Raw genomic sequence first — 57671 nt, 5'->3', positions numbered from 1 at the left:
TCAGAATACCGAAAAGGATTGGCGTTCGGTGTTCGAGCTCGACTTGCTGGGCTCGATCCGTCTGTTCGATGCTTGCCGTCCGCACCTGGTGCGGGCTGGGGCGGCGCAGGACGCTTCATTCATCATGATCTCGTCGATTTCGGCGCTGGAGGCGACGCAGCCATCACCCTACGGAGCGCTCAAGGCGGCGTTGAATCACTACGCCAAGGGGCTCGCGGTCGAGATGGCCGGCGCAGGGGTGAGGGCGAACCTCGTCTCTCCCGGCAACATCTTCGTCGAGGGCGGCTTCTGGGATGGCGTCAAGACGCGCGCGCCGGCCTATTTCGACCAGTCTCTGAAGGCCAATCCTACCGGCCGCATGGGAACCGCTGAAGAGGTGGCGGCCACAGTCGCATTCCTCGCCAGCCCCAGGTCCAAGTTCACCACCGGGGCCAACGTCGTCGTCGATGGCACGCTCACCCGCCGTGTCTGAGCCGCCGCAGGCCCGGCCGATCCGCCAGCCGCACATCGGCGAGAAAAGAAGTCGAGAGGGCCATGGTAGCCGCCGCGCCTGAGAATTCCGTCGTCGGCCAGGATGGCGTCGCAGCGATTTCGACCGCTATGTGGGTCGGCACCGCCGCGCTGATGGTGCTGGGCATCCAGCCGATCCTGCTTGCCGCGCTGGTCGCGGAGCATCGGATCACCGATGCGCTGCTCGGTCGCCTGGCCACGGTCGAAGTGCTCGCGATCGCCGGCGCCTCCGCCGTCGGGGCCATAGCGTTCCGGACCGGCGGAATGCGGATGAAGGCCGCCGTGCTCTCGGTCCTGCTCGGCCTGACGAATCTCGCCTGCTGCTATGCCCACGACGCGGCAAGTCTGTTCGGTTTGCGGTTCGCCGCCGGCGCGCTCGAAGGCGCGCTGCTGGGTTGTACGATCGTGATCCTGACCCGGACCCGGTCGCCGGACCGGATCAACGGGGTGTTCCTGGCCGCGCAAACCATTCCGCAGGCGTTGGCCGCGCTCGCCCTGCCGATCTACCTGATGCCACGGTGGGGCTCGAACGCCTCGTTCGTCATCCTGGCCGCGCTGGCTTTCATCGGCGTGGCGTTGGCCCCGCTGCTGCCGCGCGCAGCCGGCGTCAAAGCCGAAAGGACCGCAGCGCCGAAGTGGGTCTGGACCGCAGAGATCGGCTTCGTGCTGGCGGCGATCACACTGCAGACCGCCGGCATCGGGGCGGCGATGGAATACCTCGCGGAGCTTGCGACGTTGCACGGCTTCGATCAGCGGATGGTCGGCCTGGGGACGTCGGGGAACCTGATTTTCCAGGTGGCCGGCGCGTTCGTGGTGGTGGGCATCGCCTGGCGTATTCCCTCCGCCCTGGCGCTACTTGGCGGGGTCGCGCTGCAAGCCTCGATGGCGTTCGCGTTTCCGCTTGCGGCCTCCGGGCCGCTGTACGTCGCCCTGGCCTGCGCCTTCGGCCTGTTCCTCCTCGCGCTGGGGCCGTTCCAGGTCGCGTGGCTGATCCGCATCGAACCGACGCGGCGGGTGGCGCTGGTGATCACGCCGATCACGCTGATCGGTTGGAGCCTGGGCCCATTGGTGGCCTCGTTCTGGGTCAGCTCGAAGAGCAGCGACCAAGCGTTCCGAGTTTCGGCGTGCCTGTTCCTGGCCGCGGGCGCCGCCTACATCATGGCGCGCCTTCTCGGACGGCGCGCGCCCCGCGAGGCGCTTGCGACTTAGCGGCCGGCGCGGTCCCCATTGGATGGTAGATTTTTATAGTATTCGCTGATGAACAGGGCGCGGCCATGAACTCGGGACTCCTCGCAATCGGGCTCACCACGCTCGACATCGTGGGAAGACCCATCGAGGCGTTGACGCATACCGAGCGCGCGCAGCTGGTCGAAAGCATCGTCTGTGCGCCGGCAGGAACCGCGGCCGGCGCGGCCCTGGTCGCCGCGAAGCTCGGCGTGGCGGTCAAGCTGGCCGGCTCCATCGGCGACGACATGAACGGCGCCTTTGTTCGTGTCGGGCTGGAAAGGGTCGGCGTTGACGTTTCGCTGCTGCAGACCCACGCGGGGCTGAAGACGTCGACCACTTTGCTGACCGTCCCCGCGGATGGCCGCCGCTCGAGCTACCACATGATGGGGGCCGGGGTTTCGCCGCCGATCAACGAGGACGTCTTCGCCGCGGCCCGATCGGCACGTTTCGTCCACTACGCCGGTGTTGGCGGGCTAACCACCGACGGGGGTCCGGGCGAGGCGTTCCTTCGCGCGGCGAAGGAGGGCGGGGCGATCGTGACGTGCGATCTGATCGGCCCGAGGGCGTCCGCCGCCGCGGAAATCGAACGCTTGGCTCCGTTCATCGACTACTTCATGCCGAGCGCCGCCGAAGCGATGGTTCTAACCGGTACGGATGACTTGGCAGCGGCCGCGAGCAGGTTTCTCGCGATGGGAGCCAAGGCCTGCGTGATCAAGAATGGCCGTAACGGCGCCTTGGTATGGATCGACGGCCGGCACAGCGTCGTGCCCGCCTTCGACGTGACGCCGAAGGACACGACGAGCTGCGGCGACTCGTTCTGCGCCGGATTCATCGCAGCCCTGGCGCGCGACTGGGCCCCGCTGGAGGCGCTCCGCTTCGCCGGCATGACCGCAGGTCTCGTCGCCGAGGGCTGCGGGACGCTGGGCGGGATCGAAGGCTTCGACGAAACCGTGGCGGCGATGGCTACGCACGCCCCGGCGCCCCAAGCCAGCTGAGTCCGACCGGGCTCAGACCTTCAGCGGACGCGCATAGGCTTGGCGGAGTTCTAGGAACGCAAGCTCCGGCGAACGTGCGTCGGCGGCCATTGCGAGGTGATGACGATAACCCTTGATGTCGTGCTGCACGGCGAACGGCCGGCCGCCTGGGACCAACCAGTCTTTGAGCGATTTGAACGCTGAGGCCTGCACGGGGGCTCCAGATCCGACGACGTGGAGCCTCGACGCTGCGTCGGCATACCCCAGACGATCCCACGGAAGGTGGGGCACGAGATCGTTCGGGCGCACATAGGCATAGGGCTCGGCGCGTTCGACAGCCTGGGCGTTTCCGAACCGCGGTGACCCGAACACATAAGCGGTCCGGCCGCCCATTCGGGGCGCGAGGATCGCAGCGATTGCGCCGCCGAGGGAGTGGCCGGTGAAGTAGAGATTGGGCCGCACGAGGGCTGCCCTGAGCTTGGTTCTAAGCTCGAGCATGCCATCCCATGCCTCCATCAGGAACCCGGGGTGATACTGCGGCTCAGTTGTCCCGAGCCTCTCTGCGTTGAGGTTCGTGAGCCATTCGGAAGCTTTCGCCGTGCCGCGCACAGCGATGATCGCCAGGTCGCCTCGGCACATCGCGACAAAGGTGAGGAGCTGTCGCTCAAGGACAAGAATCCGGATCTCAGGATCAACGGCGGCAAACAATTGCTCGAGATCGACTGAAATGCGCGGGCTGGCGTTGAGCAGCTCGAAAAGTGACTCACTCGGAATGAAGTCATACCGGTCGGAGCCTTCGACATCATATCGACTGAGATGCAGATAGGAGAGCTCGGCAAAGCAAGACAGCGCATAGGCTTTCGCCGGCTCCTGCGCGTCGGAGTTCCAGTTTGGCCGTCCGAGAAGCTCGCGCAGCACGCGCAAGGCCGACGCCGTCGTGGTCGATAGTCCGCGGGCTTCCGAGACGCGCGCCAAGTCGTCGAGCACCTCCGCCAATGAAGGCTTAATGGTCTGCAACGCTTCAACGCCCTCAAAGTACTTGCGGTAGTAATTCTGCCAGAGGGACGATTGGACGTTGGTCTCCGCCAAATGGCGGCGGTCAGCCACAGCGACCAGCAGCGTTTGGTAGTCCTCGTCGGTCATTTCGAGCCCATTTCAGGATCGATTTTCAGCCGCTGCTCAGTCCAAGGGTCGGCGGTCCGATGCCCACCGGTGTTCGGCGAACATAGCGGAATATTGGGCCGGACGTCGGTTCGGTTTCGTCGCCAGAAGTCGGGGAATTAGCGACCCTTGTCGTGAAGGGCGCGCCCCGCGGGGCCTTAAGCTGCTGGCCCAGCGAGGCCATCGAGGTCATGCCTGTGTTCAGGGCCGAAGGACCGTAAGCTCACGCGGACCGGAGTTGGCCGCGGCGTAGGCGACGGCGTCGTTGGCGTCGTCCAGCGCGAATTCGGCCAGATCGAATTGCCGGAGGTCGATCAGGCCGTAAGGCAGGGTCTCAATCTTCAGCGCCTCGCCGAAGGCGTTCAGCACAGCAGCTTTCATGGGACCTTACGGCAGCGCGTTCAGAGCTCCGTCCCGCCGCCCTCAGCGTTAGAGGGTCAGCGCCGCGACCACGGCTTCGATGACGGCTGCCGCCTTCGCGCGCATTTCGTCATCCGTCGCGTCCTGGATCGGGTGATCCACCAGCACAAAGCGGGCGCCGTCCATGCCCAGCATCTTGCGCTGAGCCTCGGCGGCTTCGGCGAACTCGCTGGAGGCGATGGAGACGGCGGGAAGGCCCTGGATCTCGAACCACACGGTGTCGTGCAGACTGCACGTCGTGCATGATCCTCAATCGGCGAGGGCTTCGACCAGGACCTTGCACTCGGACTTGATCTGCTGCCGCAAGTCCGAGGGGCAGGGCTTGGCGAAGGTGGGCTTTGCGTAACGCCTGATCTCGGCCTCGGGGAAGCGGGCTGCCAGCAGGCGCTCCAACTCATCCAAGAGGACGTTGCCGCGCGGCTTTGAGATGTCTAGCAGGCCGATCACGCCCGGCGAGTTGCCGGTCCGCGGTGTGATCTGCCGGGCGACGGGCACCCTCTCGTCGGTGGGATCCAGGATTGTCGTCATGGACGTCCTCGCAAGGTCTTAGGCGAGGCTATCAGCATTCGATTTTCCGCGAAACGACAGCCGAGCCCGCCGAGCCCGTAAGCCATCCGTGGAAGGCGGCAGAAAACTTGCCGGCCTCCGAGCCGGCCACGACGATGTGTATGAACTTGGTATCGGCAAACTTCGGCGCCGGTGAGGAGAGCACGGCCTCGGTCATCTTGGCGGCGGACGCGAGCGGGATGCCGGCGCCGGAGACCTCATTGGCCACCATATCGCGCAGCGGCCGGGTCGTGACCGCCTGGATGCGGTCGCGCAGCCGGGCCTTCGGGTAGGGGCCGCCGCTCGTCAAGGTATTGACGTGCTCGGGGCAAACCACCAGCAGGGCGTCGACGGGCATCCGGTGGATCTTCGAGAGGAACACGCCCTCAAGGCCCAGCCCCAGGGTCCCGGCGATCTGGTCGGGCCCGCGGGACTCCTGATCGACGATCTGCACGGGGCCGCTGGTCATGGCGAATGCGGTGACCACCGAGTCCTCCCGCTGGAACCCGCGCTCAACGTGCAGCGGCTCCCAGGGCGAGCCCTCCTCCCACTCCGCAAAGCACATGGTGAACTTCATCGGACTCGACATGGTCGAGCGATCGGTGCCGCCGGGCCGCGCGCCGCCGACGTTGCGGACCACCAGCCGGACCGCGCGGCCTATGGTGGCGTTGGCGCGGTTGCCGTTGCCGAGCGCGGCCTGCTTCATGTTCATGCCGATGCGCTGGCGGATCGGGCCGTTGACCACCAGCACCGGCGAGGCGCCCATGGTCGTGGCGTTGACGCCATGGATGTTGAATTCGTCCGTACAGACGGCTTCGACCGCGGCGATCACCACCGGCAGATACTCCGGCCGGCAGCCAGCCATTACGGCGTTGATGGCGATCTTCTCCACCGTCACGGGGGCCATGCTGGGCGGGACGACCGTGACGACGTCCTGCGGATCGCGCGTCGTGCCCGACAGCATGCGCAGCACCCGCTCCGGGGTCGGCGCCACCAGCGGCAGGCCGTCGGAGAAGCCCTGGTCGAACATGAACTCGTCGACGTCGTCGGCCGGCGCGATCTCGATCCGGCGCGCCCGGATGGGACTGCCCCCGGCCTCGGCCAGCAGGCGGTCGTGGATGTCGGGGTCGAGGTGCTTCGAGCCGCAACCCGGCCGCCAGTCGGGGAGTTCAGACCAGGCTACCGGGGCGGGCGGCAGGTCCAGGTCCGCGGCGATCCGATGGGAGAGTGCCTCCCACTCCTGGCGGACGAATCCTTCGAGCGGCGCGCCCTGTTCACCGTCGGCGTCGATCCAGTAAACCGCCGGGACGATGTCAAACCCCCAGGCCAGGGAGGTCCGCAGTGCGCTGTCGTCCAGGATCGGCAGGGTCAGGCCGTGTCGGTCCTTCAAGATTGCGTTGCCGTCGGCGGTTTGACCCACCATCCAGATGTCGGCGGCCTCGCCCCAGGCCCGGTGGAAGGCCTCCAGCACTGGGGCGGCCAAGTTGCAAGTGGCGCAGTCCTCCTTGACGAACGAGATCAGGCTGGGTCGCGCGGTGGGGAACCGCCGGGGCTCGCCGGCCATGTCGAGCAGGGAGAAGGTCGTGACGGTCATCGGGCGCTCCTTCTCTCAGCGTCGCACGGATGGCGGAGGTGGATGGGAATCGAACCCACCACACGCCTTTGGGACGTGTCACCGGTTTTGAAGACCAGGGAAGCCACCAGACTCCAGTCACCTCCAGCGCAGCCGACACTAGAGCGGGTTCCGTGGAACCCCGAAGCTGTTTTCCACAACCTGGCGCGCGTCGCCCTGGCGGAGGGTGACGCCGCGCGTGTCGAGGAACTCCAGGACCGGCACGATGAACTTGCGCGAGCTGGCCAGCGCTTCGCGCGCCTCGCTGGTGGTGAACATGATGGGCGGCGGGAAGGCGGCGCCAAGGGCTGCGACCGCGTCGTCCAGCGCCTGGGCGTGGAAGGCCAGGTCTTGGCGGAGCGCGACGTTGCGCAGCGAGACCAAGCGGCCGGACTCGATCAGGAGGCCGATCAGGGCTTGGTCGTCGGTGTCCGGCTCGGTCACTGCGGCTACGGCCGGTGGGTTCATCCCGCCATCGCGGAACGCCGCCTCGATGAGGCGCAGGCGCGCCAGGCCGGCAGGGGACAGTGCGGCGAGGGGGTCGTGGCCGGGGAGCGCCACCCGGGCGGCCTCGAGGCGAATCTCGCCTTCGGCGGCGAGGCGCCTCTCGACGTGGGCGAGGAGGTCGCGGGAGGCCGCCCGGGCCAGGCCGCCGCGGATCGAGCTAAGCTGCGCCCATGCGCGGGCCGGAGCCTTGCGGTGGGCCTCGGCGACGGCCGCCAGGTAGGCGCGCCGGGTCTCCGCGACCGTGGCGCGGGCGGCGATCAGGTCGGCGCCTAGAGGTTCGAAGCCGCCTCCCAAGCGGTCGAGGACCTCCTCGGCGCTTAGCCGCGACAGCCGCGCGACTTCGGCGAGCGAAAGGGCTCCTCCGCGCCTAAGCGCCAACTGGGCGGCGACCTGATCCAGATCTCCGCCGAAGACGGCGTCCAGCAGGGCGCGATGGTCGTCGAGGCGGCGACGGACTGGCGCCGGCGCCGGGTCCAGCACCACTGCGCCGCCGATCGTTTCCGCGGGCGAGGGCCGGCGCAGGATGGCGCGCTGGCCGGCGTAGGCGATTATTGGCGCGGCAAACCGCAACCGCGCCAGGCCCCGTGCGCCGGGCGGAATCGCGTTCGCGCCGATCAAACGGACCTTCGCGATGTCCTGCCGCGCGCCCCACATCACCCGCACCTCCTCATTGGCCTTCAGCGGCCGCAGGCATTCGGGCGCGAGCGTCACCGCGACATCGGCCACCAGGCTGGCCTCGTAGGCGCCCGGCGCGCAGAGGACCTCGCCAGCATGGACCTCGTCGGCGGAAATGCCGCGCAGGCCGGCGGCGACCCGAGCGCCGGGCGGGGCGGCATCGACGGCGTGGCCGTGGATCTGCACCTGGCGAATAACGACGGTTCGCCCGGACGGTTCAAGCACGGCCGCCTCGCCGGACGTCAACCGCCCCCCCTGCAGCGTGCCGGTGGCGACCGTTCCGGCCCCGGCGATGCTGAAGACGCGGTCCAGGGGCAGCCAGGCGCCGGGCAGGCGATCCGGCGGCGGACTGCGCGCGCTGAGCGCCTGCAACTGCCCGTGCAGGTCGTCCAGTCCTGCGCCAGTCAGGGCCGAGCAGAAGACCACCGGTTCGCCGGCCAGAAAGGTCCCGTCGAGTTCGGCGGCGATCCGCTCGCGCAGGTCGGCCTCGGCCCCGTCCGCCAACAGGTCGGATTTCGTCACCGCCACGATGCCAGCTGCGAGTCCTAGCAGGGCGGCGATGCGCAGGTGTTCGCGGGTCTGGCGGCCGAACCCCTCGTTGGCGGCCACGACCAGCAGGACGGCCCGTGCGCCTGTGGCGCCCATGGCCATGGCGCGGATGAAGTCCTCGTGGCCGGGCGCGTCGATGAAGTCGACGCCGCCCGCCGGGTAGTCGCGCCAAGCGAACCCCAGGGTGATCGACAAGCCGCGGGCGATCTCTTCCTTGAGCCGGTCGGTCTCGATGCCGGTCAGCGTCCGGACGAGCGCGGTCTTGCCATGGTTCACGTGGCCGATCACCACGAGACTGAGGGGCGCCCGATCCGTCACCCGCAATCCCCTCGTCGAACAGGCACGACCGTCATCCGCTTGCTCCCGCTCTCCCCGGCTCTGTACAGTCGAGCATCCACCAGGGAGGCCCGGCCGTCGCGCGTGAAACCACAACTCAGGACCCGCGCCGCGCCCTGCCGGCCGTGGGAACCCTCTGCGCCGACCCTGCCGCGCGGCCGTTGAACGCCCGGTTCGGGACCGTCGCCGTGGCTGCGGCCTTGCGGCGCGTCCTGGCTGAGGCGAGGGCGCAGCTTTCGGCCGACCCGCTTGGCGTTCCCACGGTCGCTGATCTGCTCAAGGCCGCCGAGGCGAGGCTGGCCGACGGCGAGCGCGAGACCCTGTTCCCGGTGATCAACGCCACTGGCGTGGTGATCCACACCAACCTCGGCCGGGCGCCCCTGGCCCCGGAGGCCGTCGCGGCGATGCATGCGGCGGCAGGCTACCACAACCTGGAGCTCGACCTGGAGACCGGCCGCCGCGCCTCGCGCAACGACCACCTTGGCGCGCTGATCAGCGAGACTTCCGGGGCCGAAGCGGGGCTGGCGGTGAACAACTGCGCCGGGGCTGTTCTGCTGGCGCTGGCAGCGGTCGCGGAGGGCGCGCCGGTCATCGTCTCGCGCGGCGAGCTGGTGGAGATCGGTGGCGGGTTCCGGGTGCCCGACGTCGTCGCGCAGAGCGGCTCCGCCCTCGTCGAGGTGGGGACCACCAACCGCACGCATCTGCGCGACTACGAGCAGGCGCTCCGCGACCATCCGGAGGCAAGGGTGATCCTCCGCACCCATCCCAGCAATTTCCGCATCACCGGCTTCACCAGCGCACCCGCCCTCGACACGCTCGCCAACTTCGCCCACGCCCATGGCCTGCTGCTCGTCGAAGACCTGGGCGGCGGAGCCCTCGTCGACCTGTCGCCCTACGGGATCGAGGGCGAGCCGATGGTGCAGGCCAGCCTGCAGGCCGGCGTCGATCTGGTGCTGTTCAGCGGCGACAAGCTGCTAGGCGGACCTCAGGCGGGAATTGTGGCCGGTCGGCGTGAATTGGTCGATCGCTTGGCGCGACATCCGCTGGCGCGCGCGCTGCGCCTGGACAAACTTTCTGTCGCCGCGCTGGCCGCGACGCTTCGCCTCTATCGGCCGCCGGCCGACCCGACCCTGAGGGTGCCTGTCCTGCGAATGCTGACTGAGGCGGCCTCCATCGTGTCGACGCGCGCGGAGGCTCTCATGAACAGTCTCGCCGAGCTCCCCGCGCTGGAGGCCCATATCAAGGACACCCTCGGCTACGCAGGCGGCGGGGCCATGCCGATGCAGGCGCTCCCCAGCAGCGCGATCGCTCTGCGCAGCCTCCGTTTCAGCGCAGATGACCTTGCTTTGCGACTACGCATCGGCGCGACGCGGGTGCTGAGCCGTATCGAGCACGACCTCGTCCTGCTCGATCTGCGCACTGTCGCTGATGCCGAGCTTCCGGCATTGGCGGCGGCGATCGCCGCCGCATCCTGAGGCCCCGCGCCAGATCCCTTCATCCCGCGATCCTGGCGCCGGTCCTCATCGGGCGGTGAATTGCCCTGACATCGCCGTCAGACCGAATAGGCGCGTTCGCCGTGCTGGGAGACGTCGAGGCCGTCGTCGATCTCGCTATCGGTGGCGCGCAGGCCAATCAGCCGCCGCACCACCCAAAGGATCGCGATGCTGGCGACCGCTGACCAACCTATCACCGCCACCGCGCCCGTAATTTGGGTGACCAACTGGCCACCCATGCCGACCCCGGCCGAATAGCCGACCCCGCCGATGAGGGGACTGGCGAGCGCCGCCACAAGCAAGCTGCCAAGGATGCCGCCGACCCCGTGGACGGCGAACACGTCCAGGGAATCGTCGATCTTCAGGCGGTTCTTCATCAGGCCGACTGCCGCGAAGCAGACCAGGCTTCCCGCGGCGCCCAGGATCAGCCCTCCTAGCGGGCCGACGTAGCCGGAGGCCGGGGTGATCGTCGCCAGGCCCGCGACAACGCCGGTCACAATGCCGACCATGCTCGCCCGGCCGAACCGGAGCCGCTCAAGCAGCGCCCAAACCAGGCCTGCCGTCGAGGCGGAGACGTGCGTGACGAGCAGCGCCATCGCCGCGTCGCCGTTTGCCGAAAGGGCGCTCCCACCGTTGAAGCCGTACCAGCCGACCCACAGCATGCCGGCGCCGATCATGGTCATCCCCGGATTGTGCGGCGGGTGCAGGTCGCGCGGGAAGCCTTCGCGAGGGCCGATCATCACCGCCGCCACAACCGCCGAGACGCCCGCCGTCGCGTGCACGACCAAGCCGCCGGCGAAGTCCATCACATGCCGCTGGGCCAGCCAGCCGCCGCCCCAGACCCAGTGCGCCACCGGCGCATAGACCAGCAGCAGCCAGGCGCCGCTGAACGCCAGCACCGCGCCGAACCTGATCCGCTCGACGTAGGCGCCGACGATCAGCGCCGGGGTGATTACCGCGAACGCCCCCTGGAAGATGAAAAAGGCCGTCTCCGGGATCGTGCCATGCCGGGCGCTGCGCCCCACCGACAGTAGGAAAGCCTTGCCGAGTCCGCCGATTAGGGGGCCGGTTCCTTCGAAGGCGAGGCTGTAGCCGACGGCGAGCCAGAGGACGGAAATCAGGCAGGCGATGGCGACGCAGTGCATCATTACGGACAAGGTGTTCTTGACCCGCACCAGGCCGGCGTAGAACAGCGCCAGACCCGGGAGGGTCATGAAAAGGATCAGGGCCGTGGCCGTCAGAACCCAGGCGGTGTCGCCGCTATCGGCAGGCGTGACGCCCATGAATTTTCCCCACACCCGTAGAACCGGTCACCGACACGGGCTTTCGCCTGCCTAACCGTCAGGCGCTGCTTGTTCAAGATTTGGCAGAGCGCTGCGACGAGACGACCAGCAAATAGATTTTCTGATTGGCTCCTCAGCTTAAACCTACTCGTTTAGTAGGAATATGAGACCTAGCTTTCCCTCGCTCAATTGGAGGGACCGAGCTTGATCACGCGTACCCAAATTCGCCGGGCGATCCACGCCGCCGCGCTGGCTGGCCTGCTGTGCTCTGTTGCGCCGGCCGCGCTGGCCCAGGCGATTGCGACCACGCCGACGCAGTCCTCAGGCATCAGCCAGGAACAGGCGTTGGCGCTTTCCGCCCGTCTGGATGCGTTGGAGAGACACAATGAAGAGCTCGAAGCCCAGATCGCTGACCTGAAGGCCCAGTCGGCGGCCCAGGTGCAGCAGGTCCGCGACACCCAGGCGGCGCAGCCCACCGTTACAGTTAGCAACGGGCGGCCGACCTTCACGAGCGCCGATGGGAGCTCCAAACTCGCCGTCCGTGCGCTCGTCCAGTTCGACGCTGCCAGCTATTCGGAGGAGCCGCGCACCGCCGCCAACGACCTGGGCTCGGGGACCAACTTCCGCCGCGCTCGCCTCGGTGTCGATGGCACGGCTTTCAAGGACTGGAACTACGCCCTTTGGGGTGAGTTCGGAGGGTCCGGCGGCGAGTCGGCGATCCTGAACCAAGCTTGGCTCGAATACGCCGGCTGGAAACCCTTTGGGCTGGAGGAGCCCATCCGCCTGCGCGTCGGCGCCTGGGCGATGCCGTCGGGCCTGGAAGACGCCACCAACAATACTGAGGAGTTGTTCCTCGAGCGAGCGGCGATCGCTGAGCTGGTCCGCGGCTTTGCGACCGGCGATGGCAGGACAGGCGTCGGCGCCACCGCGCGCGGGGCGCGCTGGTACGCCTCTGCGCTCTGGTCAGGCAAGGTCGTCGGCGTGCCGGCGACGCCTGAGCTCGATCAGCAGTCGGGCTTCGCCTTCCGGGCGGCCTTCAATCCTATTCATGGCCCCGACTATGACGTGCACGTGGGCGCCAACATCCAGGGCATCCTGGAGCCTGCGGATACGACAGCCGGCCCGGTTACGACCCAGGCCGTGCGGCTGCAGGAGCGCCCCGAACTGCGGGTCAGCGGCGTGCGGCTGGTCGACACCGGCGCGATCAACTCAGACGGGCTGACGGCCTACGGGCTCGAAGCGGGCGCGAGCTGGAAGAACCTCTACGGCGCTGGCGAGTGGTACCAGGTCGATGTGAACCGCAAGGCCACAGCGCCAGCCCTCTCGCCCTTCGATCCGTCGTTCTCAGGCTGGTATCTGCAAGGCGCTTGGGCGATCACCGGCGAACATCGCGCATGGACCAACGCCAACGGCGGCTTCGTAGGCATCCGCCCCTTGAAGGCCTTCGATCCACAGCGTGGGACCTGGGGAGCCTGGGAACTTGCAGCGCGCTACAGCGAGCTGGATCTGAACGATCACGAGGGCGTCGCAGGCGCGGCGACGCCGGCCGGGGGCATCCGGGGCGGCCAGCAGAACATCACCACGGTCGGATTGAATTGGTACCCGAACAGCGTTGTTCGCTTCCTGCTCGACTACCAGTGGACTCGCGTGAACCGGCTCAACGCGGCCGGGGGCAACATTGGCGAAGACGTGAACGTCATCTCGTTCCGCTCGCAATTCGCGTTCTGACCCAATCCGCTCCGGAGACCTGAAATGAGCTCTAACAAAATCACCCGGCGCGGCATCGTCGCCCGCGGCGCAGCCCTCGGCTTTGGTGCGGCCGCCGCGCCGCTATTGTTTGCGCGCGAGACGCAGGCGCAGGCCAAGACAATAGGCCTGCTGAATGTGAGCTACGACCCGACACGGGAGCTGTACAAGGAGATCAACGCCGCCTTCGCCAGCTACTGGAAGGCCAAGACCGGCGAGGTTCTCGACATCAAGCAAAGCCACGGCGGCTCGGGAAAGCAGGCGCGCTCAGTCATCGACGGCCTTCAGGCCGACGTGGTGACACTGGCCCTCGCCGGAGACATCGACGAGATCGCCGCGCGAGCCAAGCTGCTGCCGGCCGACTGGCAGTCGCGGCTGCCCAACAACTCGACCCCCTACACTTCGACGATCGTGTTCCTGGTGCGCAAGGGAAACCCGTGGAAGATCAAGGATTGGCCCGACCTGGTTAAGCCCGGCGTGGGGGTCATCACCCCCAATCCGAAGACGTCCGGCGGCGCGCGGTGGGCCTATCTCGCGGCCTACGACTTTGGACGCAGGCACGGCGGTGAGCTTGCGGGGAAGGACTTCGTCACCAAGCTCTACAGGAACGTGCCTGTCCTTGGCGCCGGTGCGCGCGACGCGACGACGACCTTCGCGCAGCGCAATATCGGTGACGTGCTGCTGTCGTGGGAGAATGAAGCCTACCTGACAATCGACGAGTTCGGCCCGAACTACGACATCGTCTATCCGTCCAGCTCGATCCTGGCCGAACCGCCGGTCGCGTTGGTGGACAAGAACGTCGACCGCCACAAAACGCGCGCCCAGGCGACTGGCTATCTCAACTTCCTCTATAGCCCCCGTGCTCAGGACATCATCGGCAAACACCACTTCCGGCCGCGCGAAGCGGCCGCAGTCGCGAAGTACGCCGGCAGTTTTAGGCAGATCCCGCTGGCGACCATCGACCAGGCGTTCGGCGGTTGGAGAAAGGCCGGCGCCGCCCACTTCGCCGACGGGGCCTTGTTCGACCAGATCTATAAGCCGACGTGAGGAGGGGCCGACGGTTTCAACATCATGTCGCCCTACCGACCAGATGGCCCCGACGACATCGTCAACGAGGCGATGTCCGAGTCGCAGCGTCGTGGCGTCTTCTGCACTGAGAGGCGCGACCCTGCGAGAACCTCGGGCTAGCCCGGCCACGCAATCGCTTCTTCGACCAGCGCAGCCGTTGCAACGAATCCCGCATGTGTCGATCAAGGGCTGGGCGGCGGGTTGACGTCGCAGGTCCAGTCCCCCAAGCCTGCGTCCCCGAAGCAAAAGCTTTCTGACGGGCGCTATGGACGCCGTCGCTGAACGCCATCCCGACCAGGAGTAGGCCGTGCCTTCATTGTTCGATCCTCTGCAGATCGGCTCGCTGACGCTGAAGAACCGCATCGTCATGGCGCCGCTGACACGATCCCGGTCGGGCGCCGAACGTACCCCGGGTCCGCTGGTCGCGGAATACTATCGCCAGCGGGCCTCGGCCGGCCTGATCCTCACTGAGGCGACCTCGGTCACGCCGCTGGGTGTGGGCTATGCCGACACGCCGGGCATCTGGAACGAAGCGCAGGTCGAAGGCTGGAAGCTGACGACCAAGGCCGTGCACGACGCCGGAGGTCTGATCTTCATGCAGCTCTGGCACGTCGGCCGCATCTCGCATCCGACCTTCCTGGATGGCCTGCCGCCGGTCTCGGCCAGCCCCATCGCGGCGCGCGGTCACGTCAGTTTGCTGCGACCAAAGGAGCCCTATCCCACCCCCCGCGAACTTTCGTTGGATGAGATCGCCGAGGTCGTAGAGGCCTATCGGACCGGCGCGGAGAACGCCAAGCGGGCCGGTTTCGACGGCGTCGAGTTGCACGGGGCCAACGGCTACTTGCTCGACCAGTTTCTGCAGGACGGCTCCAACCGGCGCACCGACCACTATGGCGGATCGATCGAGAACCGCGCGCGGCTGATGCTCGAGGCGGTTGACGCGGCGATCTCGGCGTTCGGGGCCGACCGCGTCGGCCTGCACCTGGCCCCCCGCGGCGACGCCCACGATATGGGCGACAGCGACCTCTCGGCGACGTTCCACTACGTGGCCCAGGCCATGAAAGACCGCGGCCTTGCCTTCTTGATGGCCCGCGAACGGCTGGCCGACGACAGCATAGGCCCGGCGCTGAAGGCGGCCTTCGGCGGCGTCTTCATCGCCAACGAGGGCTTTGACCAAACGTCGGCCGAGGCGCTGCTGACGGAGGGCAAGGCCGACGCCGTGGGGTTCGGCAAGCTCTTCATCGCCAACCCCGACCTGCCGGCCCGCTTCGCCGCCGGCGCGCCGCTCAACCCTTGGCGGATGGAGACCTTCTACACGCCCGGACCGGAAGGCTACGTCGACTATCCGGCGCTGCAGGGCGCGGACGCCTGACCGTCGCGGTCGATCCGTTGTGAGTTCGACAAGCTCTATGCGAAGGGCGTGCGGGTGGCCGGTCGGCTGGCCGCGCCGGAAGCGGGGTGGCTGCCGTGACCGCGCTACCCCGGCTGTTTCGTTGTTCTCAGGTAGGGCTTCACGGTGACGTAGCCAGGGAACAGGTCCTTGGCCTGGTCGTCACTGACAGCGGCGGTGATAATCACGTCCTGACCCTGCTTCCAGTCGGCCGGCGTCGCGACCTTGTGGGCTGCGGTAAGTTGCATGGAATCAATCACCCGCAGGATCTCGTCGAAGTTGCGCCCGGTGGTCATCGGATAGACCAGGATGAGCTTGATCTGCTTGTCGGGGCCGATGATGAAGACGTTCCGCACAGTGGCGTTGTTGGCCGGCGTGCGCCCCTCCGACGTGCCTTCGGTATCGGCCGGCAGCATTCCGTAGAGCTTGGACACCGAAAGGTCAGTGTCGGCGATCATCGGGAAGTTGGGGGCGGTCCCTTGCGTCTCGGCGATGTCGCCGGCCCAACGGGCATGGTTATCGGCCGGGTCGACCGAGAGGCCCAGAACCCTCACGCCCCGCTTGTCGAACTCAGGCTTCAGCTTGGCGACCGCCCCCAGCTCGGTCGTGCAGACCGGAGTGAAGTCTTTCGGATGTGAAAAGAAAACGACCCAGTGGCCATCCGCCCATTCATGAAAATGCAGCGGGCCCTCGGTGGAGTCCTGGGTGAAGTCGGGAGCGATATCGTTCAGCTTCAAAGTCACGGCCGGGATCCTCATCAGCGGAGGGTGGGGAAATTATCGCCGCCGGCATAGCGGACAAACACAGTAAAACTAGCTCCAGTTTCACATGTGCTGGCGGCGCGGGGCTGCGCGGCCGGGTAGCGCAGACTGCGCAGGAAGTTCGCCCGGACCAGCGGGGTTGGGGGTGGTTGATGGGTGGGCGTCCCCTTTTTGATCGCGGAGATCGACAGGCCGGCGGAAAACGGCAGACTAAAGCGGGGAAATCGGCCCCGCTTATCTAGTGGATGCGGACGCCTGCCGGCGCCGCGAGGAAGGGAACGCCATGGCCGCCAAGAAATTCCCAGTGGAAGCGTCGCACATCCTGATGTTCGCCCGCTCGATCGGCGACGAGAACCCGGTCTACGTTGACGAGGACGCGGCCAAGGCGACCGAGGCCGGCGGCATCATCGCCCCGCCCACCTTCGTGCAGGCCTCGGCGCAGTTCGACCCGGACTATTTCCTGCGGCCCAAGGTGGGCCAGCCCTGGTTCGGCTCCGGCAAAAACCCCACTGGCGTCACCCGCGCGGCCGGCGGCGGCGGCGGCGGCGGCGGCGGCGGGGGCCTGCACGCTGAGCAGCACTACGAGTACCACCGCCCGCTGCGGGCGGGCGACGTCCTCACCGCCACCACCCTTGCGGGTAAGACCTGGGAGAAGGAAGGCAAGCGTTCGGGAAAGCTGCTGTTCTCAGAATCGATCACCGAATACCGCGACCAAAAGGGCGAACTCGTCGTCACCGCTCGCGGCGTGGGCGTGCGAACCGAACGCCCCGTCGAACAACCCGCCCCCGCCAAGACCTGAGGAGAGCGCCATGCCCCTGAAAGCTAGCAACCTGAAGGTCGGCGACGTCCACACCGCGCGCCTCGTCGAGGACCTCAAGCGCACGCAGATCGTCCAGTACGCGGGCGCGTCTGGGGACTACAACCCGCTGCATACCGACGAAGTCTTCACCACCCAGGTGGCGGGATACCCGTCGGTCTTCGCCCACGGCATGCTGACCATGGGTATGACCGGCAAGATGCTCACGGACTACGTCGGCGACGCCCGCCTGACCAAGTACGGCGTTCGCTTCACAAGCCAGGTCTGGCCGGGCGACACGCTGGAGGCGACCGCCACGGTGACCGAAGTCGCGGGGGGCCTGGCGAAGTTCGATGTCAAGACCATCAACCAGAACGGCGTCGAAGTGCTCTCCGGCTACGCCGAAGCTCGCGTCGACCCCTAGCGTCGGGCGGCGGCGTCAACGGGGGCATCCGGCGACCCTTCAGCGAATCCGCCACCCTATGCGGCGGATCCACGCCGACCAGTCAGCCATGTTCGGAGTTCCTCGCGGCGGCAGAATGACAACGAAAGGCCCGCCGACCGGCGGGCCTTTCGCCTACGTCAGCCGTCGTCGTTGACGACCGCGATGATCTTGCGAGTGTCGCGATCGATCAGCAGCCGCTGTCCGTTGATATAGGTCCAGCGGTAGCGCTCGTATCGCGGGACGTCGTACTCCTTGACCGTTTCCGGCAGTACGGTTCCGACCGTGATCGAGCCGTCGTAGGGCACAGCTTCGACGTGTTGGGTGCGGACGTAGGTCCTGACCTCGGCGGGCGGATCGGCAGTGTGACCGGCCGCCGCGCCGACGACGCCGCCAACCACGGCGCCTACGGGTCCGCCGACGACGGCGCCGGCAGCGGCTCCGCCGACAGCGCCAACGCCTGTGCCCGTATTGGGGCGCTTCGTGACGACGGTGGTGGTCTGCTCAGTCGTCTGAGCAGATGCGGGGATCGCCACGGCCAGCGCCAGCAAGCCCGCCGTCGCGACCAGAAGATTCGATTTCATGATGATTTCCTTTGTGACCGGGGGGCCGAACGCCTCGTGGCCGCGAGGGTTCCGACCGCATCCGGATGAGAGGCTCCGCCGTCCTAGGGCTTCACCGGATGGTTCTGGTCCGCCGCAGCTGGTCTCTATTCGCGGGAAGGGCCACGTGCTCCCCCTGCGCATGCGTCAGAGCGTGCGGCCTTCGCTGCGGGAGCACGCCATGGCTTTGACATCGACATCGGGGCACTGGGCATCGGTTCGCGGGCGCGCGCCCGGCCTCGCCGGACTCTCCTGCGGAATGGAGTTGTACGTCGCGAACGCGTGCGCCGGCGCCATGCTGATCGAGGAAAGCGGCGAGGTTCGCATCGTCGACGAGTGCAAGGCCGCCGGCCTGATCGCAACGGACAGGGAGGAGACGCTCATCGACCTGCTGCGAGGCGAACTGCCGCCGATCGTCGCCCACCTGCAAGGCCGGCTGAGGTTCGAGGGCGACGCGGACCTGGCCCTTCGCGTCCTGTTCGGCCTGCAGGAAGGATCCCCCTGGGCCGAGGCCCTAGAGGTGGGTGCAGCGTCATGATCTCGGACGCCATCAGCATCCTCGACGGCAACAAGTTCGTGGTGAGCAACCGCGAAGGCGACATGGAGGCTAGCCCCACCGCCAACCACGGACTGTTTCTCAACGACACACGCTTCCTGTCGCGCTGGGTGCTCACTGTCAACGGCATGCGGCCGAAGCTGCTCTCGGTGGACGACACGGCCTATTTCGCGGCCCAGCACTTCCTGGCTCTGGCGACGGGGACGGTCTACGTCGACTCGCATCTGACCTTGATCCGGCGGCGCTTTGTCAACGGCGGGTTCCGGGAAGACCTCGTCGTCATCAATCACGACCACGCGCCAATCGACCTGGAAGTGGAGATCGAAGCCGGCGCGGACTTCGCCGACCTGTTCGAGGTCAAGGACAAGCTCGACAAGAAGGGTGAGCTTTATCGGAGCGCCGGGGACGGAACGCTCACGCTTGGCTACCGGCGCGGCGAATACCGCCGGGAGACCCGGATCACAAGCAGCGCGCCCGCGAAGGTCGATGACCGGGGCCTGAGCTTCCACGTCCATCTCGAACCGAAGTCGGAGTGGTCGACGTCGTTGATGGTGCGCGCCGTGGCCGACCCCGGAGGCAAGGACCTCGACGACCGAAGCGGTCTCAAGGAAGCCAGCCTCCTGGAAACGGACGACGAGACCGCGCGAGCGATGTCCGGCGATCTGCGTGGATGGCTCAAGGACGCGCCGCGGCTCTCCTGCTCGTGGGAGCCGCTCGAGCACACCTATCGCCGCAGCCTGATCGACCTGGCGGCGCTGCGCTTCCGCTCGGGGATCTTTCCCGGCGCCTTGCCCGCGGCCGGCCTGCCCTGGTTCATGACCGTGTTCGGCCGGGACAGCCTGCTGACCAGTTTCCAGGCCCTGCCGTTCGCGCCGGAGCTTGCCGCCACCACCCTCGACACCCTGGCCCTCCTGCAGGCCCGTCGGGACGATCCGTTCCGCGACGCCGAGCCCGGCAAGATGCCGCACGAACTCCGCTTCGGCGAATTGACGGCGTTCCAGGAGACGCCGCACTCCCCGTACTACGGCACTGCGGACGCGACGCCGTTGTTCCTGATTCTACTCGAGGAATATGAGCGCTGGACCGGCGACCGGAAGCTCGTGCGCAAGCTGGAGCGCGCGGCGCGCGCGGCCGTCAACTGGATCGACCAATACGGCGATCGCGATGGCGACGGCTACATCGAGTACGCGACCCGAAGCCCTAAGGGACTAGGCAACCAGTGCTGGAAGGACTCCGGCGACTCCATCGCCTACGCCGACGGGAGGCTCGCGAGCCTGCCGACGGCCACTTGCGAACTCCAGGGCTACGCTTACGACGCGAAGCGGCGGACAGCGCGGCTGGCGCGCGACATCTGGAACGATCCGAAGTGGTCCGAAGACCTCGAGCACCAGGCCGCCCAACTCAAGCGCCGGTTCAACCAGGATTTCTGGATGCCGAAGCGCCGCGCCTTCGCGCTCGCCCTCGATGGGGAAAAGCGCCAGGTCGACTCGCTCACGTCCAACATCGGCCACCTGCTGTGGAGCGGCATCGCGGACCAGGAACACGCCGAGGACTGCGCACGGCACCTGACGGGCGAGGCGCTGTTCTCGGGCTGGGGTGTCCGCACCATGGCGGTGGGCGAGGGGTCCTACAATCCGATCGGCTACCACGTCGGCACCGTCTGGCCGCACGACAACTCGATCATCGCCTGGGGCCTGCGGCGCTACGGCTTCCGCGAGGAGGCGGCCCGGATTGCGATGGCCATGCTGGAGGCCGCGGAACTGTTCCATAATCGCCTGCCCGAGGCGTTCGCGGGCTACGCGCGCTCGAGCACGAAATACCCTGTCGAGTATCCGACGGCGTGCAGCCCACAGGCGTGGGCGACCGGCGCGCCGCTGCTTCTCATGCGCGCGATGCTTGGCCTGGAGTCGGACGGGGAGCATCTCTTGGTCGATCCGGCGCTGCCGGACTCGATCCGCCAAATCACCCTGCTGGACCTCCCGGGGCCCTGGGGACGTATGGACGCCTTCGGGCGCTCCCGGGCCACAGCCCTTCACGATTCGGAGCCGATCAGCTGACGCCTGCGTTCCTGAAGGCGCAGACCGGCCCCAACTTGCCAGCCGTCCCCGGCGCACCCTCTCCATCTCCGACCTACCGGGATCGGGCCTCTTCCCGCCCAAGTTTGGGGTAATCCCGCATATTCGTTAATCGCGTGCACGACTAGACGAAGCCCACCGCCGCCGGACTTGATCGGCGCTTGCGGCCGTGGGAGCGCGCCATGCCCAACTCAATGTTTGCTGTGCCATTTGGCATCGATGGTTGGTCGAAGCTGTTCTGGATTTTTGTAGGCCTGATACTCGCCGGTATCCTGGGCTGGATTATCCGGAGCCTCTTTGCGGGACGAGAGGCCACCTCCACGAAAACCCAGATCGCCAACCGGATGGTCAAGGTCGAGGATCCGGTGACGGAGGTCGCCGACCAACTCGAAGCGATTGAGGGCGTCGGCCCCGACGTCGCAGGCCTCTTCCATGAACACGGCATCCATCGCTTCGCTCAGGTCGCGGCGTTGAAATCTCCCGACATCCAGAAGCTTCTGGACACCGACAAGCGCAAGTTCGGGATTGCCCGCCCGCTGAGCTGGCCGTTCCAAGCCAGCCTATTGGCCAACGGGCAACTGGCCGCCTTCGGATTGGTGGTCAGCAAGCTGAAGGACGGCATAGTCCCCACCGCCGCGATCGAAGGCGTCGGCCCTGCGATGGAGCGAAAACTGGCCGCGATAGATGTGGCCTCCATCGAGACCCTGGCCGCCCACAATACGGCGGAGCTTTCGGCCAGGCTCAGGTCTACCGGCGAGAACGTCGGCGAAGACCGCATCAGCGGCTGGATCAACCAGGCGCGGGCCCTGCTCGCCGGCGACCACAGCCGATTGATTGAATACCTTGGCCTGGGGGGCGCCGCTCTGGCGGCCTATACCGGCAGAACCGTAGGGACCAGCAGCCGCGTCGTGGAGCGCAAGCTCGCCGAAACGATCACGGTCGAAAACGCCGCGCCGGCGGTCGGCTGGTGGGCGGGCCCATGGTGGCCGCTGCTGCTGGGCCTGATCGGTCTTCTGCTCCTGGCACTCCTCTGCGCCTTGCACATCTGGTGCCCGAGGATGCCGACGGAGGTTAGCCAGGTCACCCAGACGAGGACCATCGAAGTGCCCGGTGGCACCCATTACGAGGCGCTCAACATGCGGCTCGAAACGGACACGATGTTCGACACCAACAAGGCGACGTTGAAGCCAGAAGGGCAAACGGCGATCAACGAGAAGCTCGACGCGCTGAAGGGCTTCATGCCCGTCAGCATCATGATCACGGGCCATGCCGACGTGCGCGGCACGCCTGAGGCGAACCTCAAGCTGTCCAAGGCGCGGGCCGACGCCGTGGCCGCGTACATCACCTCGCAGATTCCCGTGCGCAATCCAGGCTGGCGCCCGAGCATGCAGGCCTATGGCGCGGGCGAGCAATATCCCGACCCGAAGGCCGACACGCCCCATAAGTGCGCAGCAATGCTCAAGGCTGATCCAAAGGCGGCTGATACCGACGCTTGCCTAGCGCCGGACCGCCGCGTCGAGGTCACGCTGTTTGCCGAGCGCTCGGGCGGATCGGCAGCTCCGGAGGGCGTGGCCGCGACACCCAAGAGCAACTGACCAGTTCAGGCCTTGCGGCGTCCCGACGGCTGGTGTTGTCGACCACGATGCGCTGATCGACATGCCGACGCGGCTCCTCCTTAAGGCCGCCGGCGGCCAAGCTTCCGATGACTTCCCCGCTCGCGGGCGAGGTCAGGAAGCTGGCCGCCGCCCTTCGTTCCGAGGTTGCCGACGCGCAGTGCACGGCGGCGAATTTCTGGAGATCTACCGCGCCATCGCTCGTTCTCGTCGCCGGATCGGCGGGTGGGCGTTATCCGCCCGGTTGTTCAGCCGGCGGCCCACTCCTGACGGTCGGTGGCGCCAATCTCCTTTGTGGCCGCGCCATGCGATCTGAGGCCCTCGGTGATGACCGTCCGCGGTTGGCCTCGGCGATTCATCGCGCGCTTGATGAAGAAGGTGAGGGCGGCGGCTTGTCGAGCGCATCGTCCCCGTGATCGACCACGCGCCACAGATGGCGCATCTCGCCGCTGATCTTCACTTAGACCTCGTCGATAGGCCATCGCAGTGGGTGGTGTGAGCCCGCATCCGGTCGACCCGCTTCTGGCCTCGGGATCGGGCCCGGAAGCGGACGCGCGCGGGCCTCAACATCCCGAATTGCCGGCGCCGAGGCGGGCTGGCGATCGAAGGGCGGGGGGGCGCGCCTCGGTCCAACCTCGACGCCGGGGAGGACGGCCCCGGCGCCGGCATCGAGTGGGCCGCTTTGGAAGGTTGCGGCGTCGTCAGCGGTTGGGGGGCGCTGACGAGGTGAAATTCCCATGGCGCGGGGGCGGCGGGAATGATCACAGTCTGGGGCGGGGGTATAACCGCGATGAATGGCCCGCCCCCGGGAGTCGCCTTGTATGGACATCCGAAGCCTTCGCCATGTGGTCGCCATCCGAAAATACGGCAGCTTCTCAAGAGCCGCCGAGGCGCTCGGCGTCTCTCAGCCGACCCTTTCCACCAGTGTCGCCCGGCTCGAAGACCAACTGCAGCTTAAGATATTCGACCGCACGGCGAAGGGATCGACCCTGACCCCGGTCGGCGAGCTTATCGTCGAGCGGGCCAACACGGTGATCTCGGAAACCCGGGACTTGGCGCGCGACGCCTCCCTGCTGGCCGGCGGGGAGACGGGCATCGTGCGGATCGGTTGCACGACGGGACTCCAGTCGCCGCTCCTGGGGCCCCTGCTGGGCCGCATTGTCAGCACGCATCCCGACCTGAAGGTCCACGCCGAGGCCGCATCCGGCGCTCGGTTGATCCCGCTTCTGGATTCGCGCGACCTCGACGTGGTGTTCACCGGCTCCGCGCCGGATCGGGACGCCTATGTCGCCGAGACCATCCTGGAGGCGCCCTCGATCTTCCTCGCCAGCCCCTGGCATCCGCTGGCGAACGAACGGAACATCCCAACCGCGCGTCTTGCGCAATTCAAGTGCGGCGGCTCCCATTCGCCGGGATCGAGCAACCCGAGGCTCCTGGGTTTCGAGAGCGAACTCCTGGGCATGTACACGGCAAGCCACTACGACATCCTCATGCCCCTGGTGCTCCGCGGGGACATGGCCCTCCTGATGCCCTCGTTCGTCGCCCAGCCCTATCTGGAGGCCGGCTCACTCGTCGCCCTGGATACCCAGTGGCGGCACGTGCAGAAGTATCTGTTCGTGACGACGCGTGGCACCAGCCATTCGCCCATCGTTCGCCAAATCCGCGATCATGCCCGCGCCATCGGCGCTCAACTTCACGATAACTGGCGCAACGTGGCGAGCCGGTTCACCGAAGGCTAGGCCATGCGCGAGAGGATCGCCTCGACCACCGGCCCGCCCACATTGAGCACGCCGGGTTCGTCTCGTTTGCATAGGCAACCGTCACTATAGATAGGATCAGAGCGAGGTACGACGCATGCCAACCGCACTTGTTACCGGGACGAGCACCGGGATTGGTCAGGCGACAGCGATTTCCCTCGCCCGCAAGGGCTACATGGTCCACGCCGCGATGCGGAACCTCGACGCCGCCGGGCCGCTGAGCGAGGCGGCCGCGGCCGAAGGGCTCCGCATCAAGCCGGTCGCGATGGATGTCGACGATGACGTCTCGGTCACCCGCTGTGTCGCTGGCGTGCTGGACCAGGACGGTCGCATCGACGTCCTGGTGAACAATGCCGGCATAGGCGGCCAGGGGCCCGTGGAGCTGACGCCGTTGGCGACCTACCGGCAGGTCATGGAAACCAATTTCTTCGGCGCGCTGCGCTGCACGCAGGCGGTCATACCGGCGATGCGCCGGCAGGGCAGCGGCTTCATTGCCAACATCTCGTCGGTCGCCGGCCGGGTGGCGCTGTCGCCGCACTCCCCCTATGCGGCCTCAAAGTTCGCGGTCGAGGCGCTGAGCGAGTGTCTGGCCCAGGAGATGAGCGGGTTCGGCGTGCGCGTGGTGATCGTCGAGCCCGGCGTCATCGCGACCCCGATCTTCGGCAAGATCGAACCGTCCCGGCCGGATCCCGGCTATCCGCAAGAGCGACGTCTGATGGCCCTCTTTGGCGCTGTCGCCCCTGACGCATCCCCGCCGTTCGAGGTTGGCGACCTGATCGCCGAGTTGGCGGTGAACGGCAATGAGCGGTTCCGGTACCGTGTCGGCGTCGCATCGACGGAGCTGATCGGCTGGCGCGAGAGCTTGAGCGACACCGACTGGGTGGCGCTTGGGGGGGCCACCGATGCGGAATACGCCGCAAGCATGAAATCTGCCTTGGGTGTGGACCTGAGCCTCTAAGAGCCGAGAAACATCTCCGTCAGGCGAGAAACGCCTCGAGGCCGTGATCAAGAACGGTCGCGTCAAGGCGGCGGACGGCGCAATCAAAGAGGCTTTCCGAGCGGGGCTGGGTCAGGTCGATCGCGGCGCCGGCCTGGATCACCTGGAAAAAGCCGACCAGCACCCCGCGAAAGTAGTCGTGGCGCAACATCTCATAGGGGTAGTCCGCGACGCCGTCGGTCAGGAGGCTGTCGTGATAGCCGCGCAGCAGGTCATCCTCATGCGCACGCCGAAGCGCCGTGGTGACGCTCATCGACAGCAGGTAGCCAACGTCAACAGCTCCGCGAGCCTGCAGCGCCCACTGCCAGTCGAGGATGATGAGGGTCGGGCGGCCGTCATCCTGGGACGCGAACATCAGATTGTCGGCGCGAAAATCGCCGTGGCAGAGCGTTCGAGGAGCCTGGGCCAGGCCGTCCATCATGGGTTCGATGGCGGCCGCCATCCGAGCGCCGATCCGGCGCAGCGCTGGCGAGGCGCGACCGTCGAGAAACCTCTCAAAGACCGGCCATGCCGCCGCGAGACGCGCGCCGGTTCCGCGCCACGGCCCCTCCCCGAAGGGCGGGATGGTCGCCTCGAGTGCTCTCAGTTCGGGCCGGTCCCACCATTTGGCGTGCAAGGCGGCGATTCCGTTCAGCGCCAACCGTGCATGCTCCAGGGGCAGGCCGGCGACCTGGTCGCCGTCGACGGCCGACGCCAGGTCCTCCATCACCAGCACGAAGCCGCGGGTCTGCGGATAGAATTCGGCCACATAGGCCTTAGGCATGCGGAGGGCGACCGTCGGGGCGATCTCGCGGTAAAACAGCACTTCCCGCTGGTAGATGCCCGCACCCTCGGCGATCACCCGCACGTCGGGATTCGATGATGGCAGCTTCATCACCAGGGTGGCGGGGCCCATGGCCGCGCCCGGCGCGTAGGAGAGGTGCAGGCGATAGATGTCGGTCGCGATGCCGACCCCTTCGGCCAGCCGTTCGGCGCTTACCGAGGTCAAACCTGAGAAGGTCGCCAGGTCGGCTGGTCGGACGACGCTACGCAGCCAGCCGGGATCCAGATCCTCGACGGCTTGCACGATCCCGACCATCCCACGCTCCTTCGGAACCGCACGTTTTTCACGGTTACCAACAGCGGCCGATGGCAAGCCTAGCTTCGCAATGGGCATCCGTCACTTCCAGTAGGTCCTTGCCATCCCGCGACCACGGTCTTCGTTCGTCGGCGATGCGGCGAGAGCGATTTCCTACAAGCGTCGCCGGTTCCCGGTGGTTGTCATCCGCTATGCAGTGGGTGGAGTTGAGTCTGCGGCTAGGCCCGGATAGGTCCTGTCAGTCCAACAGCAAGTTGTCTCCGGTTAGGCGCGGCGGCTGAAGTAAGCGCATCCTGGCGCAGCGGAGGAGCAGAGGCCGATCACGCTCTGCTGGCTCCGGCGCTGATTGCCGGATCCATGTCGTCCAGACTGACGGGCCGGGGTGGCTGCGGCAGGATCCCTTTCAGCGAGTGGATCGAGTGAGCAGCAGGAACGATGGCGCCGTCCAAGCTCGAGCCGCGGGCCTTAAAGCCGGATCTTGCGGTAGGGTGCTGTCGGTTTCTAAGGGCAACTTGTCTTCGCTAGGCACAGTGTATCCAACGGGCCCGGCGCGACTAAGACGGACGCTCGGTCATGATCGTGCATGCGCTTCTCCTGGGGGAGCGGCTGAACACCACGGGCCTTGAGCGCGATGGGATGATCGCCGCCGTCCCCTTGTCATTCCCGGTTCGCGGGCAAGGCATGGCGGCGCTCTTTCGATTCGGGGCGGCTGTCTTCATCGGCGTTGATCCCAAGCTCCAGGCCGAGACGCTTCGAGGCCTTGCCGACCGGATCGTGGGGCTGGAGGAGCCGCCGGATGAAGAAACCGCAACGATCGTTGTCCGGCCCGATCAGGACGAGCAGATCACGACGGGCGGGGCGATCCAGCTTCGCGACACCTCGCCGGAGCATCTCCTGATCGTCGCCGACGTCCTGGCCAAGAGCGTGGCTATGGCGCGGGACGAACGGCGGGTCGCTGCCGTGTTTGACGCCATCGAACCCTTCGCCCGCGGCCTGGCGAACACAGGGCGCTCGCCGAGCGGACGACGGCGCAGCGTTCTGCGCCTCATTGGCGAGGCCCTCCTCGTCCAGCACCGCGTATCCGGCCGCATCGCCGTCCGCGAGAAGCCCGACATCCTGTGGGACCGCCCCGATCTCGAGCGGCTCTACAGTCGCCTTGAGGACGAATATGAACTGATCGAACGCGCGGAGACCTTGGATCGGAAACTCGCCGTGATCGCGAACTCGACCGCCGCTTTCGTCGACTTGCAGGACGCCGCACGGTCCTTGCGGCTGGAGGTGATCATCGTCCTCCTTATCCTCGCAGAACTCGCAGTGGCCTCATTCCAACTCTTTGGCGCCGTTCTGCGATAGCGCCCAGGCGTGGGCGCTCTGCCACCGCCGCCCCCTGAAAATCAGAGGCGTGGGCCGACTGCGGGCTCGGCCGGATCAACCTGTCAGCACCGGTCGTGCAGCAGCGATTTCAGTGACGCGTCAGACCTGCAGTCGATCATCGGGCTGAAAGCTCGGTCAGCCGGTCCACATCGCCCTAGTGCCGGGAGGCACACGGAAAGCGCCGTCGAGGCGCAGCACGTCGCCGTTCAGCATCGGGTTCTCGAAGATGTGGCGCACCATGGCGGCAAACTCGGCCGGGTGACCCGGCCGCGCCGGGAACTGTACCTGGTCTTCCAACCACTTGACCATGCCGCCCCGGGAGGAGCCGCCCCGACGGAACATCGGGGTCTCGAAGATGCCGGGGGCGATCGTCATCACCCGGATGCCGAACGGAGCGAACTCGCGGGCTAGCGGCAAGGTCATGCCGTTGATCCCGCCCTTGGCCGCAGCATACCCGGCGGTGCCGAGCTGACCCTCGAGCGAGACGATCGACGACACGTTGATCAGCACGCCGCGCTCGCCATCAGCGTCGGGCGCAAGCTTGAGCATCTCCTCACCGACCTTCGTGCACATGATGAAGGAGCCGAGGGTATTGACCTCCAGCGCGCGCCGGAACTGTTCGACACCGAGAGTCGCGCCGGGTCCGATGCAGAGACCCGAGCCGCTGACTCCGGCCGGGTTCACAAGGCCACGCAGTTCGCCTAGATCCGGCTTCAGCGCGGCGAGGGCCGCCTTTACGCCAGCCTCGTCACTTACGTCCGCCTGGTGGAACGGGCCGTCCCATTCGCCGCGCCCGGCGACGTCAATGACGCCGACCTTGGCGCCGGCCTCCCGCAGCAGCTGAGCCGTGGCCAAGCCAAGGCCGGACGCCCCGCCCGTCACCACCACGCCGGCGTCTGACAGCTTCACGGTGACCTACTCCTCTTGCATGCACGAAGTCCTCTGAAAGTCAGGGCGGCCGGTACAGCTAGCCCTGCGTCTAGAATCTCATCTCTGCCTTTACTCCGACGGTGCGCTTGCTCTCGATGGAGGGGATATTGGCGTAGCCGATTGTCGAAAGCGGAGTGCTGTTCGCGGTGCCGCTGTCGAGTGAAGTCTTGAAGATGCCGCTCACGAAGTACTGGTTGAGCAGGTTTCGCGCGAACAGGCTCAGGCGCCAGTGTTCGTCATGCGGGCCGTAGCTGATGTTCAATCCCATCAAGCCATACGCTGGTGCGATGCTGTTGGGATCGGCCACCACCGTGTAGATTTCGTCCTGCCAGTGGTAGTTTAACGCGGCGCTGAAGTCGGCGTCGCCGATCGGATGTACCCAGCTAGCGCTGAGGCTATAGGTCCACTTCGGCGCGTAAGTCAGCGGATAACCCGCGGCGTCGAACTGAAGCTGGCCGAGCCTCGGATTGATGAAGGTGCACTTACCCGGCGTAGTGGCCGGATTGGTGTAGCCGTCGTTGCAGGGAATGGCGAACTGGGTGAACCTCGTCGGAGCGTATGCGACCGATGCCGTCAGGGTCAGTTCGGGCGTCGCCCGATAGGTCACTTCGCCCTCGGCCCCCTTGGTCTCGAGGCCGCCGGCATTGGTTGTGATATAGCCGCGGTTGCCGGGGTTGGCGGGATCGACATAGAGCGCCTGGCCCTGGAAGTTGTCGTATTTCGTATGGAACACATCGGCCGCGACGAAGAGTTTACCGTCCAAGAGCGATCCTTTCAGACCGGCCTCGTAATTCTTGGATGTTTCCGAAGCCACGGGAACCAGCGGCAGACCACGCGGGTAGGAGACCGAGGGGCCCTTCGCCCCGGTCGAGTAAGTGGCGTAGAAATTGAACCGCGGCGTGACGTAGTACTGAATCGTCGCCTTGCCCGTCAGATTGTTGTCGGAAATCCCCAATCCGAGCTTCGGCGAGGGCAAGCCCACGGCCGGCTTGCAGGGCCCGCCCAGGGCGAAGGCGAACTGGCAAATACCCCCCGTGTCGATCGCATGGTTTTCAAGCGAGTTGCGGTCGTGTGTGTAGCGCAGGCCACCGATGAGGACGAGGTTGTTCAGCAGGTGGTAGTTGACCTCACCGAACACAGCCTCGCTAGTGGTCCAGCTTTGGGTGATCGTGGTGCAGCAGGGCACCGGTCCGCCAACGCCGCTGGTGAGTAGGATCGGCGAGGTGGGAGGCAGGTAGTTGTACGTGCCAGCCTGGAGGCCGGGATAGAGCACGTCCGTATTATAGTAGAAGAGGCCGGTCGTGTAATCGAGGCGGTCCCCGATCTTGCCGTCGAGCCGGAATTCCTGGGTGAATTCCTTGTTGTAAAAGTTGCTGTGGTTGACCGACAGGATCGGTAGGGGCGATGAATCCACCTCGACGTCTTCATTGATGGACACGTTCTGATAGGCGGTGATCGACTTCAGGGTGGCGAAGCCGAAATCGTAAGAGACGCGGCCGGAGACCTCCCTGGCAATCGACTTTACGCCCAGTAAACCGTCCCAGGCCCCGGAAAGGTTCTTCGGTCCGGGAACCACGCCGTACTTGGCAACCTCAGCGCAAGGCGAGAAGACCCCAAGCCCGCCTTTGAAGCCGCTGCCGCAACTGCGTATGGTCCAAATGCCGTTGCCGTCGTCATGGTTGGCGACATAGGAGCCGATGACATACACCTCCGCCTTCTCGTTCGGCTGCCAGAGGAATTTTCCGCGGACGCCATAGTTGTCGTATCCGCTCACGTCCTGGTGCGTGTAGAGGTTGTGGACGAAGCCGTCGCGCCGGTAGCCGAAACCTGACAGCCGCACCGCAGCGGTGCTTCCGATTGGCGCGTTCAGGTTGGCGGTCAGTTTCAGCTCATTGTCGGTCCCGTACGACACGCTTGTGTCGCCGGAGACTTCGCCCAAGTGCGGCCTCGTGGTGACGATCTGAAGCACGCCCGCCGAGCTGTTCTTTCCGAAAAGCGTGCCTTGCGGGCCCCGCAGCACCTCGATGCGTTCTATGTCGGTCAGGGCCTGATACGACGGGCCCGCGAAGCTGATCTCGGGCAATCCGTGGACGACGTCGTCGATGACCACCGAGACGCTTTGCTCAACCGACGCTGTCACCGACTGGGTGCCGACGCCCCGGATCTCAAAACCGCCGCCGAAGTTGGTGTTGTAGCTGACGGAGGGGGCGATAAATTGCAGGTCAGTCAGGTTCGAATAGTTGGCGTTCTTCATCGCCAGCGCGCCGACCACGCTGACTGAGATCGGAACATCGACCAGATTTTCTTCCCTGCGTTGGGCTGTGACGACCAGCTCGCCGACTGCCGCCGGGGCGGCGGAGTCGGCTGCGTGAGCTGGCGCCGCTGCAGCGGTGGCGACGGCCAACACGAGACTCAGGGCCGAAGACCGTAGAAGATTTCCATGCCGGATATTCATGTCAGTTTCGTCCCCCGTTGCTGCGGTGGCGGGCGCTCCGCCGCGTCTATTTTGAGCTCTGCCCCAGGCAGCACTCTGAACGCATTGCGAGCGTCCTTGCGGGGACGATGACACGGACCGAATGTGGATGCAATATTGACGTTATTTGGTGCTCTTGCGCCAAGGGCGCTCTCGCCCGACGCCCAAAAAGGCCCGAGAGAGTCATATAAAACAATCATATAAGACGTAGCTAGGGCGAAGCGTCACCGCCGCCGACAGCGGTTTATGGATGCAATGGCTGCTCCAGAGATAAGCTTGTCGGCGCGAAGTTCAGCTCGTCACGGCTCAGCGGCCCAGCCGCCGACGTCAGCCGAATACCTATGGTGAAGCTCCGGCTGCTGGCACGGGCGTCGTGTATTTTTTCGAAATCCAGCGTTGGTGTGACGACACAGGGCCGTGGCCGCGGCCAAGTTGCAGTCGGAGTTCTCAGTCAATACCCCTTCGAAGCCGCCATCATGTGAGCTTCGAATTCCGCGTCACTGATTACGTTACGGGCCACGAGTACGCTGCAGTTCACGCGATCAATCAGATAACCGCCCGAATCTCCGGACCACCATCGTTCCAAGAGAGTGAGCCGCCGATGACCCACGACAATGAGATCCGCCCGAAACGACCACGCCGTCTGGGCGATAACGACCGCTGGATCACCAACTGCCATCTTTCCCTCGTTGGCAACGCCTAGCCGTCTAAGCCGCCCCTGGCCTAGGGCCAGGAGATCTTCGAGGGCAGCCGTGTCTCGGACCACGGGATGGATACCGCTCGCCATCTGAATGCCCTGCGTCTCTGCCTGCACGATCAATAAGAAGACTCTTGCGCCATGGGCCCGAGCCACCAGCGCGCCTTCCCTCAGCGCCACGAGGCTCTCCTGCGCGCCGTCGCTGGCAAGCAGAATACGTTTGTACATCTAGGCGTCCCTCGTGGATTGAAGTGAGTGTGCCAGGTCGGATCATGCGGGCAGGGTTCTATCGGTCAGCACCATTCCCGGCGAAGGCTTCGGGCCTCAACTGTTCTGGACGGCCTGCGCACGGGCGCGGGCCCGCTTCATCCCCAGGGCAATAAGCGTTGACGCCAGGGTCATGGAGAGGACCGTCATCACCGCCAGCGCCTTGCCAATGCCCAGGCGCCCGCCGAAGACGTAGTCCGTCAACATGGCGGTGAGTGGGGGCGCCACCCCAAGCCCGATGAGATTTGCGATGGTTAGGTAGAGGGCGGCGGCCTGGCCACGCATGCGGTTCGGCGCCAGGCTCTGCACCATGGCCCCCTGCACGCCGCCAATCATGCTGGCGACGAACATTCCGCAGCAGAACAGCACCACCGCCGGCGCCGTCCAGGGAGATAGATAGGCCGCCAGGAAGAGGGGAATCGCGAGCCCGGCGATCGGCAGCGCGACCCAGATGGGCGCTTCGACCCGACCGGCCTTGATGAGGCGGTCCGACCACAGGCCCCCGACCAACATGCCTGCCGTGCCGAACACTCCGAATCCCAGGCCAAGCAGAAGCCCGGCCTGAGCGACGCTCAGGTGATGCACCCGCATGAAGTAGCTGGGTCCCCAGACCGTGAAGCCATAGTTGTTGATCGCGAATCCGGCGAACCCCACGAAGATCAGCGCGAACATTGTGCGGTGCTCGACGAAATAGGCCACGACGTCCTTGAACGGGACGGCTCCTTTTGACGACGCGTTCACCTGGCGCCGGGCCGGCTCGCGGACGGCCAGATAGAGCCACGCCGCTACCAGCATGCCCGGCAGGCCCATGCCGATGAACATAACCTGCCAGGGAGCGAGTTTCCCCAGCAGAGGATAAGTCACCCTATGGGTCTCGGCCCATTTCAGAAGCAGGCTGCCGAGGAAGACCCCGAGCCCGCCGCCTACGGGCGAACCGGCGGAGTAGATCGCCATCGCGAAGGTGCGGCGGTGGGGGGGGAAGGTGTCGCCGATGATCGAATAGGCCGCGGGGTTGATACTTGCCTCGCCGACCCCGATCAGCATCCGGCTGCCGAACAGTGGCCAGAAGCCGTTGGCCAACCCGCTGAACGTCATGGCCAGGCTCCACAATGCCACGCCGACCGACATGGCGTTGCGCCGGCTGTGCTGGTCCACCCAACGGCCGAAGGGAAACGAAAACAGCACGAAACAGACGACGAAAGCCGTTCCCGCCAAGGCGCCGACCTGGGTGTCGTTTAGACCCAGATCATGGCGGATGGGATCGACCACGAGGCTCAGCGCAAGCCGGTCCACGAAGGCGAAGGTGTAAGCCACCATGATCACGCCCACGAGGAAGTAGGCGTAGAGTGGCGGCGGATAGGGCGCCTCAGCCGATGCAGGGCTGGATTCGTCGGCGCTCCGCACCTGGAGAAGCACCACCGATTACAGCCCGACTTCGCGACTGCAGGCTTCGAGAAGGGTGCGGACCGCCGCGTCCAGGTTGCTGAAACGTGGGTCGGCGGTCTGGCCGGTCGAGAAGCGATGGAATTTCTGCTGCTCGATCACGGCGCGGCGAAAAAGGCCGAAGCAGCGGTAAAAGCGGAAGTTGCTCAGCTCGGCCTTCGCCTGGCCGAGGTAGCGATCCAGCGCCTCCTGACGGGTTGGGATCCCTGGCTCGGCGCTGGGCATAGCGCGCAGCGCCTTTAAGTCGTCGGGATCGCTGTCTTCCATCCAGAAACTCAGCGTGCAGGCCAGATCCATCAGCGGATCGCCCAGCGTCGACATCTCCCAGTCCAGCACCCCGGTCAGCCGTTCGGGCGCATCCTCGGACCAGACCAGGTTGTCCATCTTGAAGTCATTGTGGATGACGCTCGCCAGTTGCCGCTCGCCTGGGACGTGATCCAGAAGCCAGGCGGCGATGTGCTCGCCAAGCGGGTCTTCGCCGGTTGCGGAGCTGCGGAAGCGCGTAATCCATCCCTCGGTCTGGCGACGGCGATAGCCCTCCGGCCGGCCAAAGCCGTCGAGACCTGCCGCGGCGACGTCTACGTTATGCAGCGCCGCCAACCCGTCGATAAGGCCCAGGAACTGCGCTGGCAGCGCCGCGCCGCCGTCAGCGGCGGTTCGCACGATGAGGCCGTCGATGCGTTCCATCAGGACGAAAGCGCCGCCGAATACCGCGGGGTCCTCGCAGAACGCCACCGCCTTCGGTGCTAGGGGATAGACGCCGGCCAAGCTCCGCATCATGCGGAATTCGCGGCCCATATCGTGGGCGCCCTTAGCCTTGGCGCCTGGCGGCTCGCGCTTCAGGACGTAGTCCTTTGCATCGCCCTTCACCAGGTAGGTGAGGTTGGAATTGCCGCCGGTGAAGCGAAAATAGCGGATGTCGTCGCCTAGCTCCGGCGCGGCCTGGCGCAGGTAGCGAGTGAGCGGTCCGGCGTCGAAGTCCGGACCGACTTCCAGGGGGACGGGGGTGTCTGCCGGTGTCGCCATGCTCTCCTCCATCAGGCGCCCACGTCCCCGTCAGTCGTCGCGCCACCCACGACCTCGGCGATCTCAGCCTCTGAATAGCCGAGCTCCGTGAGGACCTCGCAGGTGTGTTCGCCCAGACGCGGCGCGTGCCGACGCACCTCAAAGGGCGCGCTGCTGAAAGCGACCGGCCGCCGTACCACCCAGTAGGGGCCTTCGGTGGGATGAGTCATCTCGCGGAACAGGCCGACCGCCTGCACGTGCGGGTCCTCCGGCAGGTCCTCGAGAGCCGTGACCGGCATGCAGGGGATGTTGGCGCGGTCGCAGAACGATACCCATTCGGTGGTGGAGCGCCGCGCAGCCTCCTCCTCGACCATGCAGTAGAGCACATCGATGTGTTGCACCCGCTCCGCCAGCGTCTGGAAGCGGGGGTCGTCCCGGTATTCCTGGCGGCCGGTGAAGTCGTAAAAGTCCAGCCAGTTGCGGTCGGAGTACGGCAGGACACAGACGTAGCCGTCGGTTGTCCGGTAGGGTTTGCGCTGCGGGCTCATCACTCGAGCGAACCCTGGAGGGCCCAGCGGGGGCCGAAAGGCGAAACCGCCGAAGTGCTCGACGATATTGAACGCAATGGCGGTCTCGAACATCGGGACCTCGATAGCCTGGCCCCCACCGCCGTTTGCGCGCTGATAGAGCGCGGCCATCACCGAATAGGCGATGGCTTGCCCGGCGAGTTTGTCGCAGAGCACGGTGGGCGCATATGCCGGGTCGCCGTGGACGGCCTGGTAGAGCGCGGCCACGCCCGAGCCCGCCTGGATGATGTCGTCGTAGGCGGCCTTTTCCGCATAGGGGCCGTCCGAACCGAAGCCGTGGGCGGCGCAGTAAACGATGTCCGGCCGAATCTGGCGTACCCGCTCGTAGGCGAAGCCGAGTCGGCCGATGGCGCCGGGCCGCAGGTTGTGGATAAACACGTCGGCCGTCGCCAGGAGCCGGTCCAGCGCCGCCCGCCCGGCTGCCGTCTTCAGGTCCAGGCATATTCCGCGCTTGTTGCGGTTGAGGTTGAGGAAGGCGCCCGACATCCCGACGCCGCGTTGCGGCTGGTAGGCGCGCAGGGAATCGCCCTCCGGCCCCTCGACTTTGATTACCTCAGCGCCCAGGTCGGCCAGGATGCCGGTGCCGAACGGCCCCATGATCACCGTGGTCAGATCCACCACCCTGACGCCCGCCAGCGGCCCCTCGCGGCCTGCTTCAGACATGACGGGACTGCAGCCCGCGCGCGAGCCCCGACATCACGCGCCTCAGTCGCGGCAGAGGCGCGAACCGCGCCACGAATTCGAAAAACGGGCGCTCATTCATTCGTCTGGTTGCCTCTGGCGCAACTCTAGCTGTCTGCTTTTTGCATACAAAACTTTTTTCCCTCGCGGAGCATGGAGCATGATCACAAGGCTTCTCCGCGGGTTGATTGCATGCAATGTACCACCCGATTCTCAGAGTTACAAACGCGCGCCTCCGACCCGCCAGCGCACCGGTCGGGTCGGAAGACGACAGGAGGCCGTAGGGACTTTCGACGCAGATGTGCGCCCCGGCGACCGGAAGATGTGGACGGGTTAAGCCGGACAGGTAGGCTCTGTTTGTAGCCCCGGAGGTAAGCGATGGACGATGCGTGGGAGCAGGCGCGGTTGGCGTTGCGGGCCGGGGAGCGCCTGCTGGAGGTGGTCGAGCATGGCGACATGGATGACCTTCGTCAGGTGTTCGCCAAAGGCGCGATGGTTTGGCATAACACCGACGAGAGGCTGGTGGACGTCGAGCAGTCCATCCGGAACCTGCGGGCCATCAAGGCGATCGCTACCGACTTCCGCTACATCGACGTCAAGCGGGAGCCGACCCCGACCGGGTTCGTGCAGCAGCACACGCTGGTAATCAAGACAGCCGACGGCCGGGAGATCCGTGACCTGGCGTGCTGTGTCTGCAGGGTGGAGGACGGTCGCATCGTCCACATGGACGCATACCACGACTCGGCGAACGCCCCATCGCTGCCGGGGCGGGAGGGACGAGATTGGCGGCACGAAGACTAGCGCAGGGTCGCCACCGCTACCACAAGCTCGCAGCAAACGAGGCGGCGCCGTCCACCTCTCCGCCGGACCTTAGGCCTAGTTTGACAGCACGTTCAGCAAGGTGTGCCGGGCCGACAAAATGTGGGCAGCCATGACGTTCCGGGCCCACGCCGGGTCGCGCACCTCGAGTGCGCTCACCAGTTCGGAGTGCTGGTTTGCGCTGCGCCGCAATTCCTCGATCTGGTAGTGGCGAAAGGTGCTGAGGACCAGCGACATCTCGACAATGCCGTTCAGCAACTCCTGCAGCCGCGAATTGCCGGACGCCTTGAGGATGGCCTTGTGAAATCGGTCATTGACCTCGGCGATCGCCTCCCTTGACGGTTCTGGCGAAATCACCATGGCCTGCATCTCGTCAGCGATGGCGCGGAGCTCCAACAACTGTTCAGGGGTGACGTGGAGGGCGGCGGATTCCGCCGCAAACCCTTCCAGCAGCACCCTTAGGTCATAGATGTGCTGAATTTCATCCTTGTCCCAGTGAACCACGAAGGCTCCGCGATTGGGTATGATGCGGATCAGGCCTTCGGCGTCCAGGCGCCGCATGGCTTCCCGCACCGGAGTCCGCGAGAGGCCGCTGGCCGTCGCCAGGCCCTGCGCCGTGATGTGCGCCCCCTGGGCATAGGTTCCGCGCATGATCCCTTCGCGGATGGCCTGGTAGGCGCGATCGACGGCCTCCCCCACGCAAACCTCCTAAGTTCTTTCTACTAAAGGATGAGTACGACACTCAAACACTAAGGTCGATGCGAGACCGGACGGCCCCATTTTACGGAATGCCCTTCGATGCGAACGAAGAAGTGTGCTGCGATCCTGGCTTAAACCCGGGCGTTCCCTGTCTCCGGCGCCGGATGTAGTGCCGAACATCGCATCGCGCCCCGCTTCGTTAGCCTCAGTTCGTGCCACTATTCTCGCTCGCTTCCAAGGCGTTGGATTCCGAACCGATTGCTCGACCGCTGGCTCCGCCTCGCGGCGAGGAGCGTCCCGGCCGCTCACGCGGAGCCTATCGACCTTTTTCCGAGGCGTCGGTGCGCAAGACCTCTTTGATTGGATGCAATATGGCGCACGCGGCGATGGATGCACAAGCGACGATGAATGCACCGCTCAGTCAAGAAGAAGATCGACATATGGCGCCAAGCCCCGGCGATGCAAAGGAGATGCAAAATGTGCATGCAAATCCGCCCGCCCGGTGCCAGTGACCTCGCGATCGCCATACGAAGATTACGACATTAATTGATTGTAAACACTAACGAAAATGTCAATCATCGACAAGCGTTGGATGCCACAGGGGGATGTGCTCTGTCAAATATTGCATACGGTCCGAAACCGCGATACCAATCTGAAGGGCAAGAATGCGGCCGATGGGCACGCATCCTGGAGTCGGCAAGGAGATCGGCGATGGAGGACCTCTGGAAAGGCGCTCAGGCCGCTCTGGCTGCCGGAGAGCGGCTGTTTTCCACCGTCGAACATGGCGATCTCGAAGATCTGAGACAGATTTTCGCCGACGGCGCGATGATTTGGCACAATACCGACCAGAAACTCACCGATGTCGGGACAACGATCGACAATCTGCGCAAGATCCGCAGCAACGCCACGGTGTTTAAATATACGGAAATCCGCCGCGAACCGACGCCGACGGGATTCGTGCAGCAGCATTTACTGTTGGTCAGCGTTCCCGGCCGGGAGATCCGTGACTTGGCGTGCTGCGTCTGCCGGGTGGAGGGCGGCCGCATCGTCCACATGGACGCGTACCACGATAGCGTCGCGACCGGCGCCATGCCGCACAAATCACCAACGACCTGACGCTAGAGCACGAAGGAGCCGTTCACGGCGATGATCGAGCCTTGCCCATGCCAATGACCACGAAGCCGTCGAAGGTGCGGCCGGCAACCCGGTGGGAGGGCTCCCGGTGATCGAGGCTCCGGGGCAGCTTGGCCGGGCGCTGGAGGGCGTGACGGTGTTGGACCTGACCCACATGCTGTCGGGTCCCTATGCGACCATGTTGATGGCCGATCTGGGCGCGCGGACCATCAAGGTCGAACCACCCGGGACCGGGGAGGCGACGCGCGAACTCCTGCGGCAAACGCCGAAGTACGAACGGGATGGCATGGGGGCCTATTTCCTGACCCTAAGCCGCAACAAGGAAAGCGTCGCCATCGACTTGAAGGCCCCAGCGGGTCGCGAGCTGTTCTACGAACTGGTCCGGCACGCCGACGTCGTGGTCTCGAATTTCGGCGTGGGTGTGCTCGAGCGACTGGAGATCGATCACGCCAGGCTGACGGCGGTGAATCCGGGCATCATCACCTGCGCCATTTCCGGCTTCGGTGAGACCGGCCCCGCGCGTCATCGGCCTGCCTTCGACCTCGTGGCCCAGGGAATGGGCGGCGGCATGTCATTGACCGGGCGCGAAGGGGATGAGCCGACCCGGGCGGGCATTCCCATTGGAGACCTCGGCGGAGGTCTGTTCGGAGTGATCGGCGTGCTCTCCGCCCTGCAGGCGCGGGCGCGCACAGGGCTCGGCCAGCACGTGGATATTTCGATGCTCGACTGCCAGCTCTCGATGTTGTCCTACATCGCCACGATGTACCTGATGTCCGGCGAACTTACCGAAAGGGTTGGCAACGGCCACTTCGTGCACGTGCCATACAACACCTTTCGCACCGCCACCCGGCACCTGATCATCGCGGTGCTTACCGACACCATGTGGCGCGACCTTGTGGAGCTCTTGGACGACCCGGCGCTCGCGGACCCCATGTTCGCCCATCAACCGGGACGGCTAGCGGCCAAGGCCTTCATCGAAGCACGAGTGCAAGGCGTGCTCGATCAGCAGAGCTGTGAGCATTGGCTGGAGCAACTGGCGGCAAAGCGCATTCCGGTCGCCCCCGTGAATGATATCGCCTACGCCTTCGAGGACGAGCAGACCCTGGCGCGGGGCATGCGTGTGAAGGTGCCGCTGGCGGGTGGTGGCCACGTAGAGCAGCCCGGCAATCCGGTGAAGCTGTCGCTTGCCGCCCAGGACGTGTTCGCCCCGCCGCCCTGGTTGGGGCAGCATACCGAGGCGGTGCTGCGTGACCTGCTGGGTCTCGATCCCGGCCGCATCGATAGCCTGACCAGGCAGGGTATAGTCCAGCTCGGCCCGCTGGCGGACGCAAAGTTGACCTAGTTCAGGCCGCGGACCCTTCCGCTTTCTGGGCCGCGTCCAGGTCGGCGGCCAGGCGTCGACTGCCGAAAGCATACGCGACCACCGACAGTCCCCCGGCGACCAGGCCCGTAAGCACCGCTGCCCGCAGGCCTTCAGCGGCGCCCAGGCTCCGACTGTAGACATCGCTCAGCACCCCGACGCTCAGCGGGCCCAGGCCCATACCGATCAAGGTGCTGGCGAGCAGCACCACTGCCATCACGGTGGCGCGTGCGCGAGGACCCGCCAGTTTCTGGAACGCCAGCGTCCCCGGACCGGCCCAGAGATTGGAGCCCAGCGAGGGGACGACGAACACCAGGAGCCCCCAAGCGCCCGGCGCCGTGAACATCGCTACGTAACCCGCGGTGCAGACCAGCGAGCCCAGCGCCGGGATCAGCGCGAGGTTCCTAGGATCGCGCGGGCCATAGCGGTCACCCAGCCAGCCCCCAATCACCGACCCCAGGGCGCCGAATAACATTCCGGAAAGGCCCATGCCGGCCCCGATCAGCCCGATGGGGCCGAGGTGCGTCTCGGTCTTCAGCACCGCTAGGTCAGCCCCGTGGACCCGCAGGAAGTAGGACCCGGCAAAGGTCATGCACTCGTAGTTCATGAAGCTGAGCAGAGCGTAGCCCATCGCCAGCCACACGAACGACCGGCGCGCCGCCAGGCTTGCCAGCGTCTCGTACAGGGGCAGTTGGGGCGCCCGCGCGCCGTGCGGCGGGTCCTTAAGTGTCGTCAGCGCCAAAAGGCCGATCAGCAGCCCAGGGCCGCCGGCGCAGATCAGGGCGCCGCGCCATCCCAGGCTGTCAGCCAGAATGCCGCCGGCAAGCAGGCCGAGCGACGCGCCAACCGGCGAGCCGATGAAAAAGGTCGCCAGCGCCCCCGCGCGTTTGGCGGGAGGGTAGTGGTCAGCGATCAGCGATTGCGACGGTGGCGAACACCCCGCTTCGCCGAGACCCACGCCCACGCGCAGCACCAGCAGCTGCCAGAAGTTGGCCGCCAGTCCGCAGGCCGCGGTAAACACGCTCCAGGCGAGCACGGCCAGGCCGATCACCCGCACGCGGTCGCCGCGGTCCGCCACGCGGGCGATGGGCAGTCCGGCGATGCCGTAGAGAATGGCGAAAGAGAGGCCGGTGAGTGCGCCGAGCTGCCAGTCGGCCAGATGCAGGTCGTGCTTGATTGGTTCGGCCAGCACGTTGATCACCTGGCGGTCCAAGAGATTCAGGCCGAAGGCGGTGGTCAGCAGCGACAACAGCCACGCCCGACGCGCGCGTCCAGGTCGGGCTGCAGTCTTGCCGACTTCAGGCTCATCCAGGGTCAATTGGACCAAGTGCGCGAACCCCTCTCAAGACGCCGGTGGGGAAAGATTGCATACATCCTCATCATGTTCGAGGTTATCTCATGGGTTTCGCGCGTTGAATTTCTGCACATGCATACAGTCCGGGAATCGGAGGCGCCGATCGCAATGAGGGCTTTGGTGACCGGCGCGGGCGCTGGGATCGGCAAGGCGTCGGCTACAGCGCTCGCCGAGCGCGGGGTCGAGGTAATCCTCTGCGATATCGACGCCCCGGCCGCCGAGGCGGTCGCCGCCGATCTTGCTGCACAAGGCCACGACGTCTGGCCAGCGTCACTAGACGTCACCGACGACGCAGCGGTCCAGAAGTTGGTGGCAGGCTCCGGGCGGGTCGACGCCCTGGTTCACAGCGCGGGGCTGTTTCCCCAACTTTCCTTCGAGGCCGGCTCCATCGCCCAGCTCGACCGGGTGATGGCCGTGAACTTCAGGGCGGCCGTCGTACTCGCCAAGGCCGTTTGGCCCGGCATGGCGGCGAGGGGGGCGGGGACGATGATCTTCCTGACCTCTGGCTCGGGCCTACCGAGCGCGGTCGAGGATCCGATGCAGGCCAATTTCTCCTTCTACGGCGCCTCCAAGGCGGCGCTAGATCGATGGGCGCTTGGGGTTGCGCGGGAAATGTCCCGCCATGGCGTCCTGGTGAACACCATCACCCCGGGCGCCTTCGTGGATACCCCCGGAGTCCAGGCCTTGGGCCTGGCGGAGGCCGCCCAGCGGGAGGCGATCTCCGTGGAGGCGGTCGGGGAAGCAGTGGCGTTCCTCGCCGCCGGATGCGCGCCTGAACTCAGCGGCCAACGCCTGCGGGCGACGGACTATCGTCGAACCTGGGGCGCCTGACGCCCCCCGAGGTCTTTCAGACGTGGAGGCCGCCGTCCACCTGCAGGGTCTGGCCGGTCATGTAGCTGGCGTCGTCGCTCGCCAGGAACGCCGCGACGGAAGCCATTTCTTCGGGCCGGGCGGGCCGGGCCATCGGGATGCGCGCCATCACATACTTGTTCATTTCCTCCTCTGCCGTAGCGCCGGGAGTGCGGGCAGCGACGGCTTCGTACCGCTGGGCTACGTAGGGCGTGAGCGTCATGCCGGGCGAGAAGGCGTTCACCCGGATGTTCTGGGCCGCCAGCTCCAGCGCCAGCTGCCGGGTGAGGGCGATCACGCCCCACTTGGCGGTGACGTAGGCGGACAGGCCACCGGCGCTGCGGTGCGCTGAGATCGAGGAGGTGTTCACGATCGCGCCGCCGCCGCCAGCAGCGATAATTGGCGAGGCGTGCTTGGAGCAGAGGAACACCGAGTCCAGGCTGATCTTGAAGGTGTATTCCCAGTCGGCGAGGGCGAGCTCTGATACCGGCGTCTGGTCCACCGGTCCGGCGCCGGTCCCGCCGCCGGCATTGTTGAACAGGATGTCCAGGCGGCCAAACTCCGATTGCACCTGGGTCATCAGTCCGGCGACCTCAGCTTCCGAAGTGACGTCCGCCTTGATCGCCAAGCTTCGGCCCCCGAGAGCCCTGACCTTGTCGGCCACTTCGCTCAGTTGCGTCCAGGTTCCGAATTTCTCGCGCGGGACTTCCGGGCGATCGCGGCAGATATCCACTACGGCCACGGAAGCGCCCTCGCTGGCGAGCCGCAGCGCGATCGCCTCGCCGATGCCGCCGGTACGGCCGGCCCCGGTGACAACGGCCACGCGGCCTTCAAACCTCATGCCCGATCTCCAGACTTTCCGGCGCCCAGGACGGGCGCCGGTAGCGCGATCAAAAGAACCGGTATGTGCCCTCGACGACGACGGAGCGGTACTCGTCCATCCAATTGATCGAGCGGGTTGTCGTGGTGATCGAGGCCGGGAAGCGGATGGCGTTGCCGACTGTCTTCTGATCGGTCAGGTTGCGGCCGACCAAGGCCACGTGCCAGCGGTCGTTGTCAGGTCCGGCCTGGATGCGTGCGTCCAGCTTCACCCAACCGTCCTGCACCCCCCAGATCGGGCTATATCCGTCGGCGATGAAGTAACTGCTGCGGAAAAGGGCGTTGAGGTTGCTGACGATCCTGTAGCCATTGCCCGTCTCGAGTGTATAGCGCGCGCCCAGGTTGCCGCTCCACTTCGGTGCGTACTGCAGCGGGAGGCCCGCAATATTGTGCGCCGCCAGGCTGGCGGGGTCGGCCGAGTTGCACTGCGCCAGCGTTTCGTACGCGAGGCAAGCGGCGCCGGGGAAGTTCGTGAACTTGGCGTCGAGATAGGAAAGCCCCAGGCTCAGCTCCAGCGGGTCAATCACCAGCCATTGCACATCGGCCTCCGCGCCCTTGGCTTCGGCGCTTGCGGCGTTGCGGGTGATGAAGGTGCGGCGGTCGGGATCGTAGGACGACTGCTGCAAGTTGGTGAACTTGGTGTCGAATATCGAGAGGTTGGCGGTCATGCGTCCGTCCAGAAGGGTCGACTTCACCCCGACTTCGTAATTCCGCGACTGCTCCGGCTTGAACTGGAACCGGTCGACCGTCATGCCATAGGTGTTGGAGACGAACCCTCCGGATTTCGAGCCCTGGGCGAAGGTGGCGTAGAGCATCACTCCTTTGGCCGCGTCGAATTGCAGGGTGGCCGAGGGATCCAGGTAGTGCTCGGACAGCGAGCCGGCGATCCCCGGGACGATTGGGTTCAAGGCGACCCCGGACACGGTCTTTGAGCTGAATGTGGCGTCCTTGCTCGTGTGCGAGTAGCGCAGGCCGCCCACCAGCCGGATCGCGTCGGTCGCATGGAACGTGCCCTGGCCGAAGACCGAATAGGTGTCGCTGTTCTGCCGGAAGTCAGTGGCCTGGGAGCCGGTGATCGTGCCGCCGCCCAGCAGTCGGTAGAAGGTGTCCTGATGCAGCTTGTAGACCGCGGTGTCGACATAGATGCCCGCAACATACTCCAGTCGCTTGCCCGTCGGCGACAGCAGGCGGAGTTCCTCGGACCATTGCGTCTGGTACTCGGGGAAGCCGTTGGCGTACAGCGCATTGCCCCCGTTGGGCTGGATCGATCCGTCCGGGTTCAGTTCGTCGTAGGCGGAGAGGCGGGTCGTGGTGAATTCTGAGTAGCCACTCACCGAGGTCAGGGTGAAGTCGCCCAGCCTGTAGTCGGCGGTGACCGCGGCGTTGTAGCTCTCGATGCCGCTGTTCTCAGGCTCCGGGCTTGGGCCATAGGGCTCACTGACGTACCGGACGTCGTTGAAGTCGGTCGACTGGGTCAGAAAGCCGGACTTGGTGACGCCGCCGTCGAACTCGTGCTTGCCGTATTCCAGCTTGGTCGTCAGGTCGAAGTCCTGATTCGGCCGCCACGCGAGGGAAAGGCGAACCAGCTGATCCTTTAGATGAGGGTCACGGTCGCCGGTGGCCAGGTTCTTCAGGTAACCGTCCTCGTCGGTGTACTTCACCGCCAGGCGGGCCGCTACTGTGTCGCTGAGCGGTCCGCTGACGTAGCCGCTGCCCTCGAACCCCTGGCGGCTGATGTTGTAGCCGGCGGTGGCCGAAGCCTCGGGGGTCCAGGTTGGCTTGGCGGAAACCAGGCTGATGGCTCCGGCCGCGGTATTGCGCCCAAACAAGGCGCCCTGGGGCCCACGCAGCACCTCCATGCGGTCGAGGTCAAAGAACGGCGCGGTAAACTGCGGCGCGCGGCCGCCGTAGATCCCGTCCAGGTAGATCGAGACCTCCTGGTCAAAGGCGACGTTGTTGGGTCCGGAGCCGAAGCCGCGGATATAGACGATCGGATTCACCCCGCTGTTCAGAATCGCCATGCTGGGCACGTAGCCCTGCAGCACCCGCAGGTCGCTGATGCCCATCTCCTGGGTCTTCAGGCCGGAGATCACGCTAATCGAGACCGGCACCTCTTGGAGCTTTTCCTCCCGCTTCTGGGCGGTGACGATGATCTCCTGGAGCGTGCCAGGCGCGTCTGCCGCAACGGCGACGGACGTCCCGCCGGCGCTGGCCATCAGCACACCGGCGATCACGCGCGATACGAAATTGGAGTCACGGCGACGGTTGGTCATGGTTCATCCCCCCTATTGTCGCGACGTGGCGACCGTCGCTCTTGCGTTGCGTCGTTTCCGGTCTGGGAGCGGAGCGCCTTTTTCTTACGGCTAGAGTTGGCAGAATTGCATTCAGATTGCAATCACCCCCTTCAGGGCCCCGGTCGCGGAGTGGAATTTGGGAGTTACAAAGTCGTTGTTAATACGTGGTAATATGGAGATCCTGTACGGCGCGCGTCTCCGCTTGCGCTATCACATTGCATGCATGAGGACGTCGTGGACGTGAAAGGGGCGCGGGTAGAGGGAAAGATCGCCCTAGTGACGGGCGCGGCGAGCGGCATCGGGCTGGCGTGCGCCAGGTTGATGCGGGAAGAGGGCGCGCGAGTCATCCTGGCGGACGTGCAGGACGGGCTGGGGCGCCAGGCCGCGCAGGCCCTGTCGAACGATGAGAGCGAAGTCTTCTATCTGCCACTAGACGTGTCGCGAGAAGACCACTGGATGCAGGCGGTGCAGGAGGTTCGCAAGCGGTTCGGGCGCCTCGATATCCTGGTGAACAATGCTGGGATGGGGATCGGCGGGCCGGTGGCGGATCTCGCCCTCGAGGATTGGCGACGCCAGCAGTCGGTGAATCTCGACGGCGTGTTTCTCGGGATCAAGCACAGCCTGCCCCTGATCCGCGAGGGCGGCGGTGGATCGATCGTCAACGTGTCTTCGGTGACGGCCAAGGTGGGATCGAGCGTTTTCGTTTCCTATTCCGCAGCAAAGGGCGGTGTGCGGTCGCTGACCAAGGCCGTCGCCAAGCAATGCGCGGCCCTGGGAGACGGGGTGCGGGTGAATGCGGTTCTGCCGGGCGTAATCGACACGCCGATCTTCTCCCGGCTGGAGGGGGTCAGCGGCGACGCCGTCGACGCGCGCGCCACGGCCGCCCGGCTAGCGCCCTTGGGCCGAGTCGGACAGCCGGAGGACGTCGCCTATGGCGTGCTCTACCTGGCCAGCGACGAGGCGCGCTATGTCACGGGCATAGACCTGATAATCGATGGCGGGCTGGTGATCCGCTAGGCGCCGCCCGGAAGCTGGATCAACCGCGGCTCGGTAGCGGAGTCGGCTCGCGGTCCACGTAGCTGTATTCCGCTGGCGAGGGCATCTCGCGCACCGGATCGTCGTAGTCGTCGTGCTCGAGCCTGAGCGCCCGGATCATCCCGGCGTTCATCACGAACATCGAGGTTATGTAGGTAAGCTCCACAATCTGCTCGGCATCGAAGTGTGTCTGCAGCTCGGCGAACAATGTGTCGGGCGTGCGCCCATGCTCCAAGGCGAGACAGTCCGCATAAGCCAGTACCGCCCGCTCCTCCGCGGTGAAGCTGGGGTGGATCGACCAGTTGCGCAGGGCCGAGATGGTCTCGTCCGCGTAGCCGAGCGCGCGCAGGATCTTGGAGTGCTCCGAGAACATCCAGCGGCACCCGCAGGCGTAGCCGATGCGGGTGATGGCGAGCTCCATCAGCTTGAGTGGCAGCTTTCGCGCCTTGGTCTGCTTCACGTAGAAGCCGCGCACCGCGTGCTCCAGGATGTCCGGCGAATGGGCGAACACCGCCTCGTAGTTGCCCGGCGCGCCCGATGCGGTCATGCCGGGGTCCTTCGCAGGATCGCGCCCGGGGAACTTGCGGTCGTACATGAACAGGATGAGGGGGTCGTCGACGTCCGCGCGGCTCACGAGGGGCAATCTGGGCATCTTGCTGTCCTAACTCCGTTTGCGCGGGCGCGGGAAAGTCAGTCCTTTCGGGCGAAGACGTAGCTCGAAAGGCTGAAGGTGCGCTGCTCCAGCCACGAGACGAAGCTGTTGCGCGGCCGCAGCCCCCCCCTAGGCGCCTTGAGCGTGTCGCCAGGCAAGGCGCCCACGCAGTTCCCGTGCAGGAAGATGTTCCGCGCGCTGAGCCGAGTCATCAACGCTTGATCGCGGGCCTGGGCCTGCGGCGTTACTTCTACATAATTGGCCCCGCGACGGCGGGCGGCCCGCATCACCCGGGCGATGTGGAAGACGGAGGCCTCCATCATCCGGATGAAGGAAAGGCTGACCACACTGTAGGGACCGAAGATCAAGAACAGGTTGGGGAACCCGGTAATGGAGACGCCTTTGAAAGCCTGGCGGCCTTCCGCCTCCCAGTAGTCTTCGAGCTCCTCCCCGGTCTTTCCATAGATCGGGATCGTTGGCTGGGTATGCCGCTCACCGCGCCTGAACCCCGTCGCCAGGATGATCGCATCGACCTTGCGCTCCCTGCCATCGGTCGTGATCACCGAGTCCTCGGTGATCCGCGCGATGCCGTCGGTGATGAGGGCCACGTTGGGCCGCAGGAACGCCTTGTAGAACTTGCTACTCCAGGTGGGCCGGCGGCAGCCGAAGTCGAAGGAGGGGATCATCTTCGCCTGCATGTCCGGATCGGGAAGCTCCCGACGCACGTACTCCACGCACATCCTTTCCAGTCGCTTGCCCAACCAGCGGAAGCGCGGATGGTCGGTGAGGATGCCGTACAGCGGTATGTCGATTATCAGGAATGCGAGCTGCCGCAGCAGGTAGGCGAAGCCCGGGACATGTTTCAGCATCCACTTCATGCGAGGGCTGAGCGGCTTACTGGGTTTGGGCAGAACCCAGGTGGGGGTGCGCTGGTAGACATCGAGTCGGTCGACCAACTCGGCCACCTCGGGGATGATTTGCACGCCTGTGGCGCCATTCCCGATCACGGCGGCAATCTTGCCGTTGAAGTCGTAGCTGTGGTCCCAAGCGGTCGAGTGGAAGACCTTTCCCCTGAACCGCTCGATGCCTTCGATATCCGGCAGGTTCGGAGTTGAGAACAGGCCGGTCGCGACTGTCAGGTACCGGGAGACGAACCGGCGTCCATCCGCCAGGTCAGTGAACCAGACGTTGGATTCGGCGTCGTAGCGGCAGGCGGTGACCAAGGAGTCGCAGCGGATCTTCTCGTGGAGTCCATACTTGGTCGCGACCATCTGGCAGTATGAGAAGAGCTCTGACTGCGGAGCGTAGAACGTCGACCAGTCGAACAGCGGCTCGAAGGAGAATGAGTAATAGATTGTGGGGAGATCGACGGTGCAGCCGAGATAGGTGTTGTCCCGCCACGTGCCGCCCAGCGTATGGGACCGGTCCAGGAGGATAATGTCCTCGAATCCGATCTTCTGCAGATAGACCGCTGTCGCCAAGCCGGACAGACCAGCCCCCACGATCAGGAATTCGCAATCGAGTTTCGGAATCCGCCGGCTCGGGGCTGTCGTCGTCAGTCGCTCGGCCGCCAGATCGCGGGTACGTTCGCGTACTTCAGACATATTGATGGCTGGCCTCAATCCGGGACTTCATAGGATGGCGCGGACAGCTGCGACGATCTTGTCCTTGGTCGGATAGAGCAGCTTTTCGAGCTTCGCGTTGTAGGGAATCTGGATCGAAGGCGTGGCGACGCGCTGAATGGGCTTGCGCAGGCTTTCGAAACCTTCCTCGGCCACCACGGCGGCGATTTCCGATGCGACGCTGCCTACCTTGTGGGAATTGTCCGCAATCACCAGCCGGCCGGTCTTCGCCACCGACGTAAGGATGGTCTCCCTGTCCATCGGGACGATCGTCCGCAGGTCAATCACTTCGGCATCGACGCCCTCCTTGGCGAGCGTCTCCGCCGCGGCCAGGGCATGCGGCAAGCAACCGGCGATGGACACGATCGTAACGTCCGCGCCCGATCGCTTGATATCCGCCTTCCCTATGGGAATGAGGAAGTCCTCGTCGGCCGGGACGTCCTCCTTCTTCGCCCACAAGGTGATGTCCTCGAAAAAGACCACCGGATCGTCATCGCGGATTGCCGACTTCAGCAGGCCCTTCGCGTCCGTCGCGGTCGCGGGAGCCAGCACCTTCAGGCCGGGCGTGTTCATGAAAAGGGGGTAAGGCCGGTCGGCGTGCTGCGCGGCCGTGCGGTTGTTGTAATAGGTGCTGGCGCGCACCACGAGGGGGACCTTGAGCTGGCCTCCCGTCATAAAGCGCAGCTTGGCGGCCTGGTTGATGATCTGGTCCGAGGCGAGATATGCGAAGCTGGCGATGGTGAGGTCGACGATCGGCCTAAGGCCGGTGAGCGCTGCCCCGACCCCGACGCCAGTGAAGCTGGCCTCCGAAATTGGCGTGTTGCGAATCCGTGGCCCGGCGAATTCCTCGCAGAGGCCCTGTGCGCCGTAGACCGCGATATCCTCGCCCATGAGGATGACGCGTTCGTCGCGGCGCATCTCCTCCCGCATCGCCGCCACGATGGCTTCGAGGTACGACAGCTTTTGTGTCGAATTGCGCACGTCAAATTCCTTCGTGCTGAACGGGGAAATTGACCGGGTTGCTGTACATGGAATCCAGCATGTCCTGCACCTCGGGCTCAGGGCTATCCTTGGCGAACTGGACGGCATCCGAGATCGCCGCGGCGACGGCTGCCTCGATGGCGGCCAAGCCCGACTCCTGCCCCCGGGACGCCAGGACATTGCGGTACAGCGTGACCGGATCCCGCTCGTTCCTGTGGAAGGCCACCTCTTCCTCGCTGCGGTAAGCGAAGGGGATTGGCAGTCGGTTGGAATGTTCGTCAAAGCGATAAGTCTTGGCTTCGATCAAGGTCGGTCCGCCACCAGACCGGGCCCGCTGGACGGCCTCGTTCGTCGCCTCGTAGACCGCCTCGGCATTTTGACCGTCGACAATGACCCCGGGGACGCCGTAGCCGTCCCCGCGCCGCGCGACGTCAGGCTGGCCGTGGGATTTCGCCACTGTGGTGGTGACCGCGTAGCCGTTGTTTTCGCAGAAGTAGATCACCGGCAGCTTCCAGATTGACGCCATGTTGATGCTTTCGTGGAAGGTGCCCTCGTTCACGGCGCCGTCGCCGAAGAAGCAGAGCGCGACCTGATCCGTCCCACGGACCTGGATGCTGAGGCCCGCGCCCGTCGCCAGCGGAATGCCGCCGCCGACGATGGCGGACTCGCAGATGAGGCCCATTTTCGTGTCGGTGAGATGCATCGAGCCGCCCAACCCTTTGCAAATCCCCGTGCGCTTTCCGTAGAGCTCCGCCATCAGCGGCGCGAGTTCGGCGCCCTTGCCGATGGGATGCCCATGCGAGCGGTGCGTGCCGGTGACATAGTCGTCGTCGCGTAGCGCCATGCAGGCGCCTGCCACCGCGCCTTCGTGACCGATGCTCATGTGCCCGATGGGATAGTCCGCAATAAGGCTCTCCTCGAACCTGCGGATGCGAAGCATCCGGGTGAAGAGTTCAAGCTGACGGGAGGGATCGAGCGACATCCTCAGGCTTCCTCAATTGTGGCGATCTGGACATCCACCTCCACCATCGCGCCCTCCTCGACCGCGATGTCTGTCAGGACCCCGCTGACGGGCGCCTCGATCTCCACCGTCGTCTTGGCGGTCTCCATCTCGGCGATGATCTCACCCTTCTCGACGCGATCGCCGATAGCCTTTAGCCAACTGGTGATCGTCGCTTCCGTGACGCCCATACCGGCGGCGGGAAGAAGCACACTGACCGTCATGAAGATGTCTCCGTCTACTAACTGGAGTCGGGTCCGTCGTCCGGGGCGCCGGCGCCTGTGACCCGCCTAAGCGGGGTTCGCCGCGGCGTATTCGCGGCGATACGAAAAGTCGTTCGGGTTGATGTACATCCAGTATTGGACGATGAGCCCGTCGTCGCTGAACCGGAAGATCGAGGCGCCCGGCGCGACCACAGGCTTGCCGTTGAACGACCCCCGGATCGTCCAGTTGATGCACGCCATGGGTGGATCGATGATCACCTGATCGAAGTCGCGGTGGTAGTCCTGCAGGGCCCCGAACCCGAGGCGCTCGTTCTCGCGTTCGGCCGCCCTGTCCGGCACCGTTACGCCAGCGCGCCAACCGTGGACATCGGGAGCCATGAGCTTGTCGATCCGGGCGCTGGTCGCCTCCACCGTAGTGTTTGGCCGGTTGTTCTCCGCGGCGTTCAATTCTCGAAGGACGCCCGCGATGTGGTCTCGGCTCACCATGATTTGCTCCCTGCATATTGTTTTACCCCGCATTCGAACACTCGCGCGGGAGCGCACGCCGAGGCCAGCTTCATCGTTTCTCGAAGTCCTGCATGCGAGGCCGCGTCATCTCCTCGACGAACCGGCCGTAGGAGAACGTCCACGACGATGGGACGCCCTCCTTGTCGAGGTACCAGCTATCGCAGCCGGTCACCCACACGGTCTTCTTGGCCGCGAGCCGTCGTTCATCCTCGAAGCGCCGCAACGCCTCGTGGGTGACACTGACTTCCTGGTATTTTCGCGTCAGAAGGCCATCGAGCAGCTGGAGGACATAGGCGAGCTGCCGCTCGCAGGTCTCGATCGCCGAGAAGTTTCCGACGGGACTGTTCGGCCCGTTCAGGAAGAAGAAATTCGGGAAGTCCGGCACCGACACGGCCAGGTAGGCGATCGGGGAAGTGGACCATACCTCGTCCAGATCCACGCCGTTTCGGCCCAGCACCTTCGCCGGACGTATGAAGCGGTCGGTCCGGAAGCCCGTGGCGAGCACCAGCACATCCAGGTCGTGTAGCACTCCATCGGCCGTACGCACTCCTTGCGGTTCGATCCGTTCGATCGCCGATGTCACCAGGTTGGCGTTGGGATGCTGGATCGCATCGTAGAAGTCGTTCGAGATCACCAGGCGCTTGCACGCCGCCCGGTAACTTGGGGTGAGCCGGCGGCGTAGCCCCGGATCGCGCACCGTCTCGAGGTTCTCCCGGCACAGACGCTCGATCTCGGCCAGCTGAGGGGAATCGACGTCGATGACGGCAGCGGCATAGCCGTCGACACTTCGGGAGCGGTACTGCTGCACGAGCTCTTCCAGCGCGCGGGGGTCGGCGCGGAACAGCGCCTTTTCCTCCTCGGAATAGGACGCGTTAGGGCGTGGCATCACCCACTGCGCCGTCCTCTGAAAGAGGTCGAAGCGAGACGCCCGCGGGGCTAGCGCCACGGTGAGCTGGGCGGCGGTCGAGCCGGTCCCGACCACCCCGACGCGGCGGCCATCGAGGGGCACGCTATGATCCCACTGCGAGGAGTGGAACACGCGCCCTTCGAACGTTTCGACGCCTTCGAAGTGCGGGATGTTCGGGTGGTGCAATATCCCGGTGCAGGTGATCACCACGTCGAAGCGTTCTCGCTGCCCGCCGGCGGTCGTGACTTCCCACTGGCCGTCCAGACGCTCGACCCGCACGACTTCCTCGCCAAACCGGATGAGCGGAAAGAGGCCGTAGTTCTTCGCCACCCTTGTGAAATAGGCGTGGAGTTCCGGTCCCGGTGCGAGGGTTGAGTTCCAGTCGGGGTTGCGGGCGAAAGAGTAGGTGTACCAATGCGCCGGCACATCGCACGCCAGGCCTGGATAAGTGTTGTCCCGCCAAGTGCCGCCGACCTGGTGGGCCTTTTCGAAGATCGTGCAGGCGAAGCCGCGCTCATGGAGCTTGGAGCCGGCGAGAATGCCCGCCATCCCGGCCCCGATCACTGCGACACGGATGGATCGCACACCCACTGCGTCCGGTCCGGCCGTCGTGCTCATCACAGCGTCGTCCAACGGCTCCTCCTCCCCGCTCTAACCGGCGGTTGCCTATCTGCTAGCTCAAAGCCGGCGCCCGTGCAAATATTGCATGCAATTCTTTCAGGTTCTGAGGTGTCCCCCGGCCCATAGATGTTGGGGCCACGTCGGAACGCCCGCGAGACATAGCTTCCGCAGCACGCGTTTCAATAGGTGCGTTCGCATTCCGGATTCCGACATTGCTTTGACGGCGGGCGTGCGCGCAGCGACAAGCGATTGTCAGTCAATCTCAAAGTTTGTATGCAATCATGGGCGCTAGGTAGATGTGCTCCGGCGGGCGCCCTCGCCCATTGATCTCAACCCGACAGGGGAGCCTATGTTGGTAGAAACCATCGCACGCACATCCATAGCCTCGCAGTCCGCCGCAGCGCTGATTGCCGCCGGTGAGGCTGCAGCCAAAGACCTCGGCGTGCCGATGGTGATCGCGATCGTCGACGAGTCGGGCGTGCTGAAGGCAATGAGCCGGATGGACGGCGCCGCCTTGCTGAGCGTGGATATCGCCCAGGACAAGGCCTACACCGCTGTCTCCTTCGGCATCGCAACCCACGAGTGGTTCGAGTTTGTGAAGAACGACCCTCCATTGCTCCACGGCATCATCAAGACGCCCCGGCTGGTGGTCTTCGGCGGCGGCTATCCGATCAAGGTCGACGGCCAGATCGTCGGCGGCATCGGCGTGAGCGGCGGCCACTACGAGCAGGACATGAAGGTTGCGACTGCGGCGCTGGCGGCGCTGGGGCTAGGCTAAGGCGCGCACTTCCTGCGAGCGGCCTGCGGGCGTTCGCGGCGCGGTGGATCGACAGGTCTGACGACAACAAGGGCGATGAGCATGACGAAGAAGCGCGCGGGCGGGGAACTGATGGCCGAAACCCTGGCCGGCCTCGGCGTGACCGAGATATTCGCGCTGCACGGCAGTCACCTGGATCCCCTGTTCATCGCCTGCGCAGACTACGGGATTCGGCTCACGGACACGCGCCATGAAGCGGCGGCTGGCCATGCGGCGGACGGATACGCACGCTCGTCCAACGGCAAGCTGGGGGTCTGCGCCACGACCGCCGGACCCGGCTTCACCAACACACTGACCGCCATCACCAACGCCTACCTGGACAAGATCCCAGTGCTATTCATCTCGGGCGCGGCGCCGATGCGGGATGACGAAGCCAACACCCTTCAGGGCGGCTTCGACGCACTGGCCATGGCGAGGCCCGTGACCAAGTGGGCCTATCGGGTCACCGACGTGGATCGCATAGCTGAGTTTACCCGCCGCGCTGCTGAGATCGCGCTTAGCGGCCCGCCGGGACCGGTTTTCCTGGAGATCCCCATCGACGTGATCTTCATGCCCACCGACCAGGCGGTTTCGCCTCCGCCTAAGAAGGTCGCGCCGCCGGCCCCGTCGCAGGAGACTGTAGATGAGCTGATTGCGGTCCTGCGCAGGAGTGAGCGGCCCGTGATCATCGCCGGTGGCGGGGCGGTGTTGACCGACGCCGGGGCGCGGCTGAAAGCCTTTGCCGAGCTGACCGGCATCCCGGTGGTGGCCAGCCAGAAGGCGTTGGGCGTCCTGCCTGACGACCATGCCTTTTACGGTGGCGCGGCCGGCGTGCTGGCCGCCGCGGCGCACGCCGGCTCGGGTCCGGACGCTGTCCTGCTGCTTGGGGCGCGCATGGGCATGTTCCTGGGCGGGGCGATGGGGGCCATCATTCCCGCCGACGCCTTCGTCGCGCAGGTCGAGGTCGATCCCCAGGAGATCGGCCGTGTCCGGTTAAGCGACTTGCCGATCGTCGCCGACTGCGGCGCGATGCTGGACGCCCTTCTGGCCTGTGCGCCCAACCACTCGTGGACCAAACGGGGCGACTGGGCGGCGCAGCTGCGGACGCTGCGCGAGGCGCCGCACGCCGCCTTCGCCCAGGTACCGCCCCAGAGCCGTCCCGGCGTCATCCATCCCTACCATGCAGTAAAGGCGGTGCTGGAAGCCCTGCCGCCGGAGGTCACTCTCGTGGCCGATGGGGGAGAGGCGGGTAACTGGGTTGGCGACCAGGCGCGGTCGATGGGGGCTGGCCAGTTCCTGCGCTGCGGCTACCTGGGATGCCTCGGGGTTAGTTCGGGCTTCGCCATGGGCGCCGCGCGAGCTCATCCCGGACGCCCGGTGGTCTGTTTCGCCGGTGACGGCGGAGCGGGCTTCAACATCCAGGAATTCGACACCATGGCTCGGCACAAGCTCCCGGTGCTGACCATCGTCCTCAACAATTCGGAATGGGGCATGTCGCGAAACGCCCAGGCCCTGCTCTACGGAAAGAACCACGAGGCGATCGTAACTCTAGCGGACGTGGCCTACGACACAGTGGCCCAGGGCTTCAACGTGCGTGGCAAACGTATCGATACTTATGAGGATCTGGGGCCCGCGGTGACCGAGGCGTTGAACTCCGGTCTGCCGACCTGCCTCAACGTCATCGTCGACGCCGGCGTCCCGCATCCGCGCACCCGGATGATGGTCGGCGACGTAAGCGGCGGTGATGGGATCCCGATACCGTACTATGCCAATATCCCCATCGAAAAAGCCAAGGCCTAACGACTTATCCGCCTGCTGGCGACGGCGAGTTCTAGGGCGACAATTCCCTGATCTGGGGGATGAATTCCGCCTGTCTGGAATCAAGCTCCACTGCCTCCGACCCGGACTTCGGCCCTTGCAAGCCTACGCCCACGAGGCGCCGAACTGGATCCCTTGCGGACCAGCAGGTCTTCACTGAGGCGCTCAATCAACCGTCGGCCAGGGCCGCGAGGAGTTCGTCGCGCAATTCCCGTTTCAGGACCTTGCCCGCTGCATTGCGGGGGAAGGGGGCGAAGCGCAGGTGCAGCTCGACGGGGACCTTGTGCGCTGCAAGGCGCCCCGCCACATGCGCCTGCAAATCAGCAGGGTCGGCCGCGCAGCCGACCTTCAATCGCACCAGGGCGCCGACGGTGTCGCCCAGTATGCGGTCGGGAATCCCGACGATGGCGGCTTCGGCAACCGCCGGATGACCCATGAGAACGTCCTCAATCTCGACGCAGTAAATGTTCTCCCCGCCACGGATCAGCATGTCCTTGGCGCGGTCCAGGATAGTCACGAAGCCGTCTTGATCGATGCGCCCAATGTCACCGGTGCGGTACCAGCCATCCACAAAGGCTGCAGCGGTGGCCTCCGGCGCCTCCCAATAGCCGAGCACCACGTTGGGCCCGGACACCCAGAGCTCGCCCGGGGCGCCCACGGCTACGTCGCGTCCGTCGTCGTCCACGATGCGCAGGTCGCAGCAGGGCATGGCGACGCCCACGCTGCCGGGCCTGGCCAGCATGTCCTCATGGCTGGTGGCCGCGACGAGTGACGAGGTCTCGGTGGCGCCATAGCCCTGGCCGGGGAAGGCGCCGGGGAATGTGTCACGGACGCGGCCGGCGAGCTCAGCGGCCGCCGCCGCGCCGCCGTAGCCTACGGTGTCCACCGAACTAACGCCTCGACCTCGGGCTGTGACCGCGTCGACCAGTTGCCAAGCCTGCGCCGGCACCAAGGTCAGCGCTTGGACGCATTCGCGCTCGATCAGCGACAGTGCGGCCTGGACGTCCCACCGGTGCATCAGAAAGAGGGTCACGCCGTTCGCCAGGGCAGGGACCAAGGTCGAGTGGAAGCCGGTTACGTGGAAGAATGGCAGGGGAAGGAGTTGGCGGCGTTCGGCCGGGATAGCGGCCGCCTGCGGCCAGGAGTCGCCGCGCCGAACGGCTGCTCGCGCCGCGCGGAAGCCGGTGTTGATAAGGTTGCTAGCCACGTTCCGGTGCGTGCCAAGTGCCCCCTTCGAATGGCCGGTGGTGCCGGAGGTGTAGAAGATTGTCGCGAGGTCGTCCGGTTGCAGGTCAAGCGGCGGCGCGGGCTCGCCGGGCAGTGCGCGGTAGCCGTCTGGCGGGCCAATCAGGTCTGTGAAGCGCTGGATGTCCTCCGGCGCCTCGCCGCGCACCAGCACCAAGCGCACGGCATCGCCTGCGTTGAGTTCCGGCGTCAACCGGTTCAGACGCTCGGCGTCGACCACCGCCACCTTCGCGCCGCTGTCGCGCAGCATGCGGGCCAACGACGAGCCCGGCTCCCAGGCGTTTAGCGGCACGAGAACCGCGCCGACAGCCAAGGCGCCCCAGGCCGCGATGGACCATTCAGGGAAATTCCGCATGGCCACGGCGACGCGGTCGCCCTTGCTCACGCCGAGCCGCGCCGTAAGCGCTCGGCCGAATGCGCTCGCGGCCCTCCAATGCGCCTCGAAACCGAGCCGCTCGCCCTCGAAGACCAGGAATTCGCGGTCGCCGAACCGGCGGCTCTCGTCGAGGACCTGGCGCAGGTGGCTCTTAGCCTGCACATAAACCCGCAAACTGCGCCCATGGACCTCGACCGTGCTCATCTCAAATGGCGCGCCGGGGGCGGTCAGACGTGCCAAGGCCGCGGCCATGTCCACGGCCGGCCAGGGTCTCGTGGCGCTCATTGGCGAACCTCTGCGGCGCGGCTGCTGAAGGGCGTCTCGCAAAGCATGGCAGAGCTTAGGCTGTCCATCCAATTGCATTCAAGAGGCAAGCAATACAGGTATCGTTGATGCGAACCAAGAGGGCGAGTGTCCCAAGATTGCATCCAAAGCCCAGAGAAACTGAGTGCGACCTCCTTCAGACGCGGACTGGTCCCACAGGACGAAGAGGCGCGTCTGCCCCTGCTTCAATGTGCTGCGGTGTCCCCCGAGCACCCTGGTGACCAAAGCTCAGCCAGGAGGTTCATCGCTAGCGCCGCCGTCGACAACACCTTCAACCCCAGCCGCATCTAATCTCCCGACCCATGCCCGAGGCGGTGCGCCCAGCCGGACTTCGAACCCTGGGGGGCCATGCCACGGGGCGTGGGCGGTCGCCACCCCAGCCCGCGTGAAAATAAGAGGCGCGGGCCAACTTCGGGCTCGCACGGGTTAACCTGTCAGCACGGGTGGTGAAGCTGCGATTTCAGTGGCGGGTCAGACCTGCAGCCGATCATCGGGCTGCGCCACCAGGGCATAGAGCGCCGGCATCAGGAAGACGCTGATCAGG

49 protein-coding genes and 1 tRNA gene (1 of these 50 running past the window's edge) are annotated in these 57671 nt (G+C 65.7%); 22 read left to right on the top strand and 28 right to left on the bottom strand.

Annotated elements, in window-relative coordinates:
- From VGI62_RS11270 to VGI62_RS11260, 3 genes are all read left to right on the top strand, one after another.
- Positions 1–472: the 3' portion of an SDR family NAD(P)-dependent oxidoreductase gene (locus tag VGI62_RS11270; RefSeq protein ID WP_331504581.1), read on the top strand. Its footprint begins 290 nt before the window's first position; the window shows 472 of its 762 coding nt (coding positions 291–762); its start codon lies beyond the left edge, outside the window; its stop codon occupies positions 470–472.
- A gap of 62 nt (positions 473–534) precedes the next feature.
- Entirely contained in the window at positions 535–1719 is a 1185-nt protein-coding gene (locus VGI62_RS11265) for a hypothetical protein (RefSeq protein ID WP_331504580.1), read from the top strand.
- A 65-nt stretch (positions 1720–1784) separates the two neighbouring features.
- Positions 1785–2732, top strand: a complete 948-nt coding sequence (locus VGI62_RS11260; protein WP_331504579.1) for a carbohydrate kinase family protein — start codon at positions 1785–1787, stop codon at positions 2730–2732.
- Positions 2733–2744: 12 nt separating this feature from the next.
- Here VGI62_RS11260 and VGI62_RS11255 read toward each other — a convergent pair whose 3' ends face one another.
- The 6 genes from VGI62_RS11255 to selB form a co-directional block, all read right to left on the bottom strand.
- A complete protein-coding gene (locus VGI62_RS11255; RefSeq protein WP_331504578.1) occupies positions 2745–3854 on the bottom strand; it encodes a lipase family protein in 1110 nt (369 codons plus the stop codon).
- A 219-nt stretch (positions 3855–4073) separates the two neighbouring features.
- A complete protein-coding gene (locus VGI62_RS11250) occupies positions 4074–4253 on the bottom strand; it encodes a hypothetical protein (RefSeq protein WP_331504577.1) in 180 nt (59 codons plus the stop codon).
- A 48-nt stretch (positions 4254–4301) separates the two neighbouring features.
- Entirely contained in the window at positions 4302–4820 is a 519-nt protein-coding gene (locus VGI62_RS11245) for a UGSC family (seleno)protein (protein ID WP_331504576.1), read from the bottom strand.
- A gap of 31 nt (positions 4821–4851) precedes the next feature.
- Entirely contained in the window at positions 4852–6432 is a 1581-nt protein-coding gene (locus VGI62_RS11240) for a hypothetical protein (RefSeq protein ID WP_331504575.1), read from the bottom strand.
- A 30-nt stretch (positions 6433–6462) separates the two neighbouring features.
- Positions 6463–6557, bottom strand: a tRNA-Sec gene (locus VGI62_RS11235).
- Between the two features lie 13 nt (positions 6558–6570).
- Entirely contained in the window at positions 6571–8499 is a 1929-nt protein-coding gene (gene selB / locus VGI62_RS11230) for a selenocysteine-specific translation elongation factor (RefSeq protein ID WP_331504574.1), read from the bottom strand.
- A gap of 5 nt (positions 8500–8504) precedes the next feature.
- On the opposite strand from selB, the gene selA reads away from it, so the two are divergent.
- A complete protein-coding gene (selA, locus tag VGI62_RS11225) occupies positions 8505–9992 on the top strand; it encodes an L-seryl-tRNA(Sec) selenium transferase (protein ID WP_331504595.1) in 1488 nt (495 codons plus the stop codon).
- Between the two features lie 77 nt (positions 9993–10069).
- Here the strand turns inward: selA and VGI62_RS11220 are convergent, their stop codons facing one another.
- Positions 10070–11293 carry an ammonium transporter gene (locus tag VGI62_RS11220; RefSeq protein ID WP_331504573.1) on the bottom strand — a complete coding sequence of 408 codons (1224 nt, stop codon included), beginning with the start codon at positions 11291–11293 and terminating at the stop codon, positions 10070–10072.
- A gap of 204 nt (positions 11294–11497) precedes the next feature.
- Between VGI62_RS11220 and VGI62_RS11215 the strand changes: the two genes are divergently transcribed.
- From VGI62_RS11215 to VGI62_RS11205, 3 genes are all read left to right on the top strand, one after another.
- Positions 11498–13021: a porin gene (locus VGI62_RS11215; protein WP_331504572.1), complete on the top strand. Its 1524-nt coding sequence runs from the start codon at positions 11498–11500 to the stop codon at positions 13019–13021.
- Between the two features lie 24 nt (positions 13022–13045).
- On the top strand, positions 13046–14086 hold the full coding sequence (locus tag VGI62_RS11210; protein ID WP_331504571.1) for a sulfate ABC transporter substrate-binding protein: 1041 nt from the start codon (positions 13046–13048) through the stop codon (positions 14084–14086).
- 328 nt (positions 14087–14414) lie between these two features.
- Entirely contained in the window at positions 14415–15479 is a 1065-nt protein-coding gene (locus VGI62_RS11205; protein WP_331504570.1) for an alkene reductase, read from the top strand.
- 104 nt (positions 15480–15583) lie between these two features.
- Here VGI62_RS11205 and VGI62_RS11200 read toward each other — a convergent pair whose 3' ends face one another.
- The gene (locus tag VGI62_RS11200; protein ID WP_331504569.1) at positions 15584–16240 is read right to left on the bottom strand and encodes a peroxiredoxin; all 657 of its coding nucleotides are present in this window, start codon (positions 16238–16240) and stop codon (positions 15584–15586) included.
- 301 nt (positions 16241–16541) lie between these two features.
- Between VGI62_RS11200 and VGI62_RS11195 the strand changes: the two genes are divergently transcribed.
- Together VGI62_RS11195 and VGI62_RS11190 are read left to right on the top strand one after the other, a co-directional pair.
- Positions 16542–17057, top strand: coding sequence for an FAS1-like dehydratase domain-containing protein (locus VGI62_RS11195; RefSeq protein ID WP_331504568.1), 516 nt, complete (start codon positions 16542–16544; stop codon positions 17055–17057).
- Between the two features lie 10 nt (positions 17058–17067).
- Complete coding sequence (locus VGI62_RS11190) at positions 17068–17478, top strand: MaoC/PaaZ C-terminal domain-containing protein (protein ID WP_331504567.1); 411 nt, start codon at positions 17068–17070, stop codon at positions 17476–17478.
- 158 nt (positions 17479–17636) lie between these two features.
- Here the strand turns inward: VGI62_RS11190 and VGI62_RS11185 are convergent, their stop codons facing one another.
- Positions 17637–18080 carry a DUF1236 domain-containing protein gene (locus VGI62_RS11185; protein WP_331504566.1) on the bottom strand — a complete coding sequence of 148 codons (444 nt, stop codon included), beginning with the start codon at positions 18078–18080 and terminating at the stop codon, positions 17637–17639.
- Between the two features lie 199 nt (positions 18081–18279).
- Between VGI62_RS11185 and VGI62_RS11180 the strand changes: the two genes are divergently transcribed.
- From VGI62_RS11180 to VGI62_RS11160, 5 genes are all read left to right on the top strand, one after another.
- Positions 18280–18636: a hypothetical protein gene (locus VGI62_RS11180; RefSeq protein ID WP_331504565.1), complete on the top strand. Its 357-nt coding sequence runs from the start codon at positions 18280–18282 to the stop codon at positions 18634–18636.
- Positions 18633–20711 carry a glycogen debranching N-terminal domain-containing protein gene (locus tag VGI62_RS11175; protein WP_331504564.1) on the top strand — a complete coding sequence of 693 codons (2079 nt, stop codon included), beginning with the start codon at positions 18633–18635 and terminating at the stop codon, positions 20709–20711. The genes VGI62_RS11180 and VGI62_RS11175 overlap by 4 nt, the downstream gene beginning before the upstream one ends.
- A 200-nt stretch (positions 20712–20911) precedes the next feature.
- Complete coding sequence (locus VGI62_RS11170; RefSeq protein WP_331504563.1) at positions 20912–22324, top strand: OmpA family protein; 1413 nt, start codon at positions 20912–20914, stop codon at positions 22322–22324.
- An 839-nt stretch (positions 22325–23163) separates the two neighbouring features.
- Positions 23164–24081, top strand: a complete 918-nt coding sequence (locus VGI62_RS11165; RefSeq protein WP_331504562.1) for a LysR family transcriptional regulator — start codon at positions 23164–23166, stop codon at positions 24079–24081.
- A 115-nt stretch (positions 24082–24196) separates the two neighbouring features.
- Complete coding sequence (locus VGI62_RS11160; protein WP_331504561.1) at positions 24197–25057, top strand: SDR family oxidoreductase; 861 nt, start codon at positions 24197–24199, stop codon at positions 25055–25057.
- A 19-nt stretch (positions 25058–25076) separates the two neighbouring features.
- On the opposite strand, the gene VGI62_RS11155 is transcribed toward VGI62_RS11160, so the two are convergent.
- Entirely contained in the window at positions 25077–26174 is a 1098-nt protein-coding gene (locus tag VGI62_RS11155; protein WP_331504560.1) for a phosphotransferase, read from the bottom strand.
- 573 nt (positions 26175–26747) lie between these two features.
- On the opposite strand from VGI62_RS11155, the gene VGI62_RS11150 reads away from it, so the two are divergent.
- The gene (locus tag VGI62_RS11150) at positions 26748–27527 is read left to right on the top strand and encodes an RMD1 family protein (RefSeq protein ID WP_331504559.1); all 780 of its coding nucleotides are present in this window, start codon (positions 26748–26750) and stop codon (positions 27525–27527) included.
- 156 nt (positions 27528–27683) lie between these two features.
- On the opposite strand, the gene VGI62_RS11145 is transcribed toward VGI62_RS11150, so the two are convergent.
- The 6 genes from VGI62_RS11145 to VGI62_RS11120 form a co-directional block, all read right to left on the bottom strand.
- A complete protein-coding gene (locus VGI62_RS11145) occupies positions 27684–28457 on the bottom strand; it encodes an SDR family NAD(P)-dependent oxidoreductase (protein ID WP_331504558.1) in 774 nt (257 codons plus the stop codon).
- A 70-nt stretch (positions 28458–28527) separates the two neighbouring features.
- Positions 28528–30882, bottom strand: coding sequence for a TonB-dependent receptor (locus tag VGI62_RS11140; RefSeq protein WP_331504557.1), 2355 nt, complete (start codon positions 30880–30882; stop codon positions 28528–28530).
- Positions 30883–31402: 520 nt separating this feature from the next.
- Positions 31403–31876, bottom strand: coding sequence for a universal stress protein (locus tag VGI62_RS11135; RefSeq protein WP_331504556.1), 474 nt, complete (start codon positions 31874–31876; stop codon positions 31403–31405).
- A 96-nt stretch (positions 31877–31972) separates the two neighbouring features.
- Positions 31973–33334, bottom strand: coding sequence for an MFS transporter (locus VGI62_RS11130; RefSeq protein ID WP_331504555.1), 1362 nt, complete (start codon positions 33332–33334; stop codon positions 31973–31975).
- A gap of 3 nt (positions 33335–33337) precedes the next feature.
- Positions 33338–34384 carry a phosphotransferase family protein gene (locus tag VGI62_RS11125; protein WP_331504554.1) on the bottom strand — a complete coding sequence of 349 codons (1047 nt, stop codon included), beginning with the start codon at positions 34382–34384 and terminating at the stop codon, positions 33338–33340.
- Positions 34385–34395: 11 nt separating this feature from the next.
- Entirely contained in the window at positions 34396–35613 is a 1218-nt protein-coding gene (locus tag VGI62_RS11120; RefSeq protein WP_331504553.1) for a CoA transferase, read from the bottom strand.
- Between the two features lie 396 nt (positions 35614–36009).
- On the opposite strand from VGI62_RS11120, the gene VGI62_RS11115 reads away from it, so the two are divergent.
- Complete coding sequence (locus VGI62_RS11115) at positions 36010–36432, top strand: nuclear transport factor 2 family protein (protein WP_331504552.1); 423 nt, start codon at positions 36010–36012, stop codon at positions 36430–36432.
- Between the two features lie 75 nt (positions 36433–36507).
- On the opposite strand, the gene VGI62_RS11110 is transcribed toward VGI62_RS11115, so the two are convergent.
- A complete protein-coding gene (locus VGI62_RS11110) occupies positions 36508–37149 on the bottom strand; it encodes a GntR family transcriptional regulator (RefSeq protein ID WP_331504551.1) in 642 nt (213 codons plus the stop codon).
- Between the two features lie 711 nt (positions 37150–37860).
- Between VGI62_RS11110 and VGI62_RS11105 the strand changes: the two genes are divergently transcribed.
- Together VGI62_RS11105 and VGI62_RS11100 are read left to right on the top strand one after the other, a co-directional pair.
- Complete coding sequence (locus tag VGI62_RS11105; protein ID WP_331504550.1) at positions 37861–38265, top strand: hypothetical protein; 405 nt, start codon at positions 37861–37863, stop codon at positions 38263–38265.
- Between the two features lie 106 nt (positions 38266–38371).
- Positions 38372–39625 (top strand): CoA transferase, encoded by a 1254-nt coding sequence (locus tag VGI62_RS11100; protein ID WP_331504549.1) that lies wholly within the window; start codon positions 38372–38374, stop codon positions 39623–39625.
- Between the two features lies 1 nt (position 39626).
- Here the strand turns inward: VGI62_RS11100 and VGI62_RS11095 are convergent, their stop codons facing one another.
- Positions 39627–40970 carry an MFS transporter gene (locus tag VGI62_RS11095; protein WP_331504548.1) on the bottom strand — a complete coding sequence of 448 codons (1344 nt, stop codon included), beginning with the start codon at positions 40968–40970 and terminating at the stop codon, positions 39627–39629.
- A gap of 135 nt (positions 40971–41105) precedes the next feature.
- Here VGI62_RS11095 and VGI62_RS11090 point away from each other — a divergent pair, with 135 nt between their 5' ends.
- Positions 41106–41828 (top strand): SDR family oxidoreductase, encoded by a 723-nt coding sequence (locus VGI62_RS11090; RefSeq protein WP_331504547.1) that lies wholly within the window; start codon positions 41106–41108, stop codon positions 41826–41828.
- 16 nt (positions 41829–41844) lie between these two features.
- Here the strand turns inward: VGI62_RS11090 and VGI62_RS11085 are convergent, their stop codons facing one another.
- Positions 41845–42687 carry an SDR family NAD(P)-dependent oxidoreductase gene (locus VGI62_RS11085; protein WP_331504546.1) on the bottom strand — a complete coding sequence of 281 codons (843 nt, stop codon included), beginning with the start codon at positions 42685–42687 and terminating at the stop codon, positions 41845–41847.
- 49 nt (positions 42688–42736) lie between these two features.
- Entirely contained in the window at positions 42737–44998 is a 2262-nt protein-coding gene (locus VGI62_RS11080) for a TonB-dependent receptor (protein WP_331504545.1), read from the bottom strand.
- Positions 44999–45238: 240 nt separating this feature from the next.
- Between VGI62_RS11080 and VGI62_RS11075 the strand changes: the two genes are divergently transcribed.
- A complete protein-coding gene (locus VGI62_RS11075; protein WP_331504544.1) occupies positions 45239–46036 on the top strand; it encodes a glucose 1-dehydrogenase in 798 nt (265 codons plus the stop codon).
- A 19-nt stretch (positions 46037–46055) separates the two neighbouring features.
- Here the strand turns inward: VGI62_RS11075 and VGI62_RS11070 are convergent, their stop codons facing one another.
- The 7 genes from VGI62_RS11070 to VGI62_RS11040 all read right to left on the bottom strand — a co-directional run bounded on the left by VGI62_RS11070 (position 46056) and on the right by VGI62_RS11040 (position 52580).
- Complete coding sequence (locus VGI62_RS11070; RefSeq protein WP_331504543.1) at positions 46056–46706, bottom strand: carboxymuconolactone decarboxylase family protein; 651 nt, start codon at positions 46704–46706, stop codon at positions 46056–46058.
- A 38-nt stretch (positions 46707–46744) separates the two neighbouring features.
- On the bottom strand, positions 46745–48310 hold the full coding sequence (locus tag VGI62_RS11065; RefSeq protein WP_331504542.1) for an NAD(P)/FAD-dependent oxidoreductase: 1566 nt from the start codon (positions 48308–48310) through the stop codon (positions 46745–46747).
- A 27-nt stretch (positions 48311–48337) separates the two neighbouring features.
- Positions 48338–49309 (bottom strand): alpha-ketoacid dehydrogenase subunit beta, encoded by a 972-nt coding sequence (locus VGI62_RS11060; RefSeq protein WP_331504541.1) that lies wholly within the window; start codon positions 49307–49309, stop codon positions 48338–48340.
- Between the two features lies 1 nt (position 49310).
- Positions 49311–50291 carry a thiamine pyrophosphate-dependent dehydrogenase E1 component subunit alpha gene (locus tag VGI62_RS11055; RefSeq protein WP_331504540.1) on the bottom strand — a complete coding sequence of 327 codons (981 nt, stop codon included), beginning with the start codon at positions 50289–50291 and terminating at the stop codon, positions 49311–49313.
- 2 nt (positions 50292–50293) lie between these two features.
- On the bottom strand, positions 50294–50533 hold the full coding sequence (locus VGI62_RS11050) for a biotin/lipoyl-containing protein (RefSeq protein WP_331504539.1): 240 nt from the start codon (positions 50531–50533) through the stop codon (positions 50294–50296).
- A gap of 66 nt (positions 50534–50599) precedes the next feature.
- Complete coding sequence (locus tag VGI62_RS11045; protein WP_331504538.1) at positions 50600–51019, bottom strand: nuclear transport factor 2 family protein; 420 nt, start codon at positions 51017–51019, stop codon at positions 50600–50602.
- A 70-nt stretch (positions 51020–51089) separates the two neighbouring features.
- Positions 51090–52580, bottom strand: coding sequence for an NAD(P)/FAD-dependent oxidoreductase (locus VGI62_RS11040; RefSeq protein WP_331504537.1), 1491 nt, complete (start codon positions 52578–52580; stop codon positions 51090–51092).
- A gap of 337 nt (positions 52581–52917) precedes the next feature.
- Between VGI62_RS11040 and VGI62_RS11035 the strand changes: the two genes are divergently transcribed.
- Together VGI62_RS11035 and VGI62_RS11030 are read left to right on the top strand one after the other, a co-directional pair.
- Positions 52918–53346, top strand: coding sequence for a heme-binding protein (locus VGI62_RS11035; RefSeq protein ID WP_331504536.1), 429 nt, complete (start codon positions 52918–52920; stop codon positions 53344–53346).
- An 81-nt stretch (positions 53347–53427) separates the two neighbouring features.
- Complete coding sequence (locus VGI62_RS11030; protein WP_331504535.1) at positions 53428–55164, top strand: thiamine pyrophosphate-binding protein; 1737 nt, start codon at positions 53428–53430, stop codon at positions 55162–55164.
- A 187-nt stretch (positions 55165–55351) separates the two neighbouring features.
- On the opposite strand, the gene VGI62_RS11025 is transcribed toward VGI62_RS11030, so the two are convergent.
- Positions 55352–57088 carry a class I adenylate-forming enzyme family protein gene (locus tag VGI62_RS11025; protein ID WP_331504534.1) on the bottom strand — a complete coding sequence of 579 codons (1737 nt, stop codon included), beginning with the start codon at positions 57086–57088 and terminating at the stop codon, positions 55352–55354.
- Positions 57089–57671 lie beyond the last annotated feature (583 nt).

The organism is Phenylobacterium sp., from assembly GCF_036495085.1.
GTDB lineage: Bacteria > Pseudomonadota > Alphaproteobacteria > Caulobacterales > Caulobacteraceae > Phenylobacterium.
The sequence above is the reverse complement of the archived record's forward strand: the minus strand, read 5'-3'. Positions and strand labels throughout refer to the sequence as shown.

Coding starts and splice junctions, on each gene's coding strand:
- VGI62_RS11265 (WP_331504580.1), top strand. CDS start 535: ATGGTAGCCGCCGCGCCTGAGAATTCCGTCGTCGGCCAGGATGGCGTC.
- VGI62_RS11260 (WP_331504579.1), top strand. CDS start 1,785: ATGAACTCGGGACTCCTCGCAATCGGGCTCACCACGCTCGACATCGTG.
- VGI62_RS11255 (WP_331504578.1), bottom strand. CDS start 3,854: ATGACCGACGAGGACTACCAAACGCTGCTGGTCGCTGTGGCTGACCGC.
- VGI62_RS11250 (WP_331504577.1), bottom strand. CDS start 4,253: ATGAAAGCTGCTGTGCTGAACGCCTTCGGCGAGGCGCTGAAGATTGAG.
- VGI62_RS11240 (WP_331504575.1), bottom strand. CDS start 6,432: ATGACCGTCACGACCTTCTCCCTGCTCGACATGGCCGGCGAGCCCCGG.
- VGI62_RS11220 (WP_331504573.1), bottom strand. CDS start 11,293: ATGGGCGTCACGCCTGCCGATAGCGGCGACACCGCCTGGGTTCTGACG.
- VGI62_RS11210 (WP_331504571.1), top strand. CDS start 13,046: ATGAGCTCTAACAAAATCACCCGGCGCGGCATCGTCGCCCGCGGCGCA.
- VGI62_RS11195 (WP_331504568.1), top strand. CDS start 16,542: ATGGCCGCCAAGAAATTCCCAGTGGAAGCGTCGCACATCCTGATGTTC.
- VGI62_RS11190 (WP_331504567.1), top strand. CDS start 17,068: ATGCCCCTGAAAGCTAGCAACCTGAAGGTCGGCGACGTCCACACCGCG.
- VGI62_RS11185 (WP_331504566.1), bottom strand. CDS start 18,080: ATGAAATCGAATCTTCTGGTCGCGACGGCGGGCTTGCTGGCGCTGGCC.
- VGI62_RS11180 (WP_331504565.1), top strand. CDS start 18,280: ATGGCTTTGACATCGACATCGGGGCACTGGGCATCGGTTCGCGGGCGC.
- VGI62_RS11175 (WP_331504564.1), top strand. CDS start 18,633: ATGATCTCGGACGCCATCAGCATCCTCGACGGCAACAAGTTCGTGGTG.
- VGI62_RS11170 (WP_331504563.1), top strand. CDS start 20,912: ATGCCCAACTCAATGTTTGCTGTGCCATTTGGCATCGATGGTTGGTCG.
- VGI62_RS11165 (WP_331504562.1), top strand. CDS start 23,164: ATGGACATCCGAAGCCTTCGCCATGTGGTCGCCATCCGAAAATACGGC.
- VGI62_RS11160 (WP_331504561.1), top strand. CDS start 24,197: ATGCCAACCGCACTTGTTACCGGGACGAGCACCGGGATTGGTCAGGCG.
- VGI62_RS11155 (WP_331504560.1), bottom strand. CDS start 26,174: ATGGTCGGGATCGTGCAAGCCGTCGAGGATCTGGATCCCGGCTGGCTG.
- VGI62_RS11150 (WP_331504559.1), top strand. CDS start 26,748: ATGATCGTGCATGCGCTTCTCCTGGGGGAGCGGCTGAACACCACGGGC.
- VGI62_RS11135 (WP_331504556.1), bottom strand. CDS start 31,876: ATGTACAAACGTATTCTGCTTGCCAGCGACGGCGCGCAGGAGAGCCTC.
- VGI62_RS11125 (WP_331504554.1), bottom strand. CDS start 34,384: ATGGCGACACCGGCAGACACCCCCGTCCCCCTGGAAGTCGGTCCGGAC.
- VGI62_RS11120 (WP_331504553.1), bottom strand. CDS start 35,613: ATGTCTGAAGCAGGCCGCGAGGGGCCGCTGGCGGGCGTCAGGGTGGTG.
- VGI62_RS11115 (WP_331504552.1), top strand. CDS start 36,010: ATGGACGATGCGTGGGAGCAGGCGCGGTTGGCGTTGCGGGCCGGGGAG.
- VGI62_RS11105 (WP_331504550.1), top strand. CDS start 37,861: ATGGAGGACCTCTGGAAAGGCGCTCAGGCCGCTCTGGCTGCCGGAGAG.
- VGI62_RS11090 (WP_331504547.1), top strand. CDS start 41,106: ATGAGGGCTTTGGTGACCGGCGCGGGCGCTGGGATCGGCAAGGCGTCG.
- VGI62_RS11085 (WP_331504546.1), bottom strand. CDS start 42,687: ATGAGGTTTGAAGGCCGCGTGGCCGTTGTCACCGGGGCCGGCCGTACC.
- VGI62_RS11080 (WP_331504545.1), bottom strand. CDS start 44,998: ATGACCAACCGTCGCCGTGACTCCAATTTCGTATCGCGCGTGATCGCC.
- VGI62_RS11075 (WP_331504544.1), top strand. CDS start 45,239: ATGCATGAGGACGTCGTGGACGTGAAAGGGGCGCGGGTAGAGGGAAAG.
- VGI62_RS11070 (WP_331504543.1), bottom strand. CDS start 46,706: ATGCCCAGATTGCCCCTCGTGAGCCGCGCGGACGTCGACGACCCCCTC.
- VGI62_RS11065 (WP_331504542.1), bottom strand. CDS start 48,310: ATGTCTGAAGTACGCGAACGTACCCGCGATCTGGCGGCCGAGCGACTG.
- VGI62_RS11055 (WP_331504540.1), bottom strand. CDS start 50,291: ATGTCGCTCGATCCCTCCCGTCAGCTTGAACTCTTCACCCGGATGCTT.
- VGI62_RS11050 (WP_331504539.1), bottom strand. CDS start 50,533: ATGACGGTCAGTGTGCTTCTTCCCGCCGCCGGTATGGGCGTCACGGAA.
- VGI62_RS11045 (WP_331504538.1), bottom strand. CDS start 51,019: ATGGTGAGCCGAGACCACATCGCGGGCGTCCTTCGAGAATTGAACGCC.
- VGI62_RS11035 (WP_331504536.1), top strand. CDS start 52,918: ATGTTGGTAGAAACCATCGCACGCACATCCATAGCCTCGCAGTCCGCC.
- VGI62_RS11030 (WP_331504535.1), top strand. CDS start 53,428: ATGACGAAGAAGCGCGCGGGCGGGGAACTGATGGCCGAAACCCTGGCC.
- VGI62_RS11025 (WP_331504534.1), bottom strand. CDS start 57,088: ATGAGCGCCACGAGACCCTGGCCGGCCGTGGACATGGCCGCGGCCTTG.